A 42,387-nucleotide genomic window follows, 5' to 3' on the forward strand; every position below is an offset into this window, starting at 1 on the left:
CTCGGCCCGCGGCGTGTCCTTGAGCAGGTAGCCCGTCGCTCCCGCCTCGACGGCCGGCAGCACGTCGCTGTCGGTGTCGTACGTCGTGAGGACCAGGACCCTGGCCCTTACCGCTAGCGCCGCTAGCTTTCGTATCGCCGCTACGCCGTCCATGCCGGGCATGCGGAGGTCCATCAGCACCACGTCCGGGTCCAGGGCCTGGGCGTAGGCCACCGCCTCGGCCCCGTCGGCCGCTTCCCCGACCACCTCGAACTCGGGATCGCCGGCGAACATGCCGAGCAGCCCGTTGCGCACCACCGGGTGGTCATCGACGATCAGCAGCCGGATCGGGTCACTCACCGGGCACGCTCGCCGAGATCGCCGTGCCGCCGCCCGGCTCCGACTCGACGGCCAGGGCCCCGCCGACGCCGTCCAGCCGCTGTCGCATGATGGTCAACCCGAAACCTCCGCTCGGCCCCGCTGCCGCGGCGGTCGCCCCGGACGCGTCATCCCGGTCGCTGACGAAGCCGCGGCCGTCGTCGCGGACGTCGAGCACCACCTGGTCGTCCAAATAGGACAATGTCACCCCGACCCGGGAAGCCTTGGCGTGCTTGGCGATGTTGGCCAGCGCCTCCTGGGCCACCCGGAACAGGGCCACCTCCCGGTCGGGCGTCACGGGCCGCGGCTCGCCCTCCGTCGACATCGTCGCCGGCACGCCGCTGTCCCGCGACCAGCCCTGCGCCAGTTCCGCCACGGCGTCGACCAATCTGTTGCCCTCCAACGGTTCCGGCCGCAGCGCCTGCACGGACCGGCGCGCCTGGGTGAGGCTCTCCCGGGCCAGCCGGGTCGCCCGCTCCACGTGCGAGCGGTCGCCGGTCTGCTCGGCGGCCTGCAACTGGGTGATGATGCCGGCCAGGCCCTGGGCCAGCGTGTCGTGGATCTCCCGGGCCATCCGCTGCCGCTCGTCCAGCACGCCGGCCTCCCGGGCCTGCACGAGCAGCTGTTCGTGCAGGCCGGTGTTCTCGGCCAGCGCCGCGGCCAGCTCCTCGCTGGTGCGCTGGTGCTTCTCGGTCTGCCGGCCCACCGCGACGCCGGCCCACACCATCGGCACCATCACGTTGACCAGCACCACCCAGCTCGGCGAGTCCGGCCCCTGCACCAGCACGGTCAGCGCGGTCTGGGCGCCGAAACCGACGGCGATCCAGCGCGGCGGCAGCAGCCCGAGCGCCTGCCCGAAGCCGATGGCGCCGAACACCGAGTACCAGGAGTTGGCCCACACCAGCGCGACGATCAGCGCCAGCAACACGACGTAGTACAGGACCCGCTGTCGCGGCAGGCCCCGCACCGTCCACAACAGCCACAGCGCCGCCGCCCCGGCCAGCGCGAGCGTGACCGGGACGGACTGGTGCGTGTCGTTCATCGGCACGGTCAGCGCGAGCAGGGTGGAGACGGCCAGCAGGGCGTAACTGCTCACCCGGAAGATCAGCCGGTCGTTCTCGGTCATGGCGCGCTACTCCCAGCGGAACAGCCGGGCCGCGGCCAGCCCGAACACGACCGTGATGGTAGCCAGCACGGCCAGATGCAGCAGCTGCGGGAACTGACCGTTCCACGAGTCGCGCACGGCCTGCATGGTCGCGCCCAGCGGCATGAAGTCGCCGATCCGGTTCAGGAAGCCCGGCAACGCCTCGCGCGGCGTGAAGACACCGCCGGTGAACATGCTGACGAAGAACAACAGCATGCCGATGGCCGTGGCCATCCGGCCGGTAGGGGCGATCGCCGCCACCAGCAGGCCGACGGAGAACAGGGCCAGCGCCCCGAGCACGAAGGCCAGCGCGAAGCCGAGCGGCTGGGCCGGCAGCGGGAAGCCGATGAGCCGGCCGGCCACCACCACGACCACCGCCATGACGACGGCCACCGCGCAGCTGACCAGCAGCTGTCCGATGAGGACCTTGGACGGGTGCACGGGCGTGGTGTAGAGCCGGCGCAGGATGCCCTTCTCCCGGTAGCCGGCCAGGATCGTGGGCAGCAGGTTGAGCGACAGGATGGCCAGCGAGAACGAGATGGCCAGGCCCGGGAAGTAGGTGTAGATCGGGTCGCCGCCGGGCGTGACGATCAGCCCGAACGAGATCATGATCAGCAGCGGCAGGCCGAGCGTGGCCGCGACGGCGGCCGGCTCGCGCAGGTACAGGCGCAGTTCCGAGACGGCGATGCGAATCTGGGCGCTCATCGCGCTTCCTCCATCGTGTGGTCGGCCAGTGCGGCGAAGGCGTCGTCGAGGCCGGCCTGCTTCAGGTGCAGTTCCGAGGCGGCGTTGCGGCTCAATCCGGCGCTCACTGCACTTCCTCCAGGTTGCGGCCGGTCAGGGCGACGAAGGCGTCGTCGAGGCTGGCCTGCTCCAGACGCAGGTCGGCGGCGACGATCCGGTGTCGGGCCAGCACGGAGGTGACGGCCTGGAGCATGTCGCCGGTGCCGGTGATCTCCAGCTGCGGGCCGACCTGGCGCACCGACGTGACCTCGGGCAGGTCGGTGAGCAGGCCGTCCGGCACGGGCACGCTCGGCCGGAACCGGATGCGCTGCTCGGCGGCCACCTTCGACACCAGCCCGGCCGGCGTGTCCAGCGCGACGACGCGGCCGCGGTCGATCACGGCGATCCGGTCGCACAGCCGCTCGGCCTCGGCCATGAAGTGCGTGACGAGCAACACGGTGACGCCCTGGCCGCGGATGTCCTCGACCAGGCCCCAGGTGTCCCGGCGGGCCTGCGGATCCAACCCGGTGGTGAGCTCGTCCAGCACGGCGATCTCGGGCTTGCCGACCAGCGCCAGCGCGATGAACAGGCGCTGCTTCTGGCCGCCGGACAGCTTGCCGAACGGGCTGTTGGCCTTGTCGGACAGGCCCCAGTCGTCCAGCAGCCGCCGCCAGTCCATCGGATCGGCGTAGAAGGAGCTGTAGAGCTGCAAGGCCTCCCGGACGCGCATCTTCTCGGGCAGCTGGCTCTCCTGGAACTGCACGCCGATGCGGGTGCGCAGGGCGTCGTGGTCGCGGTGCGGGTCCAAACCGAGCACCCGTACGGCGCCGGCGTCGGGCACCCGCAGGCCATCGACGCATTCCACGGTGGTGGTCTTGCCGGCCCCGTTCGGGCCGAGCACGCCGAAGATCTCGCCTCGTTCGACGGTGAACGACACGTCGTCGACGGCGACGTGATCCCGATAACGTTTGCGGAGGTGCTCCACCTCGATGACTGCCATGGGAAAAGCGTCGCCGGGCAGGCCCTTTCGCGGGATCGACCGGGCGATCACACCGGGGTCAACCGATCGGTGGATGGTGGGGTCGGCACGAGCGCCCGCGCCGACTGTGCGAGGATCCCGCCCGAGATCCACTGACGTTCCGAAAGGCGGAGGAGATGGTCGACCACTCGCGCGTGCCGCGACTGATCTTCGCGGTGCTGGGCGTGCTCGTCGCCGTCATCGGCGTCGTGGGGCTGGTTTCCGGCGGCGGCTCGCTCGGCGACGTCACGCCGACCGCGCACGTCATCGGCCTGGCGCTGAGCCCGGTGCACAGCCTGCTGTTGGTGATCTTCGGCGTGATCGGCGCGCTGGCGTCGTTCGTGCGCCGGCTGACCGCGAGCTGGGCGTTGCTCCAGTTCGCCGTGTTCTCGGGCCTGTTCGCCTACGGCGTGGCGGTGCCGGACTCGCTCGGCCTGAACCTGGCCGACCACATCCTGCACCTCGTCGTGATCACGGTCAGCGTCACCTGCGCGCTGCTGGCGGCCGCCCCGTTCATGGGCTCCGACCGGCACTGACCTTCAGACACGCATAACGCCACGTGCGGCGGCCGTGATGGCCGCGCACGTGGCGTTCGCACGTTCTCCCCGGTACGTCACTCGCCGGTCGGCGGTTGCTGACTGGCCAGCGTGAACGTCGGGTTGCCCTGGTCGTCGACGTTGGCGTCCAGCACCTTGTCGTCCAGGTAGGCCGCGGCGGAGTCATCGAGGAACAGCCTCGCGCCATCGCCGGCGATCACGCGGTCCGCATCGTCGGGCTGGGGCGCGAGGGCGAGCGCGAGACGGCCGTCCTGGTTGGCGATGCGCAGCCCGGTGCCGTCGGGCACGCTGTCGTCGCTGGTCAGACCGCGCACGACCTCCACGGCGGTCGGCGTGAGCGTGAGCATGGATTCTCCGTTCGACGTCGGTTCCGTTGAAGTGGCCACGCTAGCCCGGACCGCCCAACGGTGCAGCCCCGCTCGGGTGAGTGTCCTTTGTGGACCTCTGAACCGTGGTGGTCAAAGCACTTGACCCCAATCGGGAAAATTTCTGGTTTGGCCGGCGGTGGCATGGGGCATACCAACTCCGGGTGCGGGAACAGATGTGGGCGTGCGGAGGTCGGGGATGCGCGCCCACATCGCCGCATGCGGTGATGTTCTTGGCACAGCGCGAATGGCGGCCACGCCCTCCACGATGTGCTTGACGCGTCAGGATTTCGTCGCGCATCTGAAGACTTTTCGCCTTCTCTCGTTTTCCGCCCGCGATCACGGGTAGCCGTACCGTGAGGACGGAGGCGAAAACTGATGACCACAACCGTGAAACTGGCTGCCGGCGCGGCAATCGCCGCTGGGTGTGCCGTCGGGGTGATGGCGACGCCGGCTCAGGCCGCGCCGTCGAGCCCGTGTTCCGCGACCGCGCGGGCCTGCGTCGATCTCTCGTCGCAGCAGGCGTGGCTGATGCGCGGCGGAGTCGTGACCTACGGACCGGTGCCGGTCAAGACCGGCATGGCGAGCGCGCCGACGGATCCGGGAACCTTCCGCGTGACGTTCAAGGATCTGCACCACCGCAGCACCATCTTCAACAACGCGCCGATGCCCTATTCGGTGTTCTTCAACGGAGGCGACGCGTTCCACGAGGGCAGCCTGACCGATCCCTCGCACGGCTGCGTGCACCTCTCGGCCACCGCGGCCGCCACCTTCTACAGAAGCCTGACACCGGGCGACGTGGTCCAGGTGGTCCGATAGTTTCCTGACGCGGGTGACGCCGGTTTCGGCGTCACCCGCGTCTTTCCTTACAGGGCGCCGAGTCCGTTGGGTGTGCCGAGGCCGGTCGGGCCGTCGTACCCCTTGCCGGCGGTGCACAGGTAGTCGCCGCCGCAGTCCCAGTGCTTGTTGCTGCCGCTCGTCACGTCGTTGAGCGCGCTCGGGTGCTGGTAGATGTACTTGGCATTGGCCAACTTCGCCGAGTTGCCGGCCAGCACGACCATCGCCGCGATGATCGGCGAGGAGGCGCTGGTGCCGCCGGAGACGTACCAGTCGCCGCTGGAGTACACCGCCGGGCCGGTGGCCGGGTCGGCCACCGCGGAGATGTCGGCGATCGTCCGGTTAGGACAGTTCTTGTCCTTCTGCCATGACGGCTTGGCCACGTAGCCGGAACAGCCGGAGCCCGCGCCCTTCCACGCCGACTCGGTCCAGCCACGGGCGTTGCTCGCCTTGGTCAGGCTGGTGCCGCCGACCGCGATCACGGTGCTCAGCGAGGCCGGCCAGCTGGCTTCCTTGAAGCCGGCGTCTCCGGTGGAGGCGGTGATCGCCACGCCCGGCTTGGTGAAGTCCTTGGCGTGGGCCATGTCCTCGGTGTCCTCGTCGCCGCCCCAGCTGTTGGACACGGCGGTCGCGCCCGAGCCGGTGGCGGCCGTCTCGGCCTTGGCCAGGTCGACGGTGTCGGAGCTGGTGGACTCCACCAGCACGATGTGGCAGGCCGGGCAGACCGCGCTGACCATGTCCAGGTCCAGCGAGATCTCGTCGGTCCAGTCGTCCTCCGGATCCACCGGCGGCAGCGGCGAGGACTTCCCGTCCTGGTTGAGGATCGTCAGGCAGCCGTTGGCGGTCGTGCAGGCCGGCAGGCCGTACGTCTCGCGGTAGACGGCCAGATCGGCCTCAGCGGTGTCGTCGCCGCCGTTGTCCACGATCGCCACCGTGCCGCCCTTGGCGTCGGCCGGGATGGTGTACGCCGACTTGATGTCGGCCGGGGACAGGCCGTCCGGCAGCTTGGCCGAAGAGGGCTGCCACTTGGCCGTGGCGGACAGGGCAAGGCAGCGGGCGTGGCCACGGGCGGCGTTGGCGCACACGGGATGCACGTCGGCGGCCGGTTGGGTGTCCTGATTGGACGGTGCCGTGGCGATGCCGTTCGGGGCGTTGACCAGGGCCGCGTTGTGCACGGTCTCGTCCAGCGTGCTGCCGGCCTGGTCGACGGCGTGGAACCGCAGCGCCAGGTAGCCGGGCTTGGCGCCGGCCGGCACGGTGAAGGCGCCGGTGGCGTGGTGGCCGTCGGTCAGGGTGACGGTCGTCGGCTGCCACGTTGTGCCGTCGTCGTAAGAGACATCGGCGGTCGCCTTGGTGACGTCGGGGTCGGCGGTGCCGGACTGGTGGTGGAACGACAACGACACGGTGGCCTTGCCGGGCGCGATGCTGTCGTGCTTGTCCTGGCTGAAACCCGCTCCGGCGTACAGGATCGGCACCGGGCCGGTGGACGTCGTGGAGTCGAAGCCCCAGGCGATCTGGGTGTGCGTGGACAGCGCGGTGACGTTGGTGTCGTGCGTGGCGTCGATGTTGTAGACGTAGCGGTGCTTGCCGGCGGCCAGCTGCTGATCGAACTCGTAGCCCTCGGTGCCGCCGCTGTAGATCTGCTTGCCGTCCTCGGACAGCGTGGTCGGGCCGTCGCTCCACTGCCCGATGTTGCCGGAGTAGTCGGTGTCCATCACGCCGACGCCGTGCAGGGTGTCCCCGTCACGGCAGAGGAAGCACGGACCGTCCACAGTCGACGGTGCCGGCGCGACCACGCCGCCGCGCCAGGCCAGCGACACATGCTGGCCGGGCTTGACCGGCAGCACGCGGTCGAGGTTCGTGTAGGGCGCGCCGTTGGGGTTGAAGGTGGCGTCGTAGTCGAAGGAGGCGTCGGTGGACACATAGTGCCGGTCGGCACTTGGAGCCTTCACCGGCAGGTACGGGAGGCTGGGCAGGGCCGGATTGCCGGTGCCCTGGCCGTGCAGCGCGAAGTCGTCGAAGTAGATGGCGTCCTGGCTGGGCTGATCGGTCACGTAGGTGTTGTCGATCGTGGCCAGCGATGACGCCTTCACCGCGTAGGTCTGGTTGGCGCCGATGGAGTCCGTCTTCGGCGTGGCCAGCGCGTAGCTGTACGGCGCGATCGCGGCGGCGGGGGAGGTGCGGCGGCCGGCGACGGAGTACTGGAGCGTGCCGTACTTCGCCTTGGCCGCCTGACCGACGTAGAACCGCGTGCCCGCGAGGGCTCCGATGTCCAGGATGGCCAGCTTCGTGCCCACACCGCGGTTCCAACCGACGACGGTGGCGCTGTCCACGCTGGGCAGCGGCGTCGTGAACGACACCGGCGACGCCTTGCGGCCGTCGAGGGCGACCGCCGCGCCGGCGGTCGGCACCGTGACGTCGGTGGCCGTCAGCAGTTCCGTCTCGGTCGGGTTGTCCTTGGCGTCAGTCTCGAACGCGGCGACGGCGACGCTGTAGTGCCCGGCCGGCACGGCGATCCTGGAGTCGCCGGTGAACATCAGGCCGTCCCACATGGCTCGGCCCGGATCATCGGTGTTGATCACGACGACCTCGGCCGCCTGCACCGGCTTGCCCTCGTGGTCGAGTGCCGTGATGTGCAGCGGCGCCATCGCGTAGTCCGGGTGCGCGGCAGCCGGCTTCGCGCCGCCGATCTCGAAGGCGTCCAACGAGCTGATGTGCCCGATGGCGCTGGCCGGCACCACGGTCGGCCGACCGTCCAGCCACGTCGTGACGGCGGCCGCGCTGTGGCCGGGGGCCGGCAGGAAGTCGGCCCTGTCGCCGTGGATGCGCACGTGGTCGCCGGTGGGTAACGCGTAGACGCCGGGCTGCACGGCGGGGGTCGCGGCCTGGGCGGCCGGTGTGATCACGGCGGCGGCCGCGAGGACCAGCGGGGTGACGGCGAAGCCGGCTGTCAGCCGGCGTCCGGTGAAGCGCACGCGAGAACTCCGTCCTGTGGCGGTGTCATGACCGCTCGGGCGGGGCGGAGCCGCTGGCGAGCCGTTCTCACTTCTACGAGAGGTCGCGCCGATGCGTCAAGAGAGGGGACGGGCAACTGTGGCCGTACGACGCCAACAGAACGGTCAAACCGGGCACCGACATCCGATGTTCAGACCAATTCACGCACGTGACCGGGGTGATCGGTCCGGCCTAACCGGGCGTCGGCCATTCGGCGACCACCGACTGCCGGTCGTCGCGCCGGGGCCGGAACCGGCCGGAAACCAAGATCGCGATTGGCATCATGGACGGCATGGCAGCACAGCGCGACGCCGAGAAGCCGGCGCGCAAGATCATCCACCTGCACCGCATTTTCGACCGCAAAACCGATGCGGCGCAACGGGAACAGCGCCGGTCCGAGGAAGCCGGCGCCGTCACCGACCGTGCGGCGCGACCAGTTGGGCGGGACTGAGCAGCGCCGTGAACGGCTCGTGCACCTCGATGATCTCGTCACCGACCGCGGTCAGGATCTGGGTGTACACCCCGTTCCGCAGCGCGAGGCAGCGCAGCTCAGGCAGCCCCGGATCCACCAGCCAGTAGTTCGGGCAGCCGGCCTCCTGGTACTTGGCCCGCTTGAGTTTCAGGTCGACCAGCCGGGTGCTCGGCGACAGCACCTCCACCACCAGCTCCGGCACGCCGGCCAGATGCGTCGTGGTGAAGTCCTCGCGCCGGCCGACCACCACGTCCGGGATGAACACGGTGTCGTCGGCCAGCACGACATCGACGGGGGCCGGCAGCACCTCCAGGTGCGCCGGGCAGTTCATCGTCAGCGCGATCAGCAGCCGCGCGACGATGCGCTGGTGCAGTGGACGGGGCGACGGGCTCATGACGAGCGTCCCGTCCACGAGTTCGTAGCGGTGCCCATCATCTGGCATCGCCTCCAGGTCCGCCCGCGTCAGCGGCCTACCGTGGGGAAATGCAGGAACGCTTCCCATGGTGAGCCTCCTGGTGCCGACGATCCACCCGCCCGGCAGCGTACCCGGGCCCGACCGAGGCGACTTCCGCGCGAAATCCTCCTGAACCGGCGGAGTTCACGACTTCGATTGGCACAGCGCCGGTCCTGGTTGCCACGGTGATCACCGCCGCGCGCTGCGCTCGGTAGTCGATTCGGCGGCAACCGTTGGGCCGGCAGGGGGTCCACCGGCTGTCCGGGTGATTTTCCCGGCAATACCCCAAACGGCGCAGGGCTGCGCATCTCCGCTGGCTGATGCCGTGATCGGGCCGAGACGGACGGCTACCGTGCGCATCTCAACCCCCGACGCCAGGGTGAAATCTAGGTCAGGGTCTTGCCCTTGGTCTCGGGCAGCGTGAGCACCACCAGGAAGCCGATCACCGCGATCGCCGTGAGGTACCAGAAGAACAGCGTGGACAGCCCGGCCGCGGCCAGCGCGTTGATCACCAGCGGCGCCGTGCCGCCCAGCAGCGCGACCGTGATGTTGTACCAGGCGCCGATGCCCAGTGCCCGCACCTCGGTCGGGAACAGCTCGCTCATCAGCGCCGGCGCGATCGACGTCTGCGCCGTGTACAGGCCCAGTCCCACGCAGAACACCACCGTCAGACCGGCCAGGCCCGGGCCGATCAGCGTCGACAGCGGCACGCTCAACACCGCCGTCGCCGCGGTGAAGACGAGCATCTGCGGTCTACGTCCGAACCGGTCGGCCAGTGCGCCCAACGGGTACTGGAGCGCGACGAACAGCGCCGTGCCGATCGACAGGGCCAGGAAGACGTCCTGTGCCGCCGCGTGCCGGCTCGTCACCGCGAACGGCGTCAGCGCGCTGAAGTACGTGTAGTAGACCAGCGTCGACACCGCCGTCGTGCCCACCAGCCAGCCCACCGCCTTCGGGTGTTCCCGCAGCGTCGTGCGCAGCGGGTCCTTGACCCGGGTCTTGTTCTGCGCGAACGGTTCCGTCTCCTTGAGCGTGCTGCGCAGCACCAGCCCGACCAGCCCGAGCACGCCGCCCACCACGAACGGGATCCGCCAGCCGTAGGAGATCAGCATCGGGGTCGACATGGTGTGCGACAACACGTAGCCGAGGATCGAGGCCAGCAGCACCGCCGAACCCGTTGAGATGTAGAAGAAGGCCGAGTACCGCCCGCGGCGCTCCGGCGGCGCGATCTCCCCCAGGTAGGCCGAGGCGTTCGACACCTCACCGCCCAGGGACAACCCTTGGGCGATTCGTGCCAGCAGCAACAGCACCGGCGCCAGCCAGCCCGCCTGCTCGAAGCCCGGGAGGACCGCGATCACCAGCGACCCGCCGGCCATCAGCAGGATCGTGCCGATCATCGCCGGCTTGCGCCCCCGGGTGTCCGCCCACCGGCCGAGCAGATACCCGCCCAGCGGCCGGAAGAAGAACGCCAGCGCGTACGTCGCCGCCGTGTTGAGCTGCGCCAGCACGTCGTTGCCGGCCGGGAAGAACACCTTCGCGAAGTAGATGCTGAACGTCGCGTAGATCGTCCAGTCGTACCACTCGATCGCGTTGCCCACGCTCGCGGCGAGCAGGACCCGCACGGGGAGCCGGTGTCGCTGTCCGACCGTTGCCTCAGCCATCTGCCAAGCATGTCCGAACCGGGCGGTTACGCAAGGCATAGGCACGTTATGACGGCCATCAGGGCAGCGGAAGCGGCCGCGACGGCGAAGCCGCCGTGCGGGCCGAAGGCGTCCACGGCCCAGCCGGCGGCCGCCGCGGCGAGGGCGGAGCCGGCGGCGCTGGCCGAGGCCAGCCAGGCGAAGGCCTGAGTCAGCACGGCCCGGTCGACGGCGGCCTCGGCGCTGATCGAGCAGGTGACGATGACCACGGGCACCGCCAGTCCGGTCAGCGCCAGGCCGATCCCCAGTTCGAGCGGCGAGTCGGCCACGAGCGACGGCAGACAGGCGACCGTCATCCCGCACGTGACCAGGGCCAACTGCACGCGCGGGGCCGTGCGCCACCGGCGGAGGCCGTAGAGCCAGCCCGCCAGGAGGCTAGCGCCGCTAGATGTCGCGAACAGGACGGTGGCGGAGCCGTGCTCGACGGCGAAGGCGGTCACCGAGATGGGCATGGCGCCGAAGAAGCCGCCGAGGCCCAGGTTGACGCCGACCAGTACCGCGAATCGGGGCCGCAGCAGGGAACGGCCTGGGTTTCGGCGGGCGGCCCTGGTGCTGGTCGGCGGCGCGGTGCGGCGTTGGGCGGCCAGAGCGAGCCCGCCGGTCACAACCAGGGTGGCGGCCACCGTCGTGCCGACGGCCGGGTAGCCGATGACGCTGACCAGTGCCGGCCCGGTCAGGTAGGCCAGTTCGTTGGCCAGCGCCTCCAGTGCGAAGGCCGTGGGCAGGGTCTCGGCCGGTAGCAGCGCCGCCCAACGAGCCGCAGACAGGGCCCCGAGCTGGGGAATGGCGGCGCCGGCCAGGATTCCGCCGGCCGCCATCACCCAGGTTTCGGTCCCGGTGAGGATCAGGGCCACCGCCGCGGCGTGGGCCAGCAGCATGGGCGGCAGCACCCGGGTCTGGCCGTAGCGGTCGGCCAGCCGGGCCAGCTGCGGTCCGGCCACCGCCTCGGCGACGGCGAAACCGCCGGTCACCAGGCCGGCCGTGACGTACGAGCCGGTGCGCTCGTGCACCAGCCAGACGATGCCGAGGCTGGTCATGGCGACGCCGACCCGGCCGACGGCCGTGGTCAGGAAAAAGGGTGTGCGCAGCAGGGCGCGGTAAGGCACAGCGTGTCCCGTTCGCTGCCGGGCGGGACGCGCCGCACGGGGTCGTCGGCGCCCTGATTCACCGACCCGCGGTCACGCCTGGAACCGTCCACTCGTGGCGCCGGGCGGGGACACGCACCCGGACGCCGGCTCCATCACCGGACAGAAGCTTCTCTCGACAACTCTCGGGCCCGAGCCTAGGCGGCCGGGCCGAAACGTGTCCAGGTGGGACTTTCCGTGACCGTTTGTGGCCCCTCGGTTGACGGTTGGCCGACGCGGGCAGAAGTCTGTCGGCACCTGACGAATGGAGAATCCCGGTGCGAGACTTCCTCGATCGGCGGACCCTGCTGCGGTCGGCGGCGCTCACGGGCATCGCGCTCACCGGCGCGGCCCTGGGCGCGGGACCGGCGTTCGGCGTCACCGCGCCGTCCATCGCCAGCTGCGCCGCCTGGGGCGCGCGGCCGCCGGCCGACCCGCTCACCGTGCTGCCGCACAAGCCGGTGCGGATCCTCGTGCACCACACCGACACCCCGAACTCCACCGACTACTCGCAGGCGCACGCCTACGCGCTGGCCCGGTCCATTCAGAACCACCACATGGACGACAACCACTGGAGCGACACCGGCCAGCACTTCACCAACACCCGTGGCGGAATCCTGATGGAGGGCCGGCACAACAGCCTGCCCACCCTGCGCGGCGGCACGCAGATCGTGCGGGCCGCGCACTGCCCCGGGCAGAACGACATCGCCATCGGCATCGAGAACGAGGGCAACTACATGACCGCCCAGCCGCCGGCGAAGTTGTGGAACTCGCTGGTGGACCTGTGCGCCTACGTCTGCTCGCAGTACTCGATCTCGCCCAACGCCATCCAGGGCCACCGCGACTATCTCGCCACCGACTGCCCCGGCGACGTCCTCTACAAGATGCTGCCCCAGCTGCGTAAGGACGTCGCCAGAAAACTGGGAGGATGACCATGAGGATCAAGGCCTTACTGCTCGCCGCCGCCGTGCTGACCGCCCCGGTCGTCATGGCCGCGCCCGCCGCCGTCGCCGCGCCCGCCGCGGTCACGTGCGCCAGCCCCGCCACCAGCAATCCGCACACCTGCGCCCAGGCCGTCACGTGGGCCAAAAACCACGTCGGCGTCACCAGTTCCGACTACAACCACCGCTGCGACCACGTCGTCGCCCTGGCCTACGGCCGCTCGGCCAGCGGCCACGTCAGCGCCGCCGCCCACTGGTCGGCCACCCCGTCCCAGTACAAGCACAGCGGCACCACCGTCCCCGCCGGCGGCCTCGCCTTCTTCAGCATCCCCAACAGTTCCTACGGCCACGTGATGATCTCCATCGGCGGCGGCAAGTTCGTCTCCAACGACATCGTCTCGGCCGGCAAGCTCAGCGAGACCACCATCGCCACCATCCAGACCCGGTGGGGCGGCCACTACCTGGGCTGGACCAACCCCTGGTTCTGACGGATCCGGGGGCGCGGACGGCCGCGCCCCCGGACCGCTCTCAGCGCCGCACCGCCTCGATCGCGGCGAATCGGCTTCTGACGTTGTCGGTGAGCCGCTTCAGACCCAGCAGTTCCAGCACAGCCCGCCGGGAGGCCTCTTCGCCGACGTGCCCGTCCTGCTCGGCGACGTGATCGAGCAGCGCCGCCAACTCGCCCGGCGGCACCTCCTCGAAGGACCGCGGCCCGAGCTGCCGGGTCCGCACCGGCGGCTGGTCGGGCAACCGGTACGTGCGTGGCTTGATCCCGCTCTCCGCAAGCGGATTGTCCTCGACGAGCCGACCCTCGCGGACGGCCTGGGAGATCGCCTTGTTCAGCTCGCCGGCGACCAGCTTGGTGACCCGCACCGCGCCGGACGCCCGGACGTAGGCGGTGTGCAGCCGGTTGCCCAGCACGGGGCCCTCGGCCTCGACCAGACGCACCAGGCCGTCGATCATCTCTCGCCGTGACGCGGTGGCGACCTGGACGACGTCGCCGTCGAACTGCCCGTACGGCATGAGCAGCTCGCACGGCACGTCCAGGGTTCCGGAGAACTCCGGCTCTGTGTAAGGCCATTCGTTCTCGGCGACCGGGAGGACCGGTTCGAGGACCGGGATTTCCGGCTCGACGACACGAGTTTCCATTGCGGCGAACGGAGTTTCGATGTCGACGATCAGTGTTTCGACTTCGGCGGCCGGGGTCTCGACATCCACGACCGCCGAGGGGCCGTCCTCGTCCGAGGTCCAGCCGGAGGGATGGATGTCCAGCTCCTGCAAGGCATCCCACAGCTGCGCCAGGACTCCCGCACGGTCCACGTAGAACTCGGACTCCCGGATGCGGAAGAACCGCCACCCGCATCGTTCCAGGTCCCGCTGCCGGGCCAGGTCACGCTCGTACGCCTCGGGACCGTGCCACGCGTCGCCGTCACACTCGATCGCCAGCCGGGCTTTGCGGCCGACGACCACCAGGTCGATGCGATAGCCCTCGGCCGAGAACTGCGGCACGACGCGATAGCCCTGGTCGACCAGGCGGTTGAACACCCGCTGTTCGAACAGCGAATCGAAGGGCTCCACCGGCCGATCCTCGGGCACAACCCGGATGCTGTCCTCCGCCCCGCTCACGTGCCCGGCCAACTCGTAGCAGTAGTCCAGCAGCTGGAACCGCATGTCCTCGGGATTGCCGAGTTCGGACGGCCGCAGCGAGTGGAACACCCACATCTGGTCCTTGGCCCGCGACGCGGCGACGTTGAAGCGCTGGACGTACATGTCCTGGGTCAGCGCGCTGATCCGCTGGTCGGGCGCGGGCGCCTTGACCATGGACAGGAACATCACATCGCGCTCGGAGCCCTGGAAGTCGGCCGAGTCCCCGCACCGCAGCTCGCGGGCCTTCCACTCCTCCGGCGCAACGCGCTCCAGCAGGAGCTTCTCGATCCGCTTGGCCTGGGCCCGTCCGAGCAGTGACACGACACCGAAGGTCAACCCGTCGTAGCGGGGATCGGCGACGCACTTCTCGATCTGGTCGACGATCGCGTCCGCCTCGACCGGGTTGATCTTGTCGGTGACGCCGAGCTCGTAGCCGTCGTCCAGGAACACCGGCTTGATCGGCTCCAGCCGGTCCGCCCCGTACTGGCGCACCGGCACCAGTCGCACGCCGTCGGGCTCGTAGGCGACGCGGTTGGAGAAGCCGATGATCTCCGGCACGCAGCGCCGGTGCTCGACCAGCGTGATCATGCCCTCGAACCGCATCTTCGCCTCGTCGAACAGGCTGCGCTTGGGGTCCTGCCACGACGCCCGGTACGGGTCGTCCCACAGGTACTGCTGGGCGAGGTCCCGCAGTTGCTGCTGGTCGGTGCCGACCGCGGACGGGGAGACCTGCTTGTCGTCGCCGATGACGACGATCTTCGGCGCGAGGTACTGCAGGAACGTCGCCTCCAGGCCGGCCTGCGAGGCCTCGTCGACGATCACGACGTCGAACATGTCCGGCTGGACGCGGCGGAACTGCTCGGCGATCCGGTACACGGGCATGATCCACACCGGCACCGCCGGGCGGCAGCGCTCCATGGCCGCCTTGATGTCGGCCCGGCGCTGCTCGGCGTAGATGCCGGTGCCCTTGCCGAGCGCCTTCATCAGCTGCGCGTACTGGAGCAGGTCGGCCCGAGCCTTGCCGGACAGCCGCTCGGGCGACACGGCGTGGCCCCACGCCCGGTTGGCGGCCAACTGCTCGACCCGGTCGCGCACCCGTCGTTCGACGGTCAGCACTTCAGCCTGGAGGGCGTTGACGTCCTCGGCGCTGCGCCGCAACACCCAGGCCCGCGCCACCGTCCAGGCCCAGGCCATGTCCCAGTCGGCCAGCCGTACCGTCCACACAGGATTGTGCGGATCCGCCGCCACGGCTTCGTGCAGGCCGGACAGCGATCGGCCCAGCTCGGCACCGATCTCTTCGCGTCGCCCGGTCAGCCTTCGGACGTCGGTCAATCGAGCCAACCGCTGGTGAGCGGTCGCGTAGACCTCGTGGTCGCGGTTGTCGGCGGCCCGCGCCAAGTCGTGCACACAGGGCGCCGCATCGGCCCACTGTGCCACGTCGGCGATCGTCCGCACGATGTCGAGCAGCGGCGCGGTGGCAGCGGCGCGCGCGTCCGCGGCCCCAGCGGCATCGACCAGCCGGGCATAGGTCTGCACGGCCGCGAGGTCCGTCCAATGAGGACGCGGGAGGCCGATGGCCGCCAGGCTGCGCTCTTCCGCTTCGAGGGCCGTCCCCAACGCCAGCACCCGCCGCAGCTGGGCCAGCTCGGTCGCGTGCCACTGCAATCGCTCGCTCACCGTGTCTTCGGCCGGAATGCGCACCCAGTCGGGCCACGCCTTGTCCAATGCCCCCAACACCCGGTTGCCCTCGGCCCAGGTCAGGAAGACGTCGATCTGTTCGGTGGCGGTGGGCGGCACGCCATTGACCCGAACCGCCTGGAACAGCGGCAAGGCCTGCTTCACGGCCTTGGGCGCGAACGCCCCTGTCCTGGGCGTGCCGTCCGGATTGGTCTTGAGCCGGCCGCCCTCGCCGAGATGCCCGCGCAGCGCGGTGGCCAGGGCGACGAGCGCGCCGAGGTCGTCGCCCGCGACGACCTCGGTGAGCGGGTCGAGCCGGTTGACGAGCGGTTCCGCCCGGCCGATCAGCTGGGCGATCTGGTCGCCGCGCGACTGCCAGATGCTCGCGCGACCGGCGAGCACGTCGGACAGCGCGCCATCCATCCACTCCTCACGCCGCCGCGCCAGCTCGCCGGCCTCCCGGGCAAAACCGTTGAGCCGCAGGCGAAGCGTCTCCCGGGTGGGCGGGTCGAGCCGACGGACAGCGTCGAAGGCCGTGTGCCGGTTGAGTTCGCTGAGACTCTCCTCGGCGGCGATCGCCTGCCGCTCCGCGGTCACGAGCGCCACGAACTCGCCCGGCGCGGGCACGTCGGCCACCGGCAGCAGCCGCATCCGCGACTCGGGTTCGTCGGCATTGAGCCGGTCGTCGATCAGGCTGCGATGCCAGTCGACGATGTCGTCGGCGCCGAGCGGGGACGGCACGACCTCGGTCACGGCCGTCAGATCGGCGATCCAGCCGTACCGTTCCTGCTCGGCCTGCACCCGCTGCGCGATGGCGGCCAACGTGCCGCGGTAGTCGCCGACCTCATGCTCGGTCACCTCGACGGCGCGAGCGTCGAGCAGCCGTCGGTACAGTTCGGCCCGCTGCCGGTGAAGTTCGTCGATCGTGGCGAGATGGTCGTCGATGGCCCGGTGCGTGCCGGCGGCGTCATGCTCGCTCGCCATGTGGCTGATGCGCTCCACGGCGACCTTCAGGTCGGACATGTCCGAACGTGAGGAACCCACGACCGACACCGCCAGCGGCGCGATGGCCTCGGGCAACTTCGCCCTGACCTCTTTCAGCGCGCGGTCGGTGTGGGCGGTGACCAGCACCCGCTTGCCCTGCGCGAGCAGGTGCGACAGCAACGCCGCGACGGTGTGGGTCTTGCCCGTGCCGGGCGGCCCCTGGACGAGAGTCTGGGCCTTGGCGTCGACCTGCGTGAGCACCCGCAGCTGCCGATCGTTGACCGGCAGCGGCAGAAAGCGGTCCGCGTCCAGCTCGACCATGGCCCCGGGCTCGGGCGACGGCTCGGCGGAGGGCCGGTGGTTCGGGTCGACCAGCGGCAGCAGCCCGTCGGGCACGGCGCCGGAGTTCTTGATCTGGGCGGCGATCGAGTCGAGGATGTCGACGATCCCCTGGCGTGAGCGTCGGCGCAGGACGACGGCCGGGGCGAACGCCGCGACGGCGTGCGGGCCGGACTTCTGCGGCTCGTCCTCGTCGAGGTACGCGGCGTCGCTGTCCAACGCGTGAACCAGGCGGCGGAGCATCTCGCCCACCGGTTCGCGCTCGAACACGGCGGCGGTGAGTTCCCGGGCCTCGTTCCTGATCTGCACGACGTGCGGCGGATTGGCCACCAGCCCCGGATCGAGCATGTCCAGCTCGACGCCCATGCCGTCGGCGACATCGGTCTGGTGGACGGTCAACCGCCCGGTGCTGTCGTCGAAACGAATGGTGGCCGGCACGGTGAGCAGATGCCGGCGAACGGCATGGTGGCCGCGCGGCGCCCACGAAAGGCAGCCGACGCCGATGACCAACTCCAGTTCCTCGGCATGCCCGGCCGCGTTGACGTAGGCGGAGAACAGATCGTTGTAGAGATCACGGGCCGGTTGGTCGGTGTGCTCCCGCTCGGCCCATTCTGACCAGTCGGTCGCCCATTTCTCGTGTGCGTCCCGGATTTCGGGCAGGTCATCCAGTTCGGTGCGCTGCTCGTCCTCGCCGATCGACTCCCGCAGCGCCGGTGGCCTGTTCGGGTCGTGCCAGTCGCCGTCCAGCCAGGGCTCCAGCTCCGGAGCCGGCTCGGGCGGGTCCTGGTGCGCGACCCGCTCGACGTCGAGCAGGGTGTCACCCGGCTCCTCCTCACGGTGCGCCGTTCGGACGGCCGCGTGGTCGGGCAGCTTTCCGAACCACAGCACCGATTCGTACCGGTCGGTGGTGCGGGGTGGATTCGATTTGAGGTGCTGGCTCCGGGCGAGGAACTCGAAAAGCCGTACCGCCCGATCTGTCGCCGTGCCCTGCGAATGCGAAGCAGCGTCCTCGTGCGGCACAGCCGGCCCCCTTCTCACCCATGAACCACCAGGCTGCTCATCGCCGGGCGGCCGGTCGGCGATACGGCCGAAACCACACCGTTATCGGGTCAGCGGAAATCGGGCGGGAAGACCACACCTTCGGGTGGCGGTATCAGAGTTGGCTGGGCACCCGGCCGCGGGCCGGCACGGTCAGGCTGAACACGATCACCGGGAGCACCAGCAGGCCGGCGGCCAGGCTGAGGCCGGTGTAGGTGATCAGGGTCAGCACGACGCCGGACAGGGCGGCTCCGATCGCGCCGGTGAGGCTCATCAGCAGGTCGGAGACGCCCTGGACGGCGGGGCGGCGGGCCAGTTCGACGGAGTCGGCGACGAGGGTGGAGCCGGCGACGGTGGACATGGACCAGCCGATGCCGAGGGTGACCAGGGCGACGGTGATCATGGTCATGGAGTCGCCGGAGGTGGCGGCGAAGACCACGGCGAGCACGAGGACGGCCTGGCCGCACAGGACGGTGCGGACGCGGCCCCAGCGGTCGGCGATCCAGCCCATGACGGGCGACAGGGCGTACATGCCGGCGATGTGCAGGCTGATGGTGAGGCCGACGACGGTGAGCGTGGCCCCGTGTTCCTGCATGTGCACGGGGGTCATGGCCATCAGCGACACCATGGTGGCGTGGGAGAAGGCCAGCGTGGCGACGCCGAAGCGGGCCTGCGGCGAGGACTTGATGACCTCCCAGCCGACACGCAGGTTGCGGCCGCGGGAACCGTTGCTGGCCAACGGATCGGGCCGCAGCGCGACGAACAGCACGACCACGGCGAGGGCGGCGGCGACGGCGGAGAACACGAACGGGCCGGCCAGTGGGGGAATGCCGAGGACCTCGGCGACCGACGCGCCGGGCCTGGTGAGGTTGGGGCCGCCGACCGCGCCGATGGTGGACGACCACACGACGAGCGCCAGCGAACGGCCGCGGTGGCGGGGATCGGCCAGGTCGGTGGCGGCGAACCGGGACTGGAGATTGGCGGCGGTGCCGGCCCCCATCAGCAGCATCGCCGGCAGTGTCAACGGGAACGAGTGCGCCACGGCGGCCCCGATCACCAGCAGCGCGCCGAGCATCGAGACCAGCCAGCCGAGGCTGAGGGCGAGCCGCCGGCCGCGGGCGGCGGCCACCCTGGCCAGGGGTAATGCCCACACGGCGGCGCCGAGCGTGGACATCGTGGACGCGCTGCCGGACCATGCCGCGGATCCGGACAAATCGGCGGCCAGAACCGCGCCGACCGACACCGACGCGCCGATCCCGATGCTGCCGGTGATCTGCGCGGCCACCAACACGCTCAGCGTTCTGCGTTGCGACACGCCTGTGACCTTAGATCGCCGTGCGGTCACCCGTCCTGGTATTACTGGGCCGGCTTGCGGGCCCTCGGTCGCGGCACCCGGTGCCGGGCCACGCCGACCACCACCGGCTGAACGGTCCACAATGGACCTTCCAGCGCCTGGCGGCCGATGTCCACCGGCTCGGAGTCGTCGTCGCCCTGACGCCGGGTCGGCGCGCCTTCGTAACGCAGGCCCGGCAGCAGGTGCTCGTGCTTCATGATCACGCTGTGCGGCGCGACCGTGGTGTGCTCGCCGACCACCGCGCCGTACAGCGGGACCGTGGCGTCGCCGAGCGTGGAGTGCGCGCCCACCTTGACGTGGCCGATCTTGAGTACGCGGTCCTCGAAGGTGTGCGCCTGGAACATGGCGTTCACCGTTGCGCCGTCACCGAATTCGAGCATGTCCGGGTCGACGATCTGGGCGAAGCCCTCGCCCAGCGCCACCCGTTTGCCGATCTTCATGCCGATCCGGCGCAGGTAGATCGGCAGCAGCAGCGTGCCCTCCAGCGCGGACAGCGGCTTGCTGGCGATGAAACCCCAGGCCACGTACAGGAAATCCCAGCGGCTGCACCAGCACGACCACAGCGGATGGATGCCTTCCTTGACCCGGCCCAGCAGCGCCCACTTCATCGCCAGCACGGTCAGGCACAGGAAGGCGCCGGTGAGGAAACCGGCCGCTGGGACGCCGAGGAGCAGAAAGGCCGGCGGGGCGAGGAAAGCGGCGGCTCGTTCGATGCCGTACGTCCACAGCGACAGCGCCGCCAGCGGCACGACGGGCAGCGCGAACCGGAGCCACTCCCAGAAGTTCCGGTTGATCACGCGCAGCAGCGACGGCTCGTGGGTCAGCGACCGGTCGACACTGACGATCTCCCGCTGCGGCAGCTCGAACGGCGGATGCCCGAACCAGGAGGTGCCGGGCCGGACGATCCGGTCGTCGGCGACGGTGGAGATGCCGATCAGGATGTCCGGCGGCAGGTGCTGGCCGCTGGCGATCACGGCGTGGTTGCCGAGGAAGGTGTCGGCGCCCAGCTCGACCTCGTCCAGCACGACCACGCCGCGCTGGATCCGCGGGCCGCACAGGTAGATGCCGTCGGCGAAGAACGTGTCGGGGCCGATCGTGACCAGCTCGGGCACGACGTCGATGATCGTGCTGATCTCGCAGCCGGAACCGACCCTCATGCCGGCGGCGCGCAGCCACACGGGCCAGAAGATGCCGCCCGAGAGCCACTTTCCGGCGGAGTCGACCAGCGCGGTCTTCAGCCACACACGGATGTAGGCGACGCTGTACCGGCTGATCACGCCGGGCAGGACCGGGCCGAGGGCGCGCGCCGCGACGGCCTCCAGCGCGACCTCGTACACCAGCGCCAGACACGCGCAGAGGCCGAGTACGGCCAGCAGCGCCAGGTGGCTGAGCGGATTGGCCAGTGCATCCAGGATAGTGTCGTACGTCAGGTCCAGTTTGGACACGACGAAGGCGCCGACCACCGCGAACGGCAGGGCCAGCACCAGGCTCAGCAGGCTGCGGCACAGGATCATCGCCTGGCCGTGGCCCTTCGGCGTGAGCGTCGGGCCGGTCGCGGTCGGCGGGTCCTCGGCCCGGCCGGCCGGCTTCGCCGGGGCTCCGTCCCAGCGTTCGCCGTCGGGCACGGCGCTTCCCGTTGGCAGATGGGACAATGCCGACAGCCACGCGTTGTTGCCGACGCAGGCGTGCGGGCCGACGCCGGCGCGGATGTCGATCGTCGAGCCGCTGCCGACCGTCACCGGGCCGATCACGACCTGGCCCTGCTCCAAGTGCACCAGGCCGAGCGAGGCGTCCTGGCTGATCGTCACGTCGTCGCCGAGGTCGAGCAGGTCCCAGCCGCCCTGCTGGAGGTTGACGCCGCGGTGGATGTGCACGCGCTCGCCGATCCTGGCGCCGAGCTTGCGCAGCACGATCGACGTGTACTCGGTGCCGGCGATCGTGCCCCAGGGGATGAAGCGCATGAACTGCCGGACGATCCAGATCCGGACGTGGAACGGACTCCACACCGGCGTGCGCACCGCCTTGTACTGCCCGATCAGCAACCGCTTGGCCCGCACGGCGATCTCGATGGACAGCGGCGTGACCGCCAGCCGCAGGACGCCGAGGATCACCGGCGTGAGGAAGATCAGCCCGTTCAGTCCGATGTGGTCGGTCAGCCAGGGCAGCACAACGAACACGCCGGCGTACGCGGCGATCGAGCCGAGGACGAGCTCCATCGTCAGCCACAGCGCCTGCACCACGGTCGCGCCGATGACGTCGACGGTGTGCCGTTCTCGTTGACTGCCCTGCGTTTCGACGTCCGGCACGGCCCGTTCGGTGAGCTTGCCGATCGTGCGGGTCTCGTACAGGTCGCGGACGGTGATGGAGGCGGTGGCCGGGTTCGTGCGCAGCTTGGTGATCAGCATGGCGCCGTTGAGCGAACTGCCGCCGAGGTCGGTGAAGAAGTCGTCGGCCGGGCCGGGAAGCTCGGGGAGTTGCAGCACGGCCTGCACGGATTCGGCGATGAACAACGCGTTCGGATCCGTCGGGAGGTTCGGTATGGCGTGCTTTCTGCTGCGATGTGCCGTGAGGACGGGAAGTTCGGTGCGACGGAGTTTTCCGCCGGCGGTTCTGGGCAGTTCGTCGATGATGCCGAAGGCGCCCGGCATCATGTAGGTCGGCAGGGCCTTGCGCAGCTCGGCCTTGAGCACATCGACATGCGGCGGTTTGCCGTTGTCATCCGGAACCACGTGCGCGGCAAGCATTTCCGTGGCGCCCTCGCCCTGCACGCGGCAGGCCGCCTCGCGGATTCCCGGGCAGCGGGCGAGAACGGCCTCGATCGCCTCCAGCTCGATCCGGTAGCCCCGCAGTTTCACCTGCGAGTCGATTCTCCCGTGATAGAAGAAGGTTCCGTCCGGCTCGGCGTGCACGAGGTCGCCCGTGCGGTAGATCCGGCCGAGTTCCGGATGGTCGACGAACTTCTCCTTGGTCAGCTCCGGCTGGTTCAGATAGCCCAGGGCCAGCCCGGCCCCGCCCATGCACAGCTCGCCCTTCTCGCCCTGGACAACGGGTTCCAGCTTGTCGTCGAGGGCGTAGGCCCGCATGCCCGGCACGGGTTGGCCGATGGACACCGGCTCGCCGGGCACGATGTCCTGGCGCATGCACGTGACCGTGCACTCCGTCGGGCCGTAACCGTTGACCATGCGGCGGCCGCGCGACCACCGCTCGGCGACGTCGTCGGGCAGGGCCTCGCCGCCGACGTACAACAGCCGCAGGTGCAGCAGTTCCGTGCGCGGATCCTCGCAACCGGTGGCACGCAACAGGGTCGGCGGCGGGCAGAGCACCGTGATGCGCTCGTTGCGCAGCCAGGGCACCAGATCCGGGCCCAGCCGCGCGGTCTCGTCGTCCATCGACACCACGGTGGCGCCGGTGGCCAGCGCCATCCAGATCTCCTCGACCGAGGAGTCGTAGGCCGGCGAAGACCCTTGTGCCACCCGGTCTCCGGGGCCGAGGTCGAATTCCAGCACATCGCCGCCGACCAGGTTCGCGGCGCCCCGGTGCGGGATCATCACACCCTTGGGCCGGCCGGTGCTGCCGGAGGTGTAGATGATGTAGGCGACGTCGTCCGGACCGGGCGGCTTGGGCAGCGGCAGCGCCGGCGTGGTCAGCGGCAGGTCGACGCGGATGATCGGGCCGGGATAGCCGATGCCGGCCGCCCGGTCCGCCCCGGCGGCGTCGGTCAGCAGCGCCCGCGCTCGGGAATCGCTGAGGATGTGCGTGACCTGGTCGTCCGGGAACGCCGGATCGACGCACACGTAGGCCGCGGCCGCCGTTAGCACCGCCAGCTGCGCCACGTACAGGCGCGGCGTGGTGCGACCCAGCATGATCGCGGCCACGGCGCCCCGCCCGACCGCGAGGTTGACCACGCCGGCCAGCAGCTCCGACTCGTGCTTGAGCTCGGCGTAGGTCAGCGTCTCGCGGCCGGGCCGGCTCGCCGCCGGCGGCACGTCCACCGCGACGGCGTCCGGCCAGCGCACGACGGCCTGCGCGAAGAACTCGTGCAGGCCGCGCGGCTCAGCGGTGGACGACATTGAGCATGGCGAGCAGATGGTCGGCCAGCATCGGGCGCAGCAGCTCGCGCTCGTCCGCGGTGCGGAACCGGAAGCCCTGGATCCGCCCGCGGCAAGCGCTTGCGCCGCAGTGGCAGTCGAACGGCTCGGCCATCTCGAACTCGGTGCTCTCGTAGTGGAACGTGATCTCCTGCCACGGCTCGATCGGCCGCAGCGCGAAGAAATCCCGCCCGCGCAGCTGGGCGTTCGGCGCGCAGCTGTGGTTGGTGAAGCGCCAGAAGAAGCGGTCCATCATCTCCTCCGGCGCGTGGCCGCCGGGCAGATCGAGATGGATTCCCGAGCCCACCTGGACCGAATAGCGGGTCGGCTGCTCGGTGATCTGGCCGTCCACCGCGAAAAGCCGGCTCCCGGTCGGAAAATCGCGTTGGGCGACGAGTTTGAATTCGCCGCCTGTCCGCACGACCGCAAATCCGTCCGTGGCTGTCATCGCCGGGTCCTCCCTGCTCGTTCCCGGTGATGAGTACGTGTCGTCTCGGTGCGCCGGTTCACCGGTGAGCGGGGATTACAACCGGAAATGTCGGACGGAGATTGACTATCCGGGAGGTATCCCCACGGCCGCGACCGCGTCGGCCAGCCGGCGCACGCCGTCGATCAACACCTCGGGCGGCTCGCCGGCGAACGTCAGGCGCAGGTGCGGGGCCGGCGGGTCGGCCGCGTACCAGGGTCGGCCGGCGGAGACGACCACGCCATGGGCCGCGGCGGCCGCCGTCAGTTCGACGTCGTCGACGCCGTCCGGCAGGCGGACCCACACCTGCATGCCGCCCGACGGGATCGTGACGGGCCGGAGTTGGGGGAGTTTGGCCGCCAACGCCGTGAGCAGCGCGTCCCGGCGAGCCTTGAGCGCCGGCCGCAGCGAGGTGAGGTGACGCTGCCATGCTGGCGATGACAGAAATTCTAGCGCCGCTAGCTGAAGCGGCCCGGCGACGAAAAAGTCGTCCATGACCCGGGCCGAGCGCAGCCGGGCCCCGGCCGCGCCCCTGGCCCCGATGGCCGCCACCCGCAGCCCCGGCGCCGCCGATTTCGTCAGCGAGCGCAGGTAGATGACGTGGCCGTGGATGTCGTCGGCCGCCAGCGGCGGTGGCGGCGTGCCGTCGATGACCAGGTCGCGGGCGAAGTCGTCCTCGATGAGGAACGCCCCATGCTTCGCTAGCACCGCTAGAACTTCCGGCCGCCGCTCGCGTGACAACACCGCCCCGTGCGGATTCGCGTACAGCGGCTGGCAGTAGAAGACCTTGGCACCGGTCCTGGCGAACGCCGCGTTCAGCAGATCCGGCCGCACCCCGTCGGCGTCGGCCGGCACCGGCACCACCCGCAGACCCGCGCTTCGCGCCGTGGCGATCGCGCCCAGATAGGTCGGGGCCTCCACCAGCACCGGGTCACCCGGCTCCGTCAACGCCCGAAACGCCGTCGACAGCGCCGCCTGGCCGCCCGGGCACACCACCATGTCGCCCGCGCGGAACGCCCCGCCGGCCTGCCTCGCGAACCAGGCCCGGAGCTCCTCCCGTCCCTCCACCGGTCCGCGCGCCCAGGCCTCCGGCCTCCTCGCCGCCCGGCCCAGCGCCGCCCCGAGGGCCGCCACCGACTGCAGCTCGGGGTCCAGGTAGCCGCCCGACATCGGCACCATCTCCGGCCCCGGCACCGTCAGCAGATCCCGGAGCGACTCGTCGCCCGGCGGCTTCGCCCCCAGCGCCACCGACTGCCACTCCAGGTCCGGCACCTCGCTCGTCGGCCGCCTCGTCGCCGCGAAGGCCCCCTTGCTGGCGCGGACCTCGATGACGCCCTCGGCCGTCAACCGGCGCATCGCGTGCTGCACCGTCACCGGCGACACCCGCAGCTCCGCCATGATCGTCCGTACCGACGGCAGCCTCCCGCCCGGTCCCACCGTGTGGGCCGCGGCACGAAGCAGTCGGATAACACCCTGCTCCGCGTTATCCTCATCCATGAAAGTAGAGGATAACGTTACTGCCTCCACCCGAGTAACGTCCGGCATCGCGCTCGGCGCCCTCGGCGTCCTGGCCTTCAGCTTCACGCTGCCGATCACCAGGTTCACCGTCGCCTACCTCGACCCCTGGTTCGTCGCCTTCGGCCGCGCCGCCGTCGCCGGTGTGCTCGCCATCGGCTACTTGGCGTTATCCCGTCCGCGGTCGGCGGTTGCTGTGTGGCCGACCGGCGCGCAGCTCCGACGGCTCGTCGTGGTGGCGTGCGGCGTGGTGGTCGGCTTTCCGCTGTTCACCTCCATCGCGCTGACCCAGGCCACTGCCGCCCACGGCGCGGTGGTCATCGCTCTGCTGCCGGCCGTCACCGCCGTCTTCGCCGTGGTGCGGGGCGGCGAACGGCCGTCGTCGAAGTTCTGGCTGGCCGCCGGCGCTGGTTTCTTCGCCGTGCTGGCCTTCGTCGCCGTGTCCGGCGGGATGGCCGGCGGCTTTCGGGCCGCCGACCTGTGGTTCCTCGCCGCCGTCGTGGTGTGCGCCCTGGGCTACGCCGAGGGCGGGGCCCTCGCCCGCGACCTCGGCGGCGCGCGGACGATCTGCTGGGCCCTCGTCCTCTCCCTGCCGGTGACCATCCCGGTCGCCCTCGTCAGCGCCCACGGGCTCGCCGCCGCCCCGGCTCTGGCCTGGGCCGGGTTCGCCTATGTGGCCCTGATTTCCCAGTTCCTCGGCTTCTTCGCCTGGTACGCCGGCCTGGCCCGCGGCGGCGTCGCCCGCATCGGCCAGATCCAGGCCGTGCAGCCGGTGCTGACCCTCGCGTGGTCCGCGCTCCTGCTGCGCGAACACGTCGACGTCGTCACCGTGGTGGTCGCCGTCGTCGTGCTCGCCTGCGTGGTGCTCACCCAGCGCGCCCGATGACCGGCCCGCGCCGTTGAGGATCAGGCGGCCGGGACTGGCTGGGGTGCGGGCGGGCCGACGTAGCGGGCGGCGGGGCGGATGACCTTGCCCCCGCCGGCCTGCTCCAGGACGTTCGCGGACCAGCCGATGATCCGGCTGGCGGCGAAGGTCGGCGTGAACATGGAGCGCGGGATGCCGCACTGCTCCATCACGACGCCGGCGTAGAACTCGACGTTGGCGTACAGCTGCCGGCCGGGCTTGAGCTCGGCGAGGATCTCGACGATGCGCCGCTCGACGGTGACGGCGAACTCGGCCAGGTCCGGCGCGAAGCCCCTGGCCGCGAGGTCGAGGGCGATGTCACGGAGCATCCGGGCCCGCGGGTCCTCGGTGCGGTAGACGGCGTGGCCGAAGCCCATGATCCGGTCGTCGGCGGCGACCTTGCCGCGGGCCCAGGCGTCGATCTTGTCGGGTGCGCCGATCTCGTCGAGGCTGTCCAGCGCACGGTCCGGCGCACCACCGTGCAGTGGTCCGACGAACGCCCCGATTGCGGCCGAAACCGCGGAGACGACGTCCGAACCGGTGGAGGCGACGACCCGGGCGGTGAAGGTGGACGCGTTGAAGCCGTGGTCGACGGTGGAGACGAGATAGCTCTGGACGGCGGAGACCTGGTTTTCGTCGGGAATCTCGCCGGTGACGAGATAGAGCCAGTTCGCCGCGGCCGACAAGTCCGCACGAGGTTCCAGCGGCGGAAGTCCGGCGCGCAGGCGGTAGAGCGTGGCGAGGATCGTCGGAGTGACGGCGCTGACCAGCAGTGCGTCGGCGCGGCGGCGGGCGGGCGTCACATCCCACACCGGCGGCAGATCACGGGCGGCGCCGATCAGCGACAACGCCGTGCGCAGACCGGCCAGGGGGCTGAACTTCTCGCCTGCGCGCGCGATGGCCGGCAGCACCTCGCGCACCTCGTCGGGCAACGGGCGCAGCGCGGCGACCTGCTCGGCGAATTCGAGCCGCTCGACGGCGTCGGGCAGCCGGCCCTCGACGAACAGGAACCAGACGTCCTCCAGCGTGCGGGTCCGGGCCAGGTCGATCGCGGGGTAGCCGCGGTAGTGGTAGAAGCCCTCGGCGCCGCGCACGTCACCGAGCTCGGTGGTGGTGACCACGACGTCACGTAGACCAGCTGGTACATCCATGACAACCTCCATCTCGACTGGTCCACTGTTGATTTGACAATCCACTATTGTCAATGTTGATACAGTCAAGATGAGCCGAGGAGTCGCAGGTCGTGGCGAACCCGAGTGACGAGCGTTACCTGACCACCGCCGAGGTCGCGCGCCGACTGGGCGTGAAGGACACGACTGTCTACGCCTACGCCAGCCGCGGCATGCTGCGCAGCCACCGGCTGCCCGGCCGGCGCGGCAGCTTCTTCCGGCAGGACGAGGTCGACGAGTTCGTCGCCCAGGGCCGCGACGCCCGCCAGGCCTCGGGCGCCGTCGAGCGGATCCGCACCGAACTCACCCTCCTCGACGACGACCTGCTCTACTACCGCGGCCACAACGTCGGCGAACTCGCGCTGACCGTCAGCTTCGAGGCCGTCGCCGGACTGCTCTGGACCGGCGAACTCGAGAAGACGCGCCAGTTCCCCCGTTACGACTCACTGGTCGACATCGTGCGCACTGCTCGGGCCGGTCTGCCGCCGGAGACCGGGACCGTCGACGCGATGAAGGTCGCGGTCGCGGTTCTCGGCGCCGTCGATCCGCTCCGCTTCGACCTGTCGACGCCGGCCGTCGTGCGCGTCGGGCAGAAGCTCATCGGAGTGCTGGTCGACGCCATGCCCGGCGGTGAGACCGACGACGCCCGGCTGATCACGCAACGACTCGCCGGCAAGCTCGGCGGCCGCCCCGTCGACATCGGCCTGCTCAACATCGCCCTGGTGCTGCTGGCCGACCACGACCTCGCCGTCTCCACGGTCGCCGCCCGCGTCGCCGCCAGCGCCCGGGCCCACCCCTATGCCGTGGTCTCCGCCGGACTCGGCGCGGTCGACGGCCGGTATCACGGCGTGCAGAGCACCCTGGCCTACCGGTTCCTGAGCGACGCGATGGACAACCCGCTGCGCGCGATCGCCGAACGGCAGCGCGCCGGCGGACTGCCCGGCTTCGGCCACCGCATCTACCAGGCCCACGACCCCCGCGCCGACGTGCTGCTCGGCCTGCTGAGGGGACATCCGGACGCCGCCGACGTGATGGCCACCGTCGACGCGGTGATCATCGTCGCCGACAGCTTTCCCAACGTCGACCTGGCGCTGGCCGCCCTCATGCACGCCTACGACCTGCGTCCCGACGCCGGCGAGGCGATCTTCGCGCTGGCCCGCACCGCCGGCTGGCTGGCCCACGCCATCGAGGAGTACCGCGAACCGGGACTGAGGTTTCGACCACTCGGCGTGTACACCGGCGACCGACCGGAGCGATGATCGGCCATGCGTTCCGCCAAGGACTTCTTCCGGCCGCTCGCGGTCGGCGCGCCGCAGCCGCTGCGGGAGATCCCGTTCCGGCCGTCCCGGATGATCCACTTCTTCGACCCCGGCAACGAGAAGATGGCCGCCAAGGTGCCCGATCTGGCGCCCAAGGTGGACGTGCTGCTCGGCAACCTGGAGGACGCCGTCCGGGCCGACCGCAAGGAGGCGTCCCGCGCCGGCCTGGTCGCCATTGCCCGGGCCACCGACTTCGGCGACACCCAGCTGTGGACCCGGGTCAACAGCCTCGACTCACCGTGGGGCCTCGACGACCTGATCACGCTGGTCACGGCGGTCGGCGACAAGCTGGACGTGATCATGGTGCCGAAGGTGGAGGGCGCCGAGGACATCCACTACGTCGACCGGCTGCTGGCCCAGTTGGAGGCCAAGGCCGGCCTGACCAGGCCGATCCTGGTGCACGCCATCCTGGAGACGGCCCGCGGCGTCGCCAATGTCGAGGAGATCGCCGGCGCGAGCCCCCGCATGCAGGGCCTGTCGCTGGGCCCGGCCGATCTGGCGGCGAGCCGTCGGATGAAGACGACCCGGGTCGGCGGCGGCCACCCCGGCTACCTGGTGCGCACCGACCCGACCGGCGACGACCTGACCGCCGGCCGGCAGACCTTCCAGCAGGACCTCTGGCACTACACCGTCGCGCGCATGGTCGACGCCTGTGCGGCGCACGGAATTCTGCCGTTCTACGGGCCGTTCGGCGATATCCGCGATGTCGTCGCCTGCGAGGACCAGTTCCGCAACGCCTTCCTGCTCGGCTGCGTCGGGGCATGGAGCCTGCATCCCGTGCAGATCGAGATCGCCCGCCGGGTGTTCTCGCCGTCGCCGGACGAGGTGGCGTGGGCCCGCAAGGTCATCGCCGCGATGGGCGACGGCACCGGCGCCGTGATGATCGACGGCAAGATGCAGGACGACGCCACCGTCAAGCAGTGCCGCGTCGTCGCCGAACTGGCCGACGCGCTGGCGGCGCGTGATCCCGAACTGGCCAAGGCGTATGCGGAGGCATCAGATGACTGACCTGCGACCGCGCCGGTCGGCGCTCTACATGCCGGGCGCCAACGAGCGTGCCCTGGAGAAGGCTAAGACGCTGCCGGCCGACGCGCTGATCCTCGACCTGGAGGACGCCGTCGCCCCCGACGCCAAGGTCGCGGCCCGCGAACGGGTCTGCGCCGCCGTCGCCTCCGGCGAGTACGGCCGCCGCGAGCTGACGATCCGGGTCAACGCCTGCGACACGCCGTGGCACGAGGACGATGTGCGGGCCGCCGCGAAGGTGGGGCCGGACGCCGTCGTGGTGCCGAAGGTCAACTCCGCCGCCGACGTGCACTCCGTCGAACGCGTCCTGGAGCAGGCCGGCGCCCCGGACCGGACGAAGATCTGGGCCATGGTGGAGTCGCCGGTCGCGATCCTGCACGCCAAGGAGATCGCCGCCGCCAGCGCCCGGCTGACGGTCCTCGTCATGGGCACCAACGACCTGGCCAAGGAGTTGCAGGCGCAGCACGTTCCCGGCCGCGCGCCGCTGCTGACCGGCCTGTCGCTGTGCCTGCTCGCCGCGCGGGCGTACGGCAAGCAGATCCTCGACGGCGTCTACAACGACGTGCGGGATCTCGACGGTTTCGCCGCCGAGTGCCGGCAGGGCCGTGAGTTCGGCTTCGACGGCAAGACGCTGATCCACCCGAGCCAGCTGGAGCCGTGCAACCGGACGTTCGCGCCGTCCGAGGAGGAGGTCGACCACTCCCGTCGGATCATCGCCGCGTTCGAGGAGGCCGTGCGAAGGGGCGACGGCGTGGTCACCGTTGACGGTCGGATGATCGAGAACCTGCACGTCGACGACGCCCGCCGGCTGCTCGCATTGGCCGACGCCGTCGCGGCGATTGGTTGAACGCCATCAGCCACAACCCGCCGCCGAGGGCGAACCACGGGTTCCACAGCAGCAGGCTCCAGAACCGCTCCTCGGCGCTGACCTCGGCCATCCCGACCAGCAGCACGAATTCGATCAGGACGCCGCGCGCCACGAGGGCGGCGCCGGCGAACTGACCGACCCGCTGCCACGGGTGTTTGAGCAGGCAGAACGCCGCGCCGGCAATCAACAGCGCGGCCACGCCCCACAGTCCGAACAGGACGAACCAGGTCGGCCGCTGTGCCGCGAGGTCGGGGCCGGCCGAGGCCGTCAGTCCGATGTCGCCGCCGAGGGCCCAGTAGATGTGCAATGCCGCGAACAGCGCGCTCCAGCCCGCCGCCAACTTCCCCCACATGTCCAGTGATGCTAGACGAATGCGATGTGTCTAGGTACGGTAGACAGATGCCGGTTGACCGAGACCTGCTGCGGGACACTCGCGCCGCCGCCGACGCGTGGGCCGAGGCGCAGGATCGTACCGAACTTGCCAAGGCCGACTACCACCACGCGGTGCGTCGGCTGCACCTGGCCGGGGCCTCGCTGCGCGAGATCGCCGACGCGCTGGACATCAGCCATCAGCGAGTGCACCAGATGATCGAGGAAGCCGGCGGCACCGAGGGCTGGAAGCCGCGGCTCAAGGTCGGCGACTGCTCCTTCTGCGGCTCCAGCGCCGAGGAGGTCGAGCGGCTCATCGCCGGTCCGGGGGTTTTCGTCTGCGACGGCTGCGTGCGGCGCTTCCGGGCCCAGCCGCCGCTGACCTCCAGCGCCTTGGACTGCTCGTTCTGCGACCGGCCCGCCGCCGAGGACGGCTGGCTGGCCGAGGAGGCGGGCGTGCGAATCTGCGACCGCTGCCTGGAGTTCTGCGACGAGGTCCTGGCGACCCAGGGCTGAGGTCCGGGGTCGTCAGGACTCCTCGACGGCTACTTCTCGGCGATGCGTGTCACCGTCGCCGTGCCGTTGGCCTTGGTGGCGACCACGCCGACCTTGTCGCCCGTGTGCACGTCGCCGATGGCGGACTGCTTGCCGCCCTTGCGGACCTTGGTGTCGTTGTTGACGGTGTAGGTGGCGGTGAAGCCGTCGTCGCTCTTCACGGCGATCGACGTCGAGCTGACCGACTGCACCTCGCCGCGCTGCACGTCGACGACCCGGTGGTCCTTGCCGTTCAACGTGACCTCGCCGTGCGCGACGTGGCCGAGCAGTTGCCTGTGGTGCTTGGCCTTCGCCGGCGTCGCCGGCGAGGCGGCGGGCGTGGAGGTGGAGGTTGGTGCGCTGCTGACGGCGTAGGCCACGCCGCCGCCCGCCACCAGGGCCACCACCGCGGCGCCGGTGATCAGTGCCGTCCTGGTTCTGGGTGTCATGACACCACTGTGTGGCACCAGGCTGAACCTGGGCTGAAACCTGCATGATCAACATTTTTGGGGCTGCACTAGGGTGTGCGCCGTGGCCGAGGTCGACTACTACGAACTGCTCGGGGTCTCGCGCGGCGCATCGGCCGCCGAGGTGAAGTCGGCCTACCGTGCGCTGGCCAAGGTGATGCACCCGGACGCCGGCGGCACCGCCGGCACGTTCCGGCTGCTCCAGGTCGCATACGAGACGCTGACCGACCCCACCCGGCGGGCCCGCTACGACCTCGGCGACGTCCCCGAGCCCGCGCCGCCCGCCGCCGCCCCGCGCACCAGAAGACCCGCGCCGCGGCGGGACTTCGGCGACGACCCCGACTACGTGCCGAAGCTGCCGCGGATCGATCCCCGGGGCATCCCCTGGTGGGCGCTGGTCGACGCCGCCGAGCGGATCCGCTACGTGCCCCAGGTCGGTCCCGGCCACGCCCCCGTCGCGGTGGCCCTCGCGAGCCTGATCCTGTTGCTCTCCATCCTGTTGGCGATCAACCTGAGCCCCCTTTTACTGGCCGTCGTGCTGCTGCTCGTGGCCGCCGCCGTTGTCGTGCTGGTGCGGATGGGTCGGGGCTTACTGGCCGCCAAGCGCGAGCACCAGTCGTTCACCACCGAGATCGGCGTCAGCCGGTCGTTCGGCCTGCCCGGCGACCGGGCCGAGAAGCTGACCGCCGAGCTGTTGGCCAAGTACCTCACCCGCCTGCCCGGCGTCCGCATCTTCCATGGCCTCGCCCTGCCCGACTCCGTCTTCGCCGACGTCGACCACGCCGTGCTGTGTGGCCACCGGCTGGTGCTCATCGAGTCCAAGCTCTGGCTGCCCGGGCACTACGAGGTCGACGAGGTCGGCGCCATGTGGCGCAACGGCCACCCTTTCCGCGGCGGCGCCGTGCGACTTGAGGACTCCGTCGACGCGTTCGAGGACCTCCTGCCCGGCGTCGAGGTTCGCGGCGCCGTGCTGATCTACCCCAGCCGGGCCGGGGAGATCTCGACCGGCGACCCCGACGACGCCCTGGCCCCGCCCATGAGCCCCCAGCGCTTCATCGCGGAGCTGGGCCAGTGGTTCGCCGCCGATCCGTCCACTGTGGACCGCGAGGTGTTCAGGACTGTGCTGGACCGCGTGGTGTCCTGAGTTGGCGGTAGGCCGGTCGCAGTAGGTCGGCCACTCGCTCGCCGCGCACTTCCAGCGGCAGGGGAGCGAGCTCGTCCAGCACGGCGTCGAGCCGCTCGACGTGTTCGGGCGCCGCGACCGTGACGGGCTGCTGCGAATGCCAGAAGCCCTTGATGGGCGGGGTTTCCCGGGTGGTGCGGCGGAGTTCTCCCAGGCGAGACAACAGCTCGTCACGGCCTCGGCCCCGCCAAGCGAGGGCCTGGAAGGGATCCTGGTCGAACAGGTCGGCCAAGAGGTGGCACACGGCGGCGAGGTGGGAGCAGGGCATGTCCCACGTGTCGCACGTGCAGTCCATGGCCAGCTCACGCATGTCGTCGGGGAAGAGCCGGAGCCCGAGGTCGGCGAACATCTCGTACGGGACCTCGCCGGCCAGCAGGCGGGCCGTGAACAGGGCCTGACCCGACAGGGCTTTCTCTACGGAGACCCACTCGGGCTTGGTGAAGGCCTTGATGCCGATGCGGCACCGATGGGTCCGCGCGCCGTCCTGCACCTGGGCGACGACAACGCTGGTGGACAACGACATGCTCAGCACCTGGCCGGCTCGGGCGGCGAGGCGGCCCTGGCGCAGGCGGGAGGCCATGCCCAGGGATTCGAGGACGGCGATGAACTGCGCGCCGAGGCCGTTACTCACCGACGGCCTCCGGGGCAAGAGTGATGAGCTCCCGGAGCTCGCTGGTGGACATCTCGGTGAGCCAGCTCTCGCCGGCCCCGACGACGAGCTGGGCGAGGGCCCGCTTCTCGGCGATGAGACGGTCGATCCGCTCCTCCAGCGTGCCGACGCAGACGAACTTGCGGACCTGGACGTCCCGCCGCTGGCCGATGCGGAAGGCGCGGTCGGTGGCCTGGTCCTCGACGGCGGGATTCCACCAGCGGTCGAGGTGCACGACATGGTTGGCGGCGGTGAGATTCAGCCCAGTGCCGCCGGCCTTGAGCGACACCAACAGGACCGAAGGCCCGTCGTCGGACTGGAAACGGGCGACGAGCTCGTCGCGGGCGCGCTGCGGGGTGCCGCCGTGCAGGAACGGGACCTCGATGCCGAAGCGCCCCGACAGATGCCCGACGAGCATCCGTCCGAACGCGACGAACTGGGTGAAGCACAGCACCTTGTCGCCGTCGGCGAGGACCTGCTCGACGATCTCCTCCAGCCGCGCGACCTTGCCGGAGCGACCGTCGACCGGGGAGCCGTCACCCAGCAGTTGGGCGGGGTGGTTGCACACCTGCTTGAGCTTGGTCATGGCGGCCAGCACGAGGCCCTTGCGTTTGATGCCACGGCTTTCGCTGATGCGCGCCAGCATGTCGTCGACGACGGCCTTGTACAGGGTGGCCTGCTCGGCGGTGAGGTTGCACAGCTGGCGAACCTCGAACTTCTCCGGCAGATCGTCGATCACGGTGCGATCGGTCTTCAAGCGCCGCAACAGGAACGGCCCGGTGATGCGGCGCAGCCGGGCGGCCGCCTCCTGGTCGCCGAACCGTTCGACGGGCACGGCGAACCGGGCCCGGAAGGTGTGTTCGGTGCGCAGCAGCCCGGGATTGAGGAAGTCCATGACGGACCAGAGCTCGGCCAGCCGGTTCTCGACGGGAGTGCCGGTGAGCGCGACCCGGTGTCGCGCCGGCAGCGCGCGAACGGCCTTGGCCTGGACGGAAGAGCTGTTCTTGACGTACTGGGCCTCGTCGAGCACGAGCCGGTCCCAGTCCACATCGGACAGGGTGGCGACGTCCCGGGCGACCACGCCGTAGGTGGTGATCACGAGGTCGTGCCGCGAAAGCTGCGCGGCGTCGAGGCGGTCGTCGCCGTGGTGGATGTGCACGGACAGCGTCGGCGCGAACCGCTCGGCCTCCCGCTGCCAGTTGCCGACGACGGACATCGGACACACGACCAGGGTCGGCCCACGGCCGGCGGTCGACACGGCCAGCGCCAACAGCTGCACCGTCTTGCCCAGCCCCATGTCGTCGGCCAGACACGCGCCCAGGCCGACCCGGTCCATCAGGCTCAGCCAGGCCAATCCACGCTGCTGGTACGGCCGCAACGTCGCGGTGAAACCGGCCGGCGTGTCGATCGGTTCGAGCCGCTTGTCGGAATGCTCGGACAGCAGCGAGCCGAGCCAGCCCTCGGCGTGCACATCGATCACGGGCAGCGGCAGATCGGCCTGCTCCGCCCACAGCACCTCGCCGGCCGTCATGGTGCCCTGACCGGATCGGCCGAGGTAGTCGAGACCGGCTGCCAAACGTTTGCGGTCCAGGTGGAGCCACCGGCCGCGCAGCCGCACCAGAGGCACCTTGGCGGCGGCCAGCGTGGCCATCTCCGCCTCGGTGAGGGGCTCGCCGCCCAGTGCGAGCTGCCACTTGTAGTCGACGAGCAGGTCGAGGCCCATGCCCCGCTCGCGGCCGACCGCCGCGACCGGCTGCTGGCTGCGGGCCGACAGCCGCAGGCCGAGATGCCCCCACTTCGCCGGCAGCAGCACGGCGAACCCGGCCTGCGTCAGCAGCGCCGCGTCGAGCAGGAAGGCGTGGGCGCCACCGACATCGGTACGCAGCTCGGCCGGCCGCGCCTCCCGCAGCAACTTCTCCAGGCCCCGGTGCAGCCGGCTGGCCCGGCCGAGGTCGGCCAGCAGCTGCGCCTGAGGGTCATCGATCCACCGGTACAGCACGTCGTCGTTGCCGTGCCAGATCTGCTTGGCCGGCACCAGCACGCTCGGGTCGTCCACCGACTGCAACAACACTTCCAGCAGCCAGAAGTCGTCGTCCTCCAGGTCAGGCGAGCTGAGCCGGAAACAGGTGCGCACGGGACTGTCCGAGGCCGCGCTGGCCCGCCACGACTCCAGGGGCTTTTCCAGCGAGGGGAAGGACTGGGGCTCGCCGGTGAGGGCCGCGAGCCACCGGTCCAGCTCGGACCGTCCACGGCTCAGTCGTACGCCGTCAAGCCGTTGCCGCACTGTGAAATCGACGATCCGGTCCACTGTGGAATGCAGGATCGTGCCGGCGTCCGTGTCCAGCGACTCCGCCCGGCACGCCGGCGGCATCGCCCCGGCCAGCGCGACGAATCGGGCCGAGTCCACACCGGACAACACTGCGCGCCAACGAGATTCCTCGTCCGGCACGACACGGCCGCGCGACACCAGGTCCTCGGCGTACGCGGTGACGTCCGCGAGAAACCGCACCGTGTCACCGACATCGTCCGGCAGCTCCGAAACCGTGGCCGGGTCCACCACGCCGACCGGAACCTGCCACGGCCGCAGCCGCTGCCCGTCCGACGGATCCGTGGCGGCCAGCGGCCCGGATTCCGTGGACGGCAACGTGATCGTGCGCGTCTCGGGCAAGCCGTAGGGCGGCGTCACGGCGAACGGGTGCTCGTCGCCGACGGCCTCGCGAGGCCGGGTGGAATCCTCCGCCCACAGCGCCATTCGGCCGTCCGGACCACACAAACCGTGCAGCAGCAAGTCAGTCGACCGCCAGCTTGCCCAGGATCCGGTCCAGCGCATCGAGATCCTCGGCCGGCAGGGCCAGGAACGGCTCCGGCGCCGCGTTGAGGATCGCGTTGGCCTTGGCCGCCTCGGCCGCGCCCTTCTCCGTGATGGTGACGATCTTGCAGCGGCGGTCCTCGGGATGTCGCGTGCGCTCCACCAGGCCGCGGTCCTCCAGGAAGTCCACCACCAGCGTGGTGTACGGCTTGTCCGTGGCCAGCGCGTCGGTCAGCTCGCGCATGGTCAGCGGGCCGCGGGCCACCTTGTACAGCGCCTTGACCTTGATGAAGCTCATGTCCAGCGCCTGGCAGACCTCGGCGCGGCGGTCGTGCTGCTCCAGCACCAGCGACCGCATCGCCTGCCAGGCCCGGCCCGCGGTCTCTGTGGTCATGACATGGTCACCGGAATCCTGGGCTCGTCGGTCTCGAAGGTCGCCGCCGCGGTGTCGGCGGTGCGCCGAGCCCATCGGCTCGTGGTCAGGATACCCATCGCCAGAACGATCACGCCGCAGCCGACCATGATCCACCAACCGAGGTGGCTGGCCGGCGTGAAACCGGTGACGAACGGCCCGGTGATGCGCGAGGTGACCACCGACCCGATGATCGCCACGCCCAGCGCCACGCCGAGTTGGCGGCTGGTCGAGGCCACCGCGGCGGCCACGCCGGCCTGCGCGCGGGGCATGCCGGAGACGGCAGTGTTGGTGATCGGCGCGTTCAGCGTGCCGAAGGCGATGCCGAACGCCACGTACGGCAGGAACAGCAGCGGCAGCGGCAGGTCGGCGGTCAGTTGGGTGAGCAGCAGGCCGCTGACGATGAAGCCGATGCCGGCGATGACCAGCGGCAGCCGCGCCCCGCGCTTGGCCACCACCCGCCCGGTGATCGGGGCCAGGATCGCGGTCAGCGCGGCCGACGGCAGCGAGAACAGACCCGCTTCCATCGCCGACAGGCCGCGGACCTGCTGCAGGTAGAGGGCGTTCAGGAACAGGTAGCCGGCCAGCGCGGCGAAGCCGCTGATCGCGATCAGGGTGGTGCCCGAGAACGGCACGCTGCGGAAGAACCGCAGGTCGATCAGGGGTTCCTGGCGGCGCGGCTCGTAGATCGCGAGGCCGATCGCCGCTAGCGCCGCTAGCACGAAGCAGCCGATGATCTCCGGCGAGCCCCAGCCGTGGCCCGGGCCCTCGATGATGCCGTAGGTCAGTCCGGCGAACAGGACGATCACCAGCAACTGCCCGACCGGGTCGAGCTTGCGGGCCCGCGGCGCGCGAGACTCGGGCACGAACCTGGCGGCCAGGATGATCGCCGCGACGCAGACCGGCACGTTGATCCAGAAGATCGACTGCCAGCCGGCCGACTCCACCAGCGCGCCCCCGACCAGCGGGCCGAGCGCCATGCTGAGGCCGACGACGCCGCCCCAGACGCCGATCGCCCTGGCCCGCTCGCGGGGCTCGGTGAAGGTGTTGGTGATGATCGACATGGCCACCGGGTTGAGCATGGAGCCGCCGACCGCTTGCACCATGCGGAAGGCGATCAGCCAGCCGGCGTTCGGGGCCACGCTGCACAGCAGGGAGCCGAGGCCGAACAGGGTCAGGCCGGTCTGGAAGGTGCGGCGGCGGCCGATGCGGTCGCCGGTCGAGCCGGCCAGCATCAGCAGGCTGGCCAGCACCAGCACGTAGGCGTCGATGGTCCACTGCAGGCTGGTGACCGAGGCGTGCAGGTCGCGCTGGATGGCCGGCAGGGCCAGGTTCACGATGGTGTTGTCCAGGCCCACGATGAACAGGCTCATGCAGCAGATGGCCAGCACGAGCTGCCGTCGGCGGCGGCTGAGCTCCGGCAAGAGGTCCCCCACGGGTAGTTGTACGACTGTAATTGTTAGAAGCCTACAACTATCCTGGGAGAAGTGGAACCGTGAGGCCGTTCACGTCCGCCGCAGGTGGCGCAGGCCTCGCTTCAGGTAGGCCCGCGGGTTCACGTCCAGCTGTCCGGCCCAGGCCGGGCGGCGCTCGCCGCGACTGTGGGCGTGGCACGCGAGGGCGTAGCCGTACATCGGCTCGGTCAGGTAGCCGAGGCGGCGGACCTGCCGGCGTCGATGGTCCTGGCTGAAGTCGAAACAGGCGTTGGCGCTGAAGATGCCGAGTCCGAAGTGGACGGTCAGGAGGTCGGTCAGCGGCTCGTGGTCGTCGCCGTGGTAGCGGCCGTCGAGGCGGACGTGGCCGAGCTCATGCGCGACGGTGGCGACCAGCCGGGTCGAGGTGAGCGTGCGGTCGATGGCGATCACCGGGCGGCCGTTCTCCCGCCGGTAGTGCCCGGCGGCGCCCCGCGATCGGACGGTGAGCCCGGCGGCGCGGGCCAGGTCGTCCTCGGCCGAGTCGCCGTACAGCTCGACCGTGATCGTCTTCGGGTCGACGTCCATGAGTTGGCAGAGCCGGCCGACCACGTCGTCGTCGGCGAGGTCCGTGATCACGGCGCGCGGTTCGCCGAAAGCGGTGCGGAGCCAGGCCAGCGACTCCTCGATCCACTTCTGCTCCCGGGCGTTCACCGGGCACGGAGAGGTGAACAGGGCCACCGCCAGAAGGTAGCGTGAGCCGGCTCGCGGGGGAGGGGAACGTCCATGATCGACTGGCTCAACCAGGTGCTCTTCGTGCTCGGCGACGACCAGGTGTCGGTGGCCGAGCTGCTGGGCTTCGTCACCGGCGGCGCGTGCGTGGTGCTGACGGTGCTCGCCCATGTGGCGAACTTCCCGGTCGGCGTCGCCAACAGCGCGTTCTTCCTGGTCCTGTTCGTGTCGGCGCAGTTCTACGCCGACGCCGGGCTCCAGGTGATCTACATCGTGCTGGGCTTCCTCGGCTGGTGGCAGTGGGTACGCGGCGGCCCACAGCGGACGGCGCTGGAGCCGGGGCATGCGAGTCCGGCGTTGCTTGCGGGGTGCGTGGCCTTCGTCGTGCTCGGCACGGCCGGGCTGACGGTGCTCCTGACCGCGGTGGACGATGCCGCGCCGTTCTGGGACGCCCTGACCACGGCGATCTCACTGGCCGCCCAGTTCCTGCTGAACGCCAAGAAGATCGAGAACTGGTTCTTCTGGATCGCCGCAGATATCATATATGTGCCGTTCTACCTGGTGAAACGCCTCGATCTGACGGCCCTCGTGTACGTGCTGTTCCTCGGGCTGTGCGTGCTGGGGCTGCGCCAGTGGCGACGGCTGCCGGTGCCGGCATGACGTACGAACACGGCCTGGTGCTGGGCAAGTTCTACCCGCCGCACGCGGGGCACCATCACCTCGTGCGAACCGCCGCCGCGCGCTGCCGGCGGTTGACGGTGCTGATCGAGGCGGCGGGCGTGGAGTCGATCCCGCTGGCCGACCGGGTCCAGTGGATGCGCGAAGTGCACCCTGGAGTACAGGTCGTCGGCACCCGCTGCGATGTCCCGGTGGACATGGCCGACGAGCCGATCTGGGCCGCGCAGGTCGCCGTCATGCGCGCCGCCCTCGGCGACGTCCGGATCGACGCCGTGTTCACGTCCGAGAAGTACGGCGACGAGCTGGCCCGCCGCTTCGGCGCCGAGCACGTGCTGGTCGATCCCGCGCGGGTGAACGTCTCGGTGTCGTCGACCGCGATCCGGGCCGATCTCGCCGGCCAGTGGGACTTCCTGGATCCCGTGGTGCGGTCCGGCATGGCCGCGCGGCTCGTGTTCGTCGGTGCCGAGTCCACCGGCACGACCACCGTGTCCCGGCTGGTCGCCGAGGCCTTTCGTGCTCGCGGCGGCGTGTGGGCTCGGACCGGGTGGGTCGAGGAGTACGGCCGCGACTACACCTATGTGAAGTGGCGGGCCGAGGGCGGCGAGCTGGATCGGCTCGTCTGGAACCAGGACGACTTCGACAAGATCGCCGTCGAGCAGCGCCGCCGCGAGGACACCGCCGCCGCTGCCGGTTCTCCGCTCCTCGTCTGCGACACCGACGCCTTCGCCACCGCCGTCTGGGAGCGCCGCTACATCGGCACTCGGCGCCCTCGCGTCGGCCGTGGCGACTTCTACCTGCTCACCGACCATGTCGGCGTCCCGTGGCTCGACGACGGCCTCCGCGAAGGCGACCTCGCCGTCCGGGCCCGGATGACCGCCTGGTTCACCTTCGCCCTCCAGGACTCCGGACACGCCTGGGCCCTCCTGACCGGCAGCCTCCACCAGCGCGTCGACCTGGCCCTGAAGATCGCCGACCAGACCCTCCGACACCGCTCCACCTTCGCCGCGCCACTGGGTTAGGGCCGCCTGTGGACAACCCTCGACTTGTCCACAGGCACCCTCCTTACAAGATCATCCGCCGTTTCCGCTGGTAGAATGGGTCCGGGGACGCCCCCCTTGGGCTTGCGGTTTCTAGTGGTCGTTGCAACACTGCTGCTAGCCGGTGCTGGTGAGCAGTCGTGTCACGCGTTCGGCCGGGCTGTCCCATCCCAACGTCATACGGGGTCGGTCGTTGAGCTCGGCCGCGACCGCGTCCAGATACCCGGCGGTGTGGACCGACAGGTCGGTGCCCTTGGGGAAATACTGGCGTAGCAGGCCGTTGGTGTTCTCGTTGGAGCCGCGTTGCCAGGGCGAGTGCGGGTCGCAGAAGTAGACCGGCATCCCCGTGGCGGCGGTGAACTGGCCGTGCAGGTGCATCTCGCTGCCCTGATCCCACGTCAACGACCTGCGTAGCTGCGCCGGCAGGGTGGCGATCTTCGCCACGAGGGCGTCACGGACCGCCGTCGGGGTGTAGCCGTCCGGCAGGTGCAGCAGCATCACGAACCGGGTCGCCCGCTCGACCAGGGTGCCGATCGCCGACCGGTTGAACGCGCCCATGACCAGATCGCCTTCCCAGTGCCCGGGCACCGCCCGATCCGCGACCTCGGCCGGCCGGTCGCTGATCATGACCATGTCGGTGGCCATCCGCGGCCGACGCGCATCCGCACGGGTGTGGGGGCGCCGCGCGATGCGGCCGGTCCGCAACCAGCCGGCGACCTCACGCCGCAAACCGCCCCGGGCCTGCACGTACAGGGCTTGGTAGATCGTCTCGTGACTCACATGCCACCCTGGTTGGTCGGGATGGTCGCGGCGCAGCCGGCGGATGATCTGCTGCGGGCTGAACCGCTGGGCCAGTCCATCCTGGACCAGCGCCCGCAACACCGGATCACCAGCGATCGTGCTGGTCTTCGGCCGGAGTCGTCGAGCCGCGGCTCTCTCGTGCGCCCGGTGGGGCTGATAGGTGCCGTCGGGCTGCTGGTTACGGTCCAGTTCCCGGGTGATGGTGGACACCGGCCGCCGTAGTTGGA

General features: G+C 70.5%; 36 protein-coding genes (1 of these 36 only partly in view). 13 read left to right on the forward strand and 23 right to left on the reverse strand.

The features are described from left to right. The 4 genes from AB0M73_RS18255 to AB0M73_RS18270 all read right to left on the reverse strand — a co-directional run. On the reverse strand, window positions 1-339 hold the 5' portion of the coding sequence (locus tag AB0M73_RS18255) for a response regulator transcription factor (RefSeq protein WP_043723768.1). It extends 291 nt beyond the left edge of the window; the window shows 339 of its 630 coding nt (coding positions 1-339); it begins with the start codon at window positions 337-339; its stop codon lies beyond the left edge, outside the window. Next, a complete protein-coding gene (locus AB0M73_RS18260; RefSeq protein ID WP_363891770.1) occupies window positions 332-1,483 on the reverse strand; it encodes a sensor histidine kinase in 1,152 nt (383 codons plus the stop codon). Before AB0M73_RS18260 ends, AB0M73_RS18255 begins: the two co-directional genes overlap by 8 nt. Window positions 1,484-1,489: 6 nt before the next feature. Further along, window positions 1,490-2,206: an ABC transporter permease gene (locus tag AB0M73_RS18265; RefSeq protein ID WP_363891771.1), complete on the reverse strand. Its 717-nt coding sequence runs from the start codon at window positions 2,204-2,206 to the stop codon at window positions 1,490-1,492. Window positions 2,207-2,309: 103 nt separating this feature from the next. Continuing rightward, window positions 2,310-3,224 carry an ABC transporter ATP-binding protein gene (locus tag AB0M73_RS18270; RefSeq protein ID WP_363891772.1) on the reverse strand — a complete coding sequence of 305 codons (915 nt, stop codon included), beginning with the start codon at window positions 3,222-3,224 and terminating at the stop codon, window positions 2,310-2,312. A gap of 155 nt (window positions 3,225-3,379) precedes the next feature. Here AB0M73_RS18270 and AB0M73_RS18275 point away from each other — a divergent pair, with 155 nt between their 5' ends. Then, entirely contained in the window at window positions 3,380-3,778 is a 399-nt protein-coding gene (locus tag AB0M73_RS18275; RefSeq protein ID WP_363891773.1) for a DUF4383 domain-containing protein, read from the forward strand. Between the two features lie 77 nt (window positions 3,779-3,855). Here AB0M73_RS18275 and AB0M73_RS18280 read toward each other — a convergent pair whose 3' ends face one another. Continuing rightward, window positions 3,856-4,146 carry a hypothetical protein gene (locus tag AB0M73_RS18280; protein ID WP_363891774.1) on the reverse strand — a complete coding sequence of 97 codons (291 nt, stop codon included), beginning with the start codon at window positions 4,144-4,146 and terminating at the stop codon, window positions 3,856-3,858. Window positions 4,147-4,542: 396 nt separating this feature from the next. Here AB0M73_RS18280 and AB0M73_RS18285 point away from each other — a divergent pair, with 396 nt between their 5' ends. Next, entirely contained in the window at window positions 4,543-4,983 is a 441-nt protein-coding gene (locus AB0M73_RS18285; RefSeq protein WP_363891775.1) for a L,D-transpeptidase, read from the forward strand. Window positions 4,984-5,030: 47 nt separating this feature from the next. Here AB0M73_RS18285 and AB0M73_RS18290 read toward each other — a convergent pair whose 3' ends face one another. After that, window positions 5,031-7,976 (reverse strand): S53 family peptidase, encoded by a 2,946-nt coding sequence (locus AB0M73_RS18290; protein ID WP_363891776.1) that lies wholly within the window; start codon window positions 7,974-7,976, stop codon window positions 5,031-5,033. A 311-nt stretch (window positions 7,977-8,287) separates the two neighbouring features. Here AB0M73_RS18290 and AB0M73_RS18295 point away from each other — a divergent pair, with 311 nt between their 5' ends. Continuing rightward, window positions 8,288-8,446: a hypothetical protein gene (locus tag AB0M73_RS18295; RefSeq protein ID WP_363891777.1), complete on the forward strand. Its 159-nt coding sequence runs from the start codon at window positions 8,288-8,290 to the stop codon at window positions 8,444-8,446. Here the strand turns inward: AB0M73_RS18295 and AB0M73_RS18300 are convergent. From AB0M73_RS18300 to AB0M73_RS18310, 3 genes are all read right to left on the reverse strand, one after another. Beyond that, complete coding sequence (locus tag AB0M73_RS18300) at window positions 8,409-8,969, reverse strand: Uma2 family endonuclease (protein ID WP_363891778.1); 561 nt, start codon at window positions 8,967-8,969, stop codon at window positions 8,409-8,411. The genes AB0M73_RS18295 and AB0M73_RS18300 overlap by 38 nt on opposite strands. A 338-nt stretch (window positions 8,970-9,307) precedes the next feature. Next, window positions 9,308-10,582 carry an MFS transporter gene (locus AB0M73_RS18305; protein ID WP_363891779.1) on the reverse strand — a complete coding sequence of 425 codons (1,275 nt, stop codon included), beginning with the start codon at window positions 10,580-10,582 and terminating at the stop codon, window positions 9,308-9,310. 26 nt (window positions 10,583-10,608) lie between these two features. Further along, on the reverse strand, window positions 10,609-11,727 hold the full coding sequence (locus AB0M73_RS18310; protein ID WP_363891780.1) for an MFS transporter: 1,119 nt from the start codon (window positions 11,725-11,727) through the stop codon (window positions 10,609-10,611). A 296-nt stretch (window positions 11,728-12,023) separates the two neighbouring features. Here AB0M73_RS18310 and AB0M73_RS18315 point away from each other — a divergent pair, with 296 nt between their 5' ends. Both AB0M73_RS18315 and AB0M73_RS18320 read left to right on the forward strand, forming a co-directional pair. Continuing rightward, entirely contained in the window at window positions 12,024-12,677 is a 654-nt protein-coding gene (locus AB0M73_RS18315; protein WP_363891781.1) for a peptidoglycan recognition family protein, read from the forward strand. Further along, window positions 12,674-13,174, forward strand: a complete 501-nt coding sequence (locus AB0M73_RS18320; RefSeq protein ID WP_363891782.1) for a hypothetical protein — start codon at window positions 12,674-12,676, stop codon at window positions 13,172-13,174. Before AB0M73_RS18315 ends, AB0M73_RS18320 begins: the two co-directional genes overlap by 4 nt. Window positions 13,175-13,214: 40 nt before the next feature. Here the strand turns inward: AB0M73_RS18320 and AB0M73_RS18325 are convergent, their stop codons facing one another. The 5 genes from AB0M73_RS18325 to AB0M73_RS18345 all read right to left on the reverse strand — a co-directional run bounded on the left by AB0M73_RS18325 (window position 13,215) and on the right by AB0M73_RS18345 (window position 25,776). After that, entirely contained in the window at window positions 13,215-18,221 is a 5,007-nt protein-coding gene (locus AB0M73_RS18325) for an AAA domain-containing protein (protein ID WP_363891783.1), read from the reverse strand. 265 nt (window positions 18,222-18,486) lie between these two features. Then, a complete protein-coding gene (locus AB0M73_RS18330; RefSeq protein WP_363891784.1) occupies window positions 18,487-19,686 on the reverse strand; it encodes an MFS transporter in 1,200 nt (399 codons plus the stop codon). A 41-nt stretch (window positions 19,687-19,727) separates the two neighbouring features. Beyond that, window positions 19,728-23,795 carry an amino acid adenylation domain-containing protein gene (locus tag AB0M73_RS18335; RefSeq protein ID WP_363891785.1) on the reverse strand — a complete coding sequence of 1,356 codons (4,068 nt, stop codon included), beginning with the start codon at window positions 23,793-23,795 and terminating at the stop codon, window positions 19,728-19,730. Further along, window positions 23,779-24,261 (reverse strand): SET domain-containing protein-lysine N-methyltransferase, encoded by a 483-nt coding sequence (locus tag AB0M73_RS18340; protein WP_363891786.1) that lies wholly within the window; start codon window positions 24,259-24,261, stop codon window positions 23,779-23,781. Before AB0M73_RS18340 ends, AB0M73_RS18335 begins: the two co-directional genes overlap by 17 nt. Window positions 24,262-24,366: 105 nt before the next feature. Beyond that, window positions 24,367-25,776: a PLP-dependent aminotransferase family protein gene (locus AB0M73_RS18345; protein ID WP_363891787.1), complete on the reverse strand. Its 1,410-nt coding sequence runs from the start codon at window positions 25,774-25,776 to the stop codon at window positions 24,367-24,369. Here AB0M73_RS18345 and AB0M73_RS18350 point away from each other — a divergent pair. Further along, the gene (locus AB0M73_RS18350; protein WP_363891788.1) at window positions 25,775-26,680 is read left to right on the forward strand and encodes a DMT family transporter; all 906 of its coding nucleotides are present in this window, start codon (window positions 25,775-25,777) and stop codon (window positions 26,678-26,680) included. The genes AB0M73_RS18345 and AB0M73_RS18350 overlap by 2 nt on opposite strands. A gap of 20 nt (window positions 26,681-26,700) precedes the next feature. Here the strand turns inward: AB0M73_RS18350 and AB0M73_RS18355 are convergent, their stop codons facing one another. Beyond that, window positions 26,701-27,849 carry a citrate/2-methylcitrate synthase gene (locus tag AB0M73_RS18355; protein ID WP_363891789.1) on the reverse strand — a complete coding sequence of 383 codons (1,149 nt, stop codon included), beginning with the start codon at window positions 27,847-27,849 and terminating at the stop codon, window positions 26,701-26,703. 92 nt (window positions 27,850-27,941) lie between these two features. Between AB0M73_RS18355 and AB0M73_RS18360 the strand changes: the two genes are divergently transcribed. Genes AB0M73_RS18360 through AB0M73_RS18370 form a run of 3 tightly spaced genes read left to right on the forward strand, consistent with a single transcriptional unit; the run spans window position 27,942 to window position 31,056 of the window. Beyond that, window positions 27,942-29,126, forward strand: a complete 1,185-nt coding sequence (locus tag AB0M73_RS18360) for a citrate synthase (protein WP_363891790.1) — start codon at window positions 27,942-27,944, stop codon at window positions 29,124-29,126. Between the two features lie 6 nt (window positions 29,127-29,132). Beyond that, window positions 29,133-30,194, forward strand: a complete 1,062-nt coding sequence (locus AB0M73_RS18365) for a CoA ester lyase (RefSeq protein WP_363891791.1) — start codon at window positions 29,133-29,135, stop codon at window positions 30,192-30,194. After that, window positions 30,187-31,056: a CoA ester lyase gene (locus AB0M73_RS18370; protein WP_363891792.1), complete on the forward strand. Its 870-nt coding sequence runs from the start codon at window positions 30,187-30,189 to the stop codon at window positions 31,054-31,056. Before AB0M73_RS18365 ends, AB0M73_RS18370 begins: the two co-directional genes overlap by 8 nt. On the opposite strand, the gene AB0M73_RS18375 is transcribed toward AB0M73_RS18370, so the two are convergent. Continuing rightward, on the reverse strand, window positions 30,965-31,429 hold the full coding sequence (locus AB0M73_RS18375) for a DUF3995 domain-containing protein (protein ID WP_363891793.1): 465 nt from the start codon (window positions 31,427-31,429) through the stop codon (window positions 30,965-30,967). The genes AB0M73_RS18370 and AB0M73_RS18375 overlap by 92 nt on opposite strands. A gap of 47 nt (window positions 31,430-31,476) precedes the next feature. On the opposite strand from AB0M73_RS18375, the gene AB0M73_RS18380 reads away from it, so the two are divergent. Beyond that, complete coding sequence (locus AB0M73_RS18380; protein WP_363891794.1) at window positions 31,477-31,962, forward strand: ClpX C4-type zinc finger protein; 486 nt, start codon at window positions 31,477-31,479, stop codon at window positions 31,960-31,962. A 29-nt stretch (window positions 31,963-31,991) separates the two neighbouring features. Here AB0M73_RS18380 and AB0M73_RS18385 read toward each other — a convergent pair whose 3' ends face one another. Further along, window positions 31,992-32,429, reverse strand: coding sequence for a hypothetical protein (locus AB0M73_RS18385; RefSeq protein WP_363891795.1), 438 nt, complete (start codon window positions 32,427-32,429; stop codon window positions 31,992-31,994). Between the two features lie 82 nt (window positions 32,430-32,511). Between AB0M73_RS18385 and AB0M73_RS18390 the strand changes: the two genes are divergently transcribed. Then, a complete protein-coding gene (locus tag AB0M73_RS18390) occupies window positions 32,512-33,591 on the forward strand; it encodes a DnaJ domain-containing protein (protein WP_363891796.1) in 1,080 nt (359 codons plus the stop codon). Here AB0M73_RS18390 and AB0M73_RS18395 read toward each other — a convergent pair. The 5 genes from AB0M73_RS18395 to AB0M73_RS18415 form a co-directional block, all read right to left on the reverse strand. Next, a complete protein-coding gene (locus AB0M73_RS18395) occupies window positions 33,560-34,261 on the reverse strand; it encodes a hypothetical protein (RefSeq protein WP_363891797.1) in 702 nt (233 codons plus the stop codon). The two genes, AB0M73_RS18390 and AB0M73_RS18395, sit on opposite strands and share 32 nt — an antisense overlap. Then, window positions 34,254-37,031, reverse strand: coding sequence for a DEAD/DEAH box helicase (locus AB0M73_RS18400; RefSeq protein ID WP_363891798.1), 2,778 nt, complete (start codon window positions 37,029-37,031; stop codon window positions 34,254-34,256). The genes AB0M73_RS18395 and AB0M73_RS18400 overlap by 8 nt, the downstream gene beginning before the upstream one ends. 37 nt (window positions 37,032-37,068) lie before the next feature. Continuing rightward, window positions 37,069-37,482, reverse strand: a complete 414-nt coding sequence (locus tag AB0M73_RS18405; protein ID WP_363891799.1) for a MarR family transcriptional regulator — start codon at window positions 37,480-37,482, stop codon at window positions 37,069-37,071. Beyond that, window positions 37,479-38,924: an MFS transporter gene (locus AB0M73_RS18410; RefSeq protein ID WP_363891811.1), complete on the reverse strand. Its 1,446-nt coding sequence runs from the start codon at window positions 38,922-38,924 to the stop codon at window positions 37,479-37,481. Before AB0M73_RS18410 ends, AB0M73_RS18405 begins: the two co-directional genes overlap by 4 nt. Window positions 38,925-39,005: 81 nt before the next feature. After that, window positions 39,006-39,653, reverse strand: coding sequence for an ImmA/IrrE family metallo-endopeptidase (locus tag AB0M73_RS18415; RefSeq protein ID WP_363891800.1), 648 nt, complete (start codon window positions 39,651-39,653; stop codon window positions 39,006-39,008). A gap of 45 nt (window positions 39,654-39,698) precedes the next feature. Here AB0M73_RS18415 and pnuC point away from each other — a divergent pair, with 45 nt between their 5' ends. After that, window positions 39,699-40,304 carry a nicotinamide riboside transporter PnuC gene (gene pnuC, locus AB0M73_RS18420; RefSeq protein ID WP_363891801.1) on the forward strand — a complete coding sequence of 202 codons (606 nt, stop codon included), beginning with the start codon at window positions 39,699-39,701 and terminating at the stop codon, window positions 40,302-40,304. Then, complete coding sequence (locus AB0M73_RS18425; protein ID WP_363891802.1) at window positions 40,301-41,341, forward strand: AAA family ATPase; 1,041 nt, start codon at window positions 40,301-40,303, stop codon at window positions 41,339-41,341. Before pnuC ends, AB0M73_RS18425 begins: the two co-directional genes overlap by 4 nt. Window positions 41,342-41,476: 135 nt before the next feature. On the opposite strand, the gene AB0M73_RS18430 is transcribed toward AB0M73_RS18425, so the two are convergent. Next, the coding region (locus tag AB0M73_RS18430; protein ID WP_363891803.1) for an IS30 family transposase at window positions 41,477-42,387 on the reverse strand (911 nt) is incomplete at its 5' end.

The organism is Kutzneria sp. NPDC051319, from assembly GCF_040682195.1.
In the GTDB taxonomy this organism is placed as follows: Bacteria; Actinomycetota; Actinomycetes; order Mycobacteriales; family Pseudonocardiaceae; genus Kutzneria.

What these genes read in the sequence shown, in the direction of transcription:
- AB0M73_RS18260 (WP_363891770.1), bottom strand. Translation starts at nt 1,483, where the DNA reads ATGACCGAGAACGACCGGCTGATCTTCCGGGTGAGCAGTTACGCCCTG.
- AB0M73_RS18265 (WP_363891771.1), bottom strand. Translation starts at nt 2,206, where the DNA reads ATGAGCGCCCAGATTCGCATCGCCGTCTCGGAACTGCGCCTGTACCTG.
- AB0M73_RS18270 (WP_363891772.1), bottom strand. Translation starts at nt 3,224, where the DNA reads ATGGCAGTCATCGAGGTGGAGCACCTCCGCAAACGTTATCGGGATCAC.
- AB0M73_RS18275 (WP_363891773.1), top strand. Translation starts at nt 3,380, where the DNA reads ATGGTCGACCACTCGCGCGTGCCGCGACTGATCTTCGCGGTGCTGGGC.
- AB0M73_RS18280 (WP_363891774.1), bottom strand. Translation starts at nt 4,146, where the DNA reads ATGCTCACGCTCACGCCGACCGCCGTGGAGGTCGTGCGCGGTCTGACC.
- AB0M73_RS18285 (WP_363891775.1), top strand. Translation starts at nt 4,543, where the DNA reads ATGACCACAACCGTGAAACTGGCTGCCGGCGCGGCAATCGCCGCTGGG.
- AB0M73_RS18295 (WP_363891777.1), top strand. Translation starts at nt 8,288, where the DNA reads ATGGCAGCACAGCGCGACGCCGAGAAGCCGGCGCGCAAGATCATCCAC.
- AB0M73_RS18300 (WP_363891778.1), bottom strand. Translation starts at nt 8,969, where the DNA reads ATGGGAAGCGTTCCTGCATTTCCCCACGGTAGGCCGCTGACGCGGGCG.
- AB0M73_RS18305 (WP_363891779.1), bottom strand. Translation starts at nt 10,582, where the DNA reads ATGGCTGAGGCAACGGTCGGACAGCGACACCGGCTCCCCGTGCGGGTC.
- AB0M73_RS18320 (WP_363891782.1), top strand. Translation starts at nt 12,674, where the DNA reads ATGACCATGAGGATCAAGGCCTTACTGCTCGCCGCCGCCGTGCTGACC.
- AB0M73_RS18335 (WP_363891785.1), bottom strand. Translation starts at nt 23,795, where the DNA reads ATGTCGTCCACCGCTGAGCCGCGCGGCCTGCACGAGTTCTTCGCGCAG.
- AB0M73_RS18340 (WP_363891786.1), bottom strand. Translation starts at nt 24,261, where the DNA reads ATGACAGCCACGGACGGATTTGCGGTCGTGCGGACAGGCGGCGAATTC.
- AB0M73_RS18350 (WP_363891788.1), top strand. Translation starts at nt 25,775, where the DNA reads ATGAAAGTAGAGGATAACGTTACTGCCTCCACCCGAGTAACGTCCGGC.
- AB0M73_RS18345 (WP_363891787.1), bottom strand. Translation starts at nt 25,776, where the DNA reads ATGGATGAGGATAACGCGGAGCAGGGTGTTATCCGACTGCTTCGTGCC.
- AB0M73_RS18355 (WP_363891789.1), bottom strand. Translation starts at nt 27,849, where the DNA reads ATGGATGTACCAGCTGGTCTACGTGACGTCGTGGTCACCACCACCGAG.
- AB0M73_RS18365 (WP_363891791.1), top strand. Translation starts at nt 29,133, where the DNA reads ATGCGTTCCGCCAAGGACTTCTTCCGGCCGCTCGCGGTCGGCGCGCCG.
- AB0M73_RS18370 (WP_363891792.1), top strand. Translation starts at nt 30,187, where the DNA reads ATGACTGACCTGCGACCGCGCCGGTCGGCGCTCTACATGCCGGGCGCC.
- AB0M73_RS18375 (WP_363891793.1), bottom strand. Translation starts at nt 31,429, where the DNA reads ATGTGGGGGAAGTTGGCGGCGGGCTGGAGCGCGCTGTTCGCGGCATTG.
- AB0M73_RS18380 (WP_363891794.1), top strand. Translation starts at nt 31,477, where the DNA reads ATGCCGGTTGACCGAGACCTGCTGCGGGACACTCGCGCCGCCGCCGAC.
- AB0M73_RS18385 (WP_363891795.1), bottom strand. Translation starts at nt 32,429, where the DNA reads ATGACACCCAGAACCAGGACGGCACTGATCACCGGCGCCGCGGTGGTG.
- AB0M73_RS18400 (WP_363891798.1), bottom strand. Translation starts at nt 37,031, where the DNA reads ATGGCGCTGTGGGCGGAGGATTCCACCCGGCCTCGCGAGGCCGTCGGC.
- AB0M73_RS18405 (WP_363891799.1), bottom strand. Translation starts at nt 37,482, where the DNA reads ATGACCACAGAGACCGCGGGCCGGGCCTGGCAGGCGATGCGGTCGCTG.
- pnuC (WP_363891801.1), top strand. Translation starts at nt 39,699, where the DNA reads ATGATCGACTGGCTCAACCAGGTGCTCTTCGTGCTCGGCGACGACCAG.
- AB0M73_RS18425 (WP_363891802.1), top strand. Translation starts at nt 40,301, where the DNA reads ATGACGTACGAACACGGCCTGGTGCTGGGCAAGTTCTACCCGCCGCAC.